This window comes from Tateyamaria sp. (genome assembly GCF_059783535.1).
Genome location: NZ_JBYNDP010000012.1, coordinates 1 through 54,297 on the forward strand (window position 1 = coordinate 1; position 54,297 = coordinate 54,297).

The 54,297-nt window shown below is 60.5% G+C and carries 57 protein-coding genes and 1 pseudogene; 37 read left to right on the forward strand and 21 right to left on the reverse strand.

The genetic code is table 11. From position 1 onward, the window contains the following. Positions 1 to 1,312: 1,312 nt before the first annotated feature. Entirely contained in the window at positions 1,313 to 3,343 is a 2,031-nt protein-coding gene (locus AC6RA8_RS04310) for a methyl-accepting chemotaxis protein (protein ID WP_500350892.1), read from the forward strand. A gap of 217 nt (positions 3,344 to 3,560) precedes the next feature. Here AC6RA8_RS04310 and metG read toward each other — a convergent pair whose 3' ends face one another. The 4 genes from metG to AC6RA8_RS04330 form a co-directional block, all read right to left on the reverse strand. Continuing rightward, complete coding sequence (gene metG, locus AC6RA8_RS04315) at positions 3,561 to 5,273, reverse strand: methionine--tRNA ligase (RefSeq protein WP_500350893.1); 1,713 nt, start codon at positions 5,271 to 5,273, stop codon at positions 3,561 to 3,563. 60 nt (positions 5,274 to 5,333) lie between these two features. Further along, entirely contained in the window at positions 5,334 to 6,557 is a 1,224-nt protein-coding gene (locus AC6RA8_RS04320) for an MFS transporter (RefSeq protein WP_500350894.1), read from the reverse strand. A gap of 67 nt (positions 6,558 to 6,624) precedes the next feature. Continuing rightward, positions 6,625 to 7,212, reverse strand: coding sequence for a YceI family protein (locus tag AC6RA8_RS04325; protein ID WP_500350895.1), 588 nt, complete (start codon positions 7,210 to 7,212; stop codon positions 6,625 to 6,627). Positions 7,213 to 7,274: 62 nt separating this feature from the next. Continuing rightward, entirely contained in the window at positions 7,275 to 7,916 is a 642-nt protein-coding gene (locus AC6RA8_RS04330; RefSeq protein ID WP_500350896.1) for an ImuA family protein, read from the reverse strand. 123 nt (positions 7,917 to 8,039) lie between these two features. Between AC6RA8_RS04330 and AC6RA8_RS04335 the strand changes: the two genes are divergently transcribed. Then, the gene (locus AC6RA8_RS04335; protein WP_500350897.1) at positions 8,040 to 9,083 is read left to right on the forward strand and encodes an aldo/keto reductase; all 1,044 of its coding nucleotides are present in this window, start codon (positions 8,040 to 8,042) and stop codon (positions 9,081 to 9,083) included. Between the two features lie 111 nt (positions 9,084 to 9,194). On the opposite strand, the gene AC6RA8_RS04340 is transcribed toward AC6RA8_RS04335, so the two are convergent. After that, a complete protein-coding gene (locus AC6RA8_RS04340; RefSeq protein WP_500350898.1) occupies positions 9,195 to 10,142 on the reverse strand; it encodes a GlxA family transcriptional regulator in 948 nt (315 codons plus the stop codon). A 70-nt stretch (positions 10,143 to 10,212) separates the two neighbouring features. On the opposite strand from AC6RA8_RS04340, the gene bcoG reads away from it, so the two are divergent. The 4 genes and pseudogenes from bcoG (at position 10,213) to AC6RA8_RS04360 (ending at position 14,161) form a co-directional block, all read left to right on the forward strand. Further along, entirely contained in the window at positions 10,213 to 11,127 is a 915-nt protein-coding gene (bcoG, locus tag AC6RA8_RS04345; RefSeq protein WP_500350899.1) for a 3-dehydrocarnitine:acetyl-CoA trimethylamine transferase BcoG, read from the forward strand. A 137-nt stretch (positions 11,128 to 11,264) separates the two neighbouring features. Continuing rightward, positions 11,265 to 11,687, forward strand: a complete 423-nt coding sequence (locus AC6RA8_RS04350) for a hypothetical protein (protein WP_500350900.1) — start codon at positions 11,265 to 11,267, stop codon at positions 11,685 to 11,687. Between the two features lie 256 nt (positions 11,688 to 11,943). Then, complete coding sequence (locus AC6RA8_RS04355; RefSeq protein ID WP_500350901.1) at positions 11,944 to 13,419, forward strand: carnitine 3-dehydrogenase; 1,476 nt, start codon at positions 11,944 to 11,946, stop codon at positions 13,417 to 13,419. Beyond that, positions 13,416 to 14,161: pseudogene (locus tag AC6RA8_RS04360) on the forward strand (SDR family oxidoreductase). The gene AC6RA8_RS04355 and the pseudogene AC6RA8_RS04360 overlap by 4 nt, the downstream one beginning before the upstream one ends. Positions 14,162 to 14,222: 61 nt before the next feature. Here the strand turns inward: AC6RA8_RS04360 and AC6RA8_RS04365 are convergent. Then, entirely contained in the window at positions 14,223 to 15,083 is an 861-nt protein-coding gene (locus AC6RA8_RS04365) for a helix-turn-helix domain-containing protein (RefSeq protein WP_500350902.1), read from the reverse strand. A gap of 106 nt (positions 15,084 to 15,189) precedes the next feature. On the opposite strand from AC6RA8_RS04365, the gene AC6RA8_RS04370 reads away from it, so the two are divergent. Beyond that, positions 15,190 to 16,110 carry a fatty acid desaturase gene (locus tag AC6RA8_RS04370; protein ID WP_500350903.1) on the forward strand — a complete coding sequence of 307 codons (921 nt, stop codon included), beginning with the start codon at positions 15,190 to 15,192 and terminating at the stop codon, positions 16,108 to 16,110. Positions 16,111 to 16,126: 16 nt separating this feature from the next. Beyond that, positions 16,127 to 17,029 carry an EamA family transporter gene (locus AC6RA8_RS04375; protein WP_500350904.1) on the forward strand — a complete coding sequence of 301 codons (903 nt, stop codon included), beginning with the start codon at positions 16,127 to 16,129 and terminating at the stop codon, positions 17,027 to 17,029. On the opposite strand, the gene AC6RA8_RS04380 is transcribed toward AC6RA8_RS04375, so the two are convergent. Both AC6RA8_RS04380 and AC6RA8_RS04385 read right to left on the reverse strand, forming a co-directional pair. Continuing rightward, positions 17,026 to 17,721 (reverse strand): NUDIX hydrolase, encoded by a 696-nt coding sequence (locus AC6RA8_RS04380; RefSeq protein WP_500350905.1) that lies wholly within the window; start codon positions 17,719 to 17,721, stop codon positions 17,026 to 17,028. The genes AC6RA8_RS04375 and AC6RA8_RS04380 overlap by 4 nt on opposite strands. A gap of 39 nt (positions 17,722 to 17,760) precedes the next feature. Further along, positions 17,761 to 18,159 carry a DUF983 domain-containing protein gene (locus tag AC6RA8_RS04385; RefSeq protein WP_500350906.1) on the reverse strand — a complete coding sequence of 133 codons (399 nt, stop codon included), beginning with the start codon at positions 18,157 to 18,159 and terminating at the stop codon, positions 17,761 to 17,763. A gap of 216 nt (positions 18,160 to 18,375) precedes the next feature. Here AC6RA8_RS04385 and AC6RA8_RS04390 point away from each other — a divergent pair, with 216 nt between their 5' ends. The 5 genes from AC6RA8_RS04390 to AC6RA8_RS04410 all read left to right on the forward strand — a co-directional run bounded on the left by AC6RA8_RS04390 (position 18,376) and on the right by AC6RA8_RS04410 (position 21,241). Further along, entirely contained in the window at positions 18,376 to 18,822 is a 447-nt protein-coding gene (locus tag AC6RA8_RS04390; RefSeq protein WP_500350907.1) for an EF-hand domain-containing protein, read from the forward strand. Between the two features lie 56 nt (positions 18,823 to 18,878). Next, complete coding sequence (locus AC6RA8_RS04395) at positions 18,879 to 19,466, forward strand: RNA polymerase sigma factor (RefSeq protein ID WP_500350908.1); 588 nt, start codon at positions 18,879 to 18,881, stop codon at positions 19,464 to 19,466. Next, positions 19,463 to 19,840 (forward strand): hypothetical protein, encoded by a 378-nt coding sequence (locus AC6RA8_RS04400; RefSeq protein WP_500350909.1) that lies wholly within the window; start codon positions 19,463 to 19,465, stop codon positions 19,838 to 19,840. Before AC6RA8_RS04395 ends, AC6RA8_RS04400 begins: the two co-directional genes overlap by 4 nt. Positions 19,841 to 19,842: 2 nt before the next feature. Then, on the forward strand, positions 19,843 to 20,328 hold the full coding sequence (locus AC6RA8_RS04405) for a periplasmic heavy metal sensor (RefSeq protein WP_500350910.1): 486 nt from the start codon (positions 19,843 to 19,845) through the stop codon (positions 20,326 to 20,328). 178 nt (positions 20,329 to 20,506) lie between these two features. Next, positions 20,507 to 21,241 carry a methyltransferase domain-containing protein gene (locus AC6RA8_RS04410; protein ID WP_500350911.1) on the forward strand — a complete coding sequence of 245 codons (735 nt, stop codon included), beginning with the start codon at positions 20,507 to 20,509 and terminating at the stop codon, positions 21,239 to 21,241. Positions 21,242 to 21,277: 36 nt separating this feature from the next. On the opposite strand, the gene AC6RA8_RS04415 is transcribed toward AC6RA8_RS04410, so the two are convergent. After that, the gene (locus tag AC6RA8_RS04415) at positions 21,278 to 21,820 is read right to left on the reverse strand and encodes a hypothetical protein (RefSeq protein ID WP_500350912.1); all 543 of its coding nucleotides are present in this window, start codon (positions 21,818 to 21,820) and stop codon (positions 21,278 to 21,280) included. Next, the gene (locus AC6RA8_RS04420) at positions 21,817 to 22,761 is read right to left on the reverse strand and encodes an aspartate carbamoyltransferase catalytic subunit (RefSeq protein WP_500350913.1); all 945 of its coding nucleotides are present in this window, start codon (positions 22,759 to 22,761) and stop codon (positions 21,817 to 21,819) included. The genes AC6RA8_RS04415 and AC6RA8_RS04420 overlap by 4 nt, the downstream gene beginning before the upstream one ends. Positions 22,762 to 22,890: 129 nt before the next feature. Here AC6RA8_RS04420 and AC6RA8_RS04425 point away from each other — a divergent pair, with 129 nt between their 5' ends. The 5 genes from AC6RA8_RS04425 to AC6RA8_RS04445 all read left to right on the forward strand — a co-directional run bounded on the left by AC6RA8_RS04425 (position 22,891) and on the right by AC6RA8_RS04445 (position 29,988). Beyond that, the gene (locus AC6RA8_RS04425) at positions 22,891 to 23,664 is read left to right on the forward strand and encodes a uracil-DNA glycosylase (RefSeq protein ID WP_500350914.1); all 774 of its coding nucleotides are present in this window, start codon (positions 22,891 to 22,893) and stop codon (positions 23,662 to 23,664) included. Next, positions 23,661 to 24,281: a LysE family translocator gene (locus AC6RA8_RS04430; RefSeq protein WP_500350915.1), complete on the forward strand. Its 621-nt coding sequence runs from the start codon at positions 23,661 to 23,663 to the stop codon at positions 24,279 to 24,281. Before AC6RA8_RS04425 ends, AC6RA8_RS04430 begins: the two co-directional genes overlap by 4 nt. Further along, positions 24,278 to 24,820: a molybdenum cofactor biosynthesis protein B gene (gene moaB, locus AC6RA8_RS04435; RefSeq protein WP_500350916.1), complete on the forward strand. Its 543-nt coding sequence runs from the start codon at positions 24,278 to 24,280 to the stop codon at positions 24,818 to 24,820. Before AC6RA8_RS04430 ends, moaB begins: the two co-directional genes overlap by 4 nt. A gap of 95 nt (positions 24,821 to 24,915) precedes the next feature. Continuing rightward, positions 24,916 to 26,373 carry an efflux RND transporter periplasmic adaptor subunit gene (locus tag AC6RA8_RS04440; RefSeq protein ID WP_500350917.1) on the forward strand — a complete coding sequence of 486 codons (1,458 nt, stop codon included), beginning with the start codon at positions 24,916 to 24,918 and terminating at the stop codon, positions 26,371 to 26,373. After that, complete coding sequence (locus AC6RA8_RS04445; RefSeq protein WP_500350918.1) at positions 26,374 to 29,988, forward strand: efflux RND transporter permease subunit; 3,615 nt, start codon at positions 26,374 to 26,376, stop codon at positions 29,986 to 29,988. Here AC6RA8_RS04445 and AC6RA8_RS04450 read toward each other — a convergent pair. Beyond that, positions 29,985 to 30,797, reverse strand: coding sequence for a protein-disulfide reductase DsbD domain-containing protein (locus AC6RA8_RS04450; protein ID WP_500350919.1), 813 nt, complete (start codon positions 30,795 to 30,797; stop codon positions 29,985 to 29,987). The two genes, AC6RA8_RS04445 and AC6RA8_RS04450, sit on opposite strands and share 4 nt — an antisense overlap. A 156-nt stretch (positions 30,798 to 30,953) precedes the next feature. Between AC6RA8_RS04450 and AC6RA8_RS04455 the strand changes: the two genes are divergently transcribed. Continuing rightward, positions 30,954 to 31,526 (forward strand): YqgE/AlgH family protein, encoded by a 573-nt coding sequence (locus AC6RA8_RS04455; RefSeq protein WP_500350920.1) that lies wholly within the window; start codon positions 30,954 to 30,956, stop codon positions 31,524 to 31,526. On the opposite strand, the gene AC6RA8_RS04460 is transcribed toward AC6RA8_RS04455, so the two are convergent. After that, entirely contained in the window at positions 31,523 to 32,458 is a 936-nt protein-coding gene (locus AC6RA8_RS04460; RefSeq protein WP_500350921.1) for an L-threonylcarbamoyladenylate synthase, read from the reverse strand. The genes AC6RA8_RS04455 and AC6RA8_RS04460 overlap by 4 nt on opposite strands. Before the next feature lie 134 nt (positions 32,459 to 32,592). Between AC6RA8_RS04460 and AC6RA8_RS04465 the strand changes: the two genes are divergently transcribed. The 5 genes from AC6RA8_RS04465 (at position 32,593) to AC6RA8_RS04485 (ending at position 36,677) form a co-directional block, all read left to right on the forward strand. Further along, positions 32,593 to 34,299, forward strand: coding sequence for an acyl-CoA dehydrogenase (locus AC6RA8_RS04465; RefSeq protein ID WP_500350922.1), 1,707 nt, complete (start codon positions 32,593 to 32,595; stop codon positions 34,297 to 34,299). Beyond that, positions 34,299 to 35,345, forward strand: a complete 1,047-nt coding sequence (locus tag AC6RA8_RS04470; RefSeq protein ID WP_500350923.1) for an MBL fold metallo-hydrolase — start codon at positions 34,299 to 34,301, stop codon at positions 35,343 to 35,345. The genes AC6RA8_RS04465 and AC6RA8_RS04470 overlap by 1 nt, the downstream gene beginning before the upstream one ends. A gap of 12 nt (positions 35,346 to 35,357) precedes the next feature. Then, positions 35,358 to 35,816, forward strand: coding sequence for a DUF6173 family protein (locus AC6RA8_RS04475; protein WP_500350924.1), 459 nt, complete (start codon positions 35,358 to 35,360; stop codon positions 35,814 to 35,816). Positions 35,817 to 35,897: 81 nt separating this feature from the next. After that, the gene (locus AC6RA8_RS04480; protein ID WP_189369389.1) at positions 35,898 to 36,032 is read left to right on the forward strand and encodes an aa3-type cytochrome c oxidase subunit IV; all 135 of its coding nucleotides are present in this window, start codon (positions 35,898 to 35,900) and stop codon (positions 36,030 to 36,032) included. A gap of 39 nt (positions 36,033 to 36,071) precedes the next feature. After that, positions 36,072 to 36,677 (forward strand): hypothetical protein, encoded by a 606-nt coding sequence (locus tag AC6RA8_RS04485; RefSeq protein ID WP_500350925.1) that lies wholly within the window; start codon positions 36,072 to 36,074, stop codon positions 36,675 to 36,677. A 51-nt stretch (positions 36,678 to 36,728) separates the two neighbouring features. Here AC6RA8_RS04485 and AC6RA8_RS04490 read toward each other — a convergent pair whose 3' ends face one another. Continuing rightward, entirely contained in the window at positions 36,729 to 37,049 is a 321-nt protein-coding gene (locus tag AC6RA8_RS04490) for an AzlD domain-containing protein (RefSeq protein WP_500350926.1), read from the reverse strand. Then, a complete protein-coding gene (locus AC6RA8_RS04495) occupies positions 37,046 to 37,756 on the reverse strand; it encodes an AzlC family ABC transporter permease (protein WP_500350927.1) in 711 nt (236 codons plus the stop codon). The genes AC6RA8_RS04490 and AC6RA8_RS04495 overlap by 4 nt, the downstream gene beginning before the upstream one ends. A gap of 48 nt (positions 37,757 to 37,804) precedes the next feature. Here AC6RA8_RS04495 and AC6RA8_RS04500 point away from each other — a divergent pair, with 48 nt between their 5' ends. Genes AC6RA8_RS04500 through AC6RA8_RS04525 form a run of 6 tightly spaced genes read left to right on the forward strand, consistent with a single transcriptional unit; the run spans position 37,805 to position 42,430 of the window. Further along, a complete protein-coding gene (locus AC6RA8_RS04500; protein WP_500350928.1) occupies positions 37,805 to 38,692 on the forward strand; it encodes a formate dehydrogenase accessory sulfurtransferase FdhD in 888 nt (295 codons plus the stop codon). After that, complete coding sequence (locus AC6RA8_RS04505) at positions 38,689 to 39,222, forward strand: hypothetical protein (RefSeq protein WP_500350929.1); 534 nt, start codon at positions 38,689 to 38,691, stop codon at positions 39,220 to 39,222. The genes AC6RA8_RS04500 and AC6RA8_RS04505 overlap by 4 nt, the downstream gene beginning before the upstream one ends. Next, the gene (mobA, locus tag AC6RA8_RS04510) at positions 39,219 to 39,821 is read left to right on the forward strand and encodes a molybdenum cofactor guanylyltransferase MobA (protein ID WP_500350930.1); all 603 of its coding nucleotides are present in this window, start codon (positions 39,219 to 39,221) and stop codon (positions 39,819 to 39,821) included. Before AC6RA8_RS04505 ends, mobA begins: the two co-directional genes overlap by 4 nt. Further along, positions 39,818 to 40,309: a molybdopterin-guanine dinucleotide biosynthesis protein B gene (gene mobB, locus AC6RA8_RS04515; RefSeq protein WP_500350931.1), complete on the forward strand. Its 492-nt coding sequence runs from the start codon at positions 39,818 to 39,820 to the stop codon at positions 40,307 to 40,309. The genes mobA and mobB overlap by 4 nt, the downstream gene beginning before the upstream one ends. Beyond that, entirely contained in the window at positions 40,306 to 41,199 is an 894-nt protein-coding gene (locus tag AC6RA8_RS04520; RefSeq protein ID WP_500350932.1) for a hypothetical protein, read from the forward strand. Before mobB ends, AC6RA8_RS04520 begins: the two co-directional genes overlap by 4 nt. After that, on the forward strand, positions 41,186 to 42,430 hold the full coding sequence (locus AC6RA8_RS04525; RefSeq protein ID WP_500350933.1) for a molybdopterin-binding protein: 1,245 nt from the start codon (positions 41,186 to 41,188) through the stop codon (positions 42,428 to 42,430). The genes AC6RA8_RS04520 and AC6RA8_RS04525 overlap by 14 nt, the downstream gene beginning before the upstream one ends. Here AC6RA8_RS04525 and AC6RA8_RS04530 read toward each other — a convergent pair. From AC6RA8_RS04530 to AC6RA8_RS04540, 3 genes are all read right to left on the reverse strand, one after another. Next, the gene (locus tag AC6RA8_RS04530; protein WP_500350934.1) at positions 42,427 to 43,440 is read right to left on the reverse strand and encodes a hypothetical protein; all 1,014 of its coding nucleotides are present in this window, start codon (positions 43,438 to 43,440) and stop codon (positions 42,427 to 42,429) included. The two genes, AC6RA8_RS04525 and AC6RA8_RS04530, sit on opposite strands and share 4 nt — an antisense overlap. A gap of 4 nt (positions 43,441 to 43,444) precedes the next feature. Continuing rightward, positions 43,445 to 43,915 (reverse strand): transcription elongation factor GreA, encoded by a 471-nt coding sequence (greA, locus tag AC6RA8_RS04535; RefSeq protein ID WP_299204921.1) that lies wholly within the window; start codon positions 43,913 to 43,915, stop codon positions 43,445 to 43,447. A 158-nt stretch (positions 43,916 to 44,073) separates the two neighbouring features. Continuing rightward, positions 44,074 to 44,454, reverse strand: a complete 381-nt coding sequence (locus AC6RA8_RS04540) for a VOC family protein (protein ID WP_500350935.1) — start codon at positions 44,452 to 44,454, stop codon at positions 44,074 to 44,076. Between the two features lie 91 nt (positions 44,455 to 44,545). Between AC6RA8_RS04540 and soxR the strand changes: the two genes are divergently transcribed. Beyond that, on the forward strand, positions 44,546 to 44,998 hold the full coding sequence (gene soxR / locus AC6RA8_RS04545) for a redox-sensitive transcriptional activator SoxR (protein ID WP_500350936.1): 453 nt from the start codon (positions 44,546 to 44,548) through the stop codon (positions 44,996 to 44,998). Here the strand turns inward: soxR and AC6RA8_RS04550 are convergent. Further along, positions 44,995 to 45,303 (reverse strand): EthD family reductase, encoded by a 309-nt coding sequence (locus AC6RA8_RS04550; RefSeq protein WP_500350937.1) that lies wholly within the window; start codon positions 45,301 to 45,303, stop codon positions 44,995 to 44,997. The two genes, soxR and AC6RA8_RS04550, sit on opposite strands and share 4 nt — an antisense overlap. Before the next feature lie 278 nt (positions 45,304 to 45,581). Between AC6RA8_RS04550 and AC6RA8_RS04555 the strand changes: the two genes are divergently transcribed. From AC6RA8_RS04555 to AC6RA8_RS04565, 3 genes are all read left to right on the forward strand, one after another. Continuing rightward, a complete protein-coding gene (locus AC6RA8_RS04555) occupies positions 45,582 to 47,231 on the forward strand; it encodes an electron transfer flavoprotein-ubiquinone oxidoreductase (RefSeq protein ID WP_500350938.1) in 1,650 nt (549 codons plus the stop codon). Between the two features lie 163 nt (positions 47,232 to 47,394). Next, the gene (locus AC6RA8_RS04560) at positions 47,395 to 49,107 is read left to right on the forward strand and encodes a tetratricopeptide repeat protein (RefSeq protein ID WP_500350939.1); all 1,713 of its coding nucleotides are present in this window, start codon (positions 47,395 to 47,397) and stop codon (positions 49,105 to 49,107) included. Beyond that, positions 49,097 to 49,897: a 4-(cytidine 5'-diphospho)-2-C-methyl-D-erythritol kinase gene (locus tag AC6RA8_RS04565; protein ID WP_500350940.1), complete on the forward strand. Its 801-nt coding sequence runs from the start codon at positions 49,097 to 49,099 to the stop codon at positions 49,895 to 49,897. The genes AC6RA8_RS04560 and AC6RA8_RS04565 overlap by 11 nt, the downstream gene beginning before the upstream one ends. 9 nt (positions 49,898 to 49,906) lie before the next feature. Here the strand turns inward: AC6RA8_RS04565 and AC6RA8_RS04570 are convergent, their stop codons facing one another. Then, the gene (locus AC6RA8_RS04570) at positions 49,907 to 50,905 is read right to left on the reverse strand and encodes a polyprenyl synthetase family protein (RefSeq protein ID WP_500350941.1); all 999 of its coding nucleotides are present in this window, start codon (positions 50,903 to 50,905) and stop codon (positions 49,907 to 49,909) included. Between the two features lie 56 nt (positions 50,906 to 50,961). Here AC6RA8_RS04570 and AC6RA8_RS04575 point away from each other — a divergent pair, with 56 nt between their 5' ends. The 3 genes from AC6RA8_RS04575 (at position 50,962) to AC6RA8_RS04585 (ending at position 52,176) form a co-directional block, all read left to right on the forward strand. After that, complete coding sequence (locus AC6RA8_RS04575; protein WP_500350942.1) at positions 50,962 to 51,177, forward strand: putative signal transducing protein; 216 nt, start codon at positions 50,962 to 50,964, stop codon at positions 51,175 to 51,177. Further along, entirely contained in the window at positions 51,155 to 51,898 is a 744-nt protein-coding gene (locus tag AC6RA8_RS04580; RefSeq protein WP_500350943.1) for a tRNA1(Val) (adenine(37)-N6)-methyltransferase, read from the forward strand. The genes AC6RA8_RS04575 and AC6RA8_RS04580 overlap by 23 nt, the downstream gene beginning before the upstream one ends. Before the next feature lie 113 nt (positions 51,899 to 52,011). Next, positions 52,012 to 52,176, forward strand: a complete 165-nt coding sequence (locus AC6RA8_RS04585; protein ID WP_500350944.1) for a YdcH family protein — start codon at positions 52,012 to 52,014, stop codon at positions 52,174 to 52,176. Here the strand turns inward: AC6RA8_RS04585 and yddG are convergent. Next, positions 52,173 to 53,042: an aromatic amino acid exporter YddG gene (gene yddG / locus AC6RA8_RS04590; protein ID WP_500350945.1), complete on the reverse strand. Its 870-nt coding sequence runs from the start codon at positions 53,040 to 53,042 to the stop codon at positions 52,173 to 52,175. The genes AC6RA8_RS04585 and yddG overlap by 4 nt on opposite strands. Next, entirely contained in the window at positions 53,039 to 53,986 is a 948-nt protein-coding gene (locus AC6RA8_RS04595) for a transcriptional regulator GcvA (RefSeq protein WP_500350946.1), read from the reverse strand. The genes yddG and AC6RA8_RS04595 overlap by 4 nt, the downstream gene beginning before the upstream one ends. Positions 53,987 to 54,297 lie beyond the last annotated feature (311 nt).

A 54,297-nucleotide genomic window follows, 5' to 3' on the forward strand; every position in this document is an offset into this window, starting at 1 on the left:
CATTTGTTGGCAGATGGGGCGCCGCTTGGCCCGGAAGGTCAGGAATTGTAGTTCCCATGTCAGGGATGATGTCGGAAGAATGATGCATAGTTTCAGGCACATGCAGACATTCCAACCCAATTGTGTACCGCAAAACATGTATTGAGTTTTTGCGCGAAACCACCGTGGCCAACATCAAGAATCTGTGGCAACGTCTTATGCAGACGCGGACGTGGTGGAATCGGTAGACACAAGAGACTTAAACCATGTTTTGAGTGCCTCGTGGGAAACCTCGAGAGTAGAACTGCTCAAATTCGGGGAAAGCTAACGGCCATATCTGGCCCATGCCAATCCCGAGCCAAGCCGGTTGGGCTGTGTCCTGATCGGAAGGTGTAGAGACTAGACGGGCAGCACCTAAGGCCGGGCGACCGGAGATGGTGAAGGGATAGTCCAGACCACAAACGACGCGATTGCGTCGGCGGCGAAAGCCGTAGCAGGTAAGAAAATCTCTCGATCGTATGATCGTGCGGGTTCGAGTCCCGCCGTCCGCACCAGCAATGAACACTTTAGTTGTCGTGCAATCTGCCAACGCCGTTGGTGAAGCGTCGCTTGTATGAGTGAGTGGAATTGCGAAACACAGTTTTCCAAAATTTCCTAAAATTCTCTCCATATTCGAAATGGAGTTCCGCTGTCGCATTAAGGCGGAAGTAAGTGCGGTGATCTAAGGACGTGGTTCAGTTCATGGCGCTGCAACGGTGTTGCCGCGCGCAATGCCAAGGATCATGCCATGCAAGTCAAAGGTCGAAACCTGCTTGTCCTGCCCCGCTTGAACTCACTCATGGCGAAGGCAGTGCTGATGACTGCGCTGGTCACGCTCTCGGTTCTTGCTGCGATGGTTTCATTTGACTATTCGGCGCAACGCAAGCTTTTGCACTCGGAGCTGGTGTCGCGCGCACAAAATGTGACTGAGCTTCTCGCCATGCAGATGGGCGGTTCCATCAAATTTGCAAACGAGGTTGCCGTTAGAGAGATAACTGAAAGTGTAATTGCCGCAGCCGAACCCGAAGTGCAGGGGGCGATGGTTGTCGATTCAACCGGTTTGCAGATGTTTGGCAGTCCTGAGATGGATGCAGTTGCACCTGAAGCGGCTTCTCTTGCGACTGTTGCGATCAACAACGGTCGGGTTTCTGCATCAGAGGATGGGCTGGTGGTTGCATATCCGGTGAAATTCGGGCCGGAAGCATTGGTCGCGGGGGCGGTTGTTACGGCATGGGATGATGCGCAGGTCATCGCATTTCTTGCGCGCAATCAGATGCTGGCGACGTCCGTTGCTGTGGCCGTCTTCGTTTTTGCTATGGCCCTGATCATTACATACGCTTGGTACGACGTGTCGCGGCCAATAAACGGGCTTACTGAAGCGATGTCCGCAATCGCGCGAAAGGAATATCAGATCGATGTTCCGGGCACAAAGCGCGGTGACGAAATCGGCAACATGGCTCGCCGTTTGGATGGGTTCAGATTGGCACTGGCGAAGGCTACGAAGGGACAACGCGATAGCGCATTCAAAAGTGCGGCATTTGAAGGGTCGACCGCGCCAATGATGATGGTTGATGAAACCAATCATGTCATTTTCGTCAACCCCGCCTGCACGGCGCTCCTGAACAGCCTCTTGCCTGACCTGAATGCGTTGTGGCCTGGAGCCCAGTCAGACGCGTGGATTGGGACCAATCTTGGTGAGATGCAAGATGTTGTCGAACTGCTCGATGCCCTGAGTGATCCTGATAGCCCGTGCAACAACAGCATGGTGCTACGGGTCGGTGAAAGGCACGTGCGCATGAATCTCAACCAGACAAAAGACTACATGGGGCGAACGATTGGTGCTGTCGTTGAATGGTCGGATCAGACGACGGCACAGCGTGACGCAGCCTTGTTGGCGGGAATAGACAGCACACAGATGCGCATAGAGTTCGATAGCGTCGGAAAAAGTTCTGACGTAAATGGAGTTGCCAAAAAGCGCTTGAATTTAGAACCAGGAAATCTTGCGGAAATGACTTTGGGCACTTTGTTTGCTGCGGAGCAACCTGATCCAAAAATTCCAAACGATGTCCTGTTGGCCTTACAGCAAGGGGAAAGGCTGCACGGCAAAATGCATCTCATGTCTATCGGTGGCGAAAGGCTGGTCGTTGACGGTGGTTTTGTCTGCGTTCGCGCCGAAGACACGGCGATCGAGCGCTACATCCTGATAGGAACGGACGTGACCGAGGCGGAGTTGGAAGTACTGGATGCACGGGATCATCAGGTACAGATTGCTCATGATCAGGCTGCTGTTGTGGCGGCCTTGGGGCAGGGCCTGCAAGATTTGTCCGAAGGCAATTTGACGCTCGAGTTGAAAGACCCGTTTCCTGATGAATACGAGAAGCTCCGGCTGGACTTCAACCGGGCACTAAAAAGTCTGCGCAACGCAGTGGTGACTGTGACGCACAATGTGAACTCCATTCGGAGTGAAACAAACGAAATCACCTGCGCGGCAGATGATTTGTCACGTCGCACTGAGCGACAAGCAGCGACGCTCGAAGAAACAGCAGCTGCGTTGGATGAGCTTACATCTTCCGTTCGCTCCGCTGCTGAAGGCGCTGATGCGGCGAGCAAAACCTCTGAAGACGCAAAACGCAATGCCGAGCAAGGTGGAGACATAGCGCGTCAAGCGGTCAGCGCGATGGACGGCATCAAGACGTCGTCTCACGAGATTTCCAAGATCACATCCATGATCGATGACATTGCGTTTCAGACAAATTTGCTGGCTCTCAATGCAGGTGTAGAAGCGGCGCGAGCAGGTGAGGCTGGTCGCGGTTTTGCCGTTGTTGCAACCGAGGTGCGAGCCTTGGCACAACGATCCTCTGACGCGGCCCGGGAAATCAATACGCTCATTTCCACGAGCGCTGAACAAGTTCAGCACGGCGTTGAACTGGTCGATCGGACCGGAAGCGCCCTGTCAGCAATCGTATCTTCTGTTACCGATATTTCTGAACGAATGATCGAAATCGCAACGTCTACACGCCAACAATCCGCGGGCTTGAACGAGATTAACGCAGCCGTGAATGAACTGGATCATGTCACACAACAGAACGCGGCAATGTTTGAAGAAACCACAGCGGCAAGCCATGCATTGACGGGTGAGGCAGATGCACTTGCGGATGCTGTCGCGCAATTCAAGATTGGCTTGGTCCGATTTGAAGATACGCAACCTTCGGACATCGGTTCCGAACTGTCAGATGTAGCGCAGGCGCTGCAAGTGAATGGTTCCCTCGCCCTTAAATCTTCCGATGGTGATTCAGCGGAACCGACGGGATGGGAGGAGTTTTAGCCCTTTGATCAACCGCGGCATGTGCAAATGTACCTGCGAATTGCGTGACGATACCGCCCATGCGCAATGCTGGAACGACAGGATCTGCGGTACTAACGCCCCCCGGTATGAGCAAGCGTTAGACCGCACTGCTGGTCGGCTCTCCAAAGACGCTTCATTCAAAAAAAGAGGCGACGTTACTCACATCTTCGGCGCAAGTTCGCCGGAGGCGCCGCCCTCAAGCGCGGCTGCCGGCGAAACGCTCTTGCCAGGCCTGTCTGTCTTCGTCGCTGATCTTGGTAAAAAGATTTTCGGGCACGACAAAGCTTTGCCCGGCCGACACGCTAGCGAGGGCCTCTGTCGCGCTATCTGGCCATTGTGCCTTTTCGATCCGCAGTGCAGCGTTCATCTTTTGGGCCGCATCCGGGATGAATGGCGCTGACAGAGTTGCATAGAACGCGATCAGGTTCAGGCCAAGACGGATCTGCATGGCAGCTGTCTCTGGGTCCTCTTTGATGGTTGCCCATGGGGCGGCAGCCTGGAGATACTCGTTCCCAGCGACCCAGATGGCGCGAAGCTCTTGCGCTGATTTGCGCACTTCCTTGGCGTCCATCGTCTGTGCATAGCGTGCGAGGCGGGTGTCTAATTCTGCGATCAGCGCCTCCTCACGCTCACCGAATACGCCTCCCTCTGGAACGGTTTCCCCGAACTTGGACCGGCAGAATTTTGTAACGCGGCTTACGAAATTGCCAAGGACGTCTGCGAGATCCTTGTTCACACCTTGCTGGAAAAGCTCCCACGTGAATTCCGAATCCGATGTCTCGGGACAATTGGACAGTAACCACCAGCGCCAATAGTCGGCTGGCAAGATCTCGAGCGCCTGGTCCATGAACACACCCCGCCCCTGGCTGGTCGAGAACTGGCCGCCATCGTAAGTCAGGTAGTTAAATGACTTGAGGTGATCGACCATCTTCCACGGCTCGCCGGAACCAAGGATGGTGGCTGGAAAACTTAGCGTATGGAACGGTACGTTGTCCTTGCCCATGAACTGGGTGTAGCGCACGTCATCTGCGCCTTTGTCCGTTCGCCACCAACGCTCCCAATCCGCGCCATCTTGCGCCTCTGACCATTCTCCGGCGCAGGCGATGTATTCGATGGGTGCATCGAACCAGACGTAGAAGACCTTGTCCTCCATGCCCGGCCAGTCAGCGTCGCCCCGTCGCACAGGGATGCCCCAGTCCAGGTCCCTTGTGATCCCACGGTCCTGGAGGCCGTCACCATCGTGCAACCACTTCTTGGCGATCGACGTGGTCAGCACGGGCCAATCTGTCTTGCTGTCAATCCAGACGTCCAGGTCATCCTTGAGCGCCGATTGGCAGAGGTAGAGATGTTTGGTCTCGCGCACTTCAAGATCGGTTGATCCGGACACGGCACTGCGCGGATTGATCAGATCGGTTGGGTCGAGTTGCTTGGTGCAATTCTCGCATTGGTCACCGCGTGCTTTGTCATAGCCGCAGTTCGGGCACGTGCCTTCGATGTACCGGTCAGGGAGAAAGCGACCATCCGCGTTGGAATAAACCTGCTTCTCTGTGACCTCGCGGATCAAACCTGCGTCAGCCAACCGACCAGCAAAGTGCTGGGTCAAAGTATGGTTCTGCGGCGACGATGATCGCCCGAAATGGTCAAACGAGAGGCGAAAACCCTTTGCAATCTCGGCCTGGATCGTGTGCATCTCTGCGCAGTATTCAGCCACCGGCTTGCCCGCCTTGGCCGCTGCAAGCTCAGCGGGCGTTCCGTGCTCATCGGTTGCACACAGAAACAAGACCTCGTTGCCCCGCGCACGCTGGTAGCGCGCATAAAGGTCGGCGGGCAGTTGGCTGCCCACCAGGTTGCCGAGGTGCTTGATCCCGTTGATGTAGGGAATGGCGGACGTGATCAGATGACGCTGCATGATAGGCCTTTGCATGGTTGCGGCCCATTTAGCAGTGAGATGCCCGGTGGAAAAGACCTGTTACTTGCGGTCTCGGCTCCGGCCCGTCAAACGACCGATCAGGAAGGATGTGCGTGGGGCATAGATGTACCGCGTACGCTCGGTGGGGGTTGCCCGGGAACGCATCCGCGCCAGACCAAATATGATCAGAACGCCGTGCCCCACGGCGATCATCGCAAAGAGCGCAGGTGGGCCGAATAGGTCGATCAGTGCTGAGGCGGTCAATGGAGCTGCGATGGCGCCGAGAGCGTAATAGAACATCAGCGCGGCAGACAGTTCCACCCGTTCTGACGCGTCTGCAAAGTCATGGGCATGTGCTGCCGCAACAGAGTAGATGGGAAATGTGGTCAGCCCGAATAATCCGGCGGTCAACATCACACCTGTCGTATCAAGATTGGTTGCAAGGGCGGTGATGGCACAGCTTCCCATGGCGGCTGCTGAAAGCCAGATCAACACCCACCGGCGGTCGTATTTGTCCGCGAGCCAACCAACGGGATATTGGGCGAGCGCACCGCCCAATACGAATGCAGCCATGAACCAAGCAATTTGCTGTGCCGTTAATCCCACTTCTTGACCATAGATCGGGCCGACCATGCGGAAGGATGCGCTGGACAATGCGGCCACAACCACACCTGCGGCGGCCAAGGGAGAGCGTTCGACAGCCAGTCTGGGGCGCAGGCGGGGTGCGCTGGGCGTTTCGGGTTGCTTCACCTTGGTCAGCGTCAAAGGGAGCAGGGCGGCACAGCATACAATGGCCAGCAAGTTGTAGCTGACATAGCTGGCTGGTTCGAGCACCCCGATCACGAGTTGGGCTGCCAGGGACGCGCCCATATCCATCAACCGGTACACGCCCATGGTCCGGCCACGTGTGGCATTCGTGACCTTGGCCTGCAACCACGCTTCGATCACGGTGTAGCAACCGGCGACGCACATACCGGATGCGATACGCATGATGGCCCAGGCCATTGGGTCCACGATCATCATATGAGCGATCAATCCGATGGCTCCTGCCGCAGTAAACGCAGCAAATGCGCGGCTGTGCCCGACGCTGCCCATCAGGCGTGGCGCCCACCAGCACCCGATGAAGAACCCCAGAAAGTGGGCGGACCCCAGCAGACCGATCTCTTGCCGTGTGAAGTCGAGCGCAATACCGGATAGTGCATCCAGCGGACCCAGCGCGCCTGAACTGAGTTGCAGTAAAATGACCGACAGAAACAGGGCCGCGAAGGAGATGAGCATGCGCATAGCTCGCTCCTTGTGGCGCGAGTCGGGTGGCTTGCCTAGCGGGTATTCGACGGGCCTGCGTCGTTTTTCAGCCAGCCGCAGTAATTTCGGCAGCGATGTCGATGCCGACGGTATTGTCCACCAGATTGGCATAGCCGGTCGCGCCGAATTCGCGCCGATCGATACGACCTTTCAGCATGACGGTTAGAGTGCTAAAGTCCTCGGCTGAACTGCCGCGAGGGCGAAACAGTCCCGCATCAAAGCGAATGCGGCGGGTGACACCGCGCAAGGTCAGGTCACCTTCGAGCATGGCGCCGTTGGAGAGGCGCCCACCGGGCCCCAACTTTACACCTGTTGATCGGAAGCGAGCGGTGGGATGGTTTTGCGCGTCAAGAACCGAAGGTGATTTCAGCGCCTCCGTCGCAAAGATCAGACCGGTGCGCGCACGACGCACATCGGCGCTGACAAGGGCTGTGGACTTGTCCAGGTTGTTTGGATCGACGGTCAAATCAGCCTGACTGACAGGCACTGTTCCTTTGACCGGCGCACCGTTCAGCATGAATGTGTAGGTAATTGTCGCGCCGCCGGAACCCAGACGATATGGGGTTGGGGCGGCCCATACGGTGCGCGGTGCGAGCGTGGCCAGGGCACAAAGCAGCAAGTGGCGGCGGTGCATGATGATGTCCTCTGCGGGTTGTTCTGCAAAGGTAACACTCCAATGTCGGATTTAGTCGTCGGTCACGCAGCCTTGATTGATCCGGAGATGCGGGGAAGGGCGTGATCTGGATGACGTGTGATCTCCCACGTCTGTTCAGGTGCCGCGCGTGCACGCAGCCGTGTCAGGTGCCAACGGCCTTGGCTGCCTTGGTGATCGGGGGCCAGATGCCAACGGCTTTCGACCCCCTGTGCACCGCCCATTCCAGGCGTCAGTAAAAGCCCGAGTGGCGCATTGCCTTTGCCGGCCCCTCCGTTTTTGGCCGCCAGATGCATGCGGCGGACGGGTGTCAGGCCTGGCAGGCCAGGCATATCCGCGATGGCAAGGGGCACAGCGCTGCTGCGCAACACCTCTTCCATACTCCACAACACATCGTCAGCCCGCTTTGCATGAACCATGATCAGTCGTGCCGGATCGATTGATGGCATCATCCCACAAGGGTTCAGGTGCTCTGTACTCCAATCCGGTGTGATCCAGATCACTGGTCCTTTGGTTTGTGCCATCAGCCACATGGCAAGCCGGTGGCGGGCAGGGCCGCAAGCCTCGTGTACCCGACCCATTGCCAGCCCATGCCCAAGCCCGTGCTGCATCCCTTCGGACAGCAGGGGCAGGCAAGCGCGTGCGCGTGATTGTGTGTGGTGGGCAAGTGACGTGGGCAATGGCATATCTATACGGTAGCGTGTTCTTGATATGTTCTCAATTATGATTTGCACAAAACCCAGAGTTTTTTGGCTTGTCCCCAAGGGTGTGGTCGCTAGGGTCGCCCAGACGCAACAGGAGGGCCTGACATGGAACGACGTAAGCTGGGACGTACGGGGATCGATGTGTCGGCCTTGTGTCTGGGGTCAATGACCTGGGGCACGCAGAACACGACCGAGGAAGGCCACGCCCAGATCGACCGTGCGCTTGAGGCGGGCATCGACTTTGTCGACACGGCCGAGATGTACCCGGTGAACCCGATCGCCAAGGAAACCATTGGTCGCACGGAACAGATCATTGGCAAGTGGTTTGAACGGGGCGGTGCGCGTGATCGGATGATCCTTGCCTCCAAACATTCGGGGGCGGGCATGCGCCATGTTCGGGACGGTGCCGACATTTCCGGCGCAACCATTCCGGATGCAGTTGAAGGTTCGCTGAAGCGGCTGCAGACAGACTACATCGATCTCTATCAATTCCACTGGCCCAACCGCGGCAGCTACATGTTCCGACAAAACTGGGCCTACGACCCGTCGGGCCATGATGTCGCTGCCGTACGTCAGAATATGGAGGACTGTCTCGGCGCATTGCAGCTTGAAGTAGACCGCGGAACGATCCGCGCCTTTGGCCTGTCCAATGAAAGCGCTTGGGGCACAGCGCAGTGGCTGGCTGCGTCCGAACGTACGGGTGGGCCGCGCGTCGCCTCGGTTCAGAATGAATACTCGTTGATGTGCAGATTTTACGATACGGACATGTCCGAGTTGAGCCTGAACGAAGATGTGGGGCTTTTGTCCTTTTCACCTCTGGCGACGGGGCTTTTGACTGGAAAGTACCAGGGCGGTGCCGTGCCGGATGGCTCACGACTGACGCTGAGTCCTGATCTCGGCGGGCGCAAGACCGAGCGGGCTTTCGAAGCTGTCGATGCTTACATGGGAGTCGCGCAGAAACATGGTCTTGATCCAAGCCAGATGGCCTTAGCTTGGTGTATGACGCGCCCCTTCATGTGCTCGGTCATCTTCGGAGCCACAACGATGGACCAGCTGGAGGTCGCTATCGGTGCGGCTGACGTGCAGTTGAGCGACGAGGTGTTTGCCGATCTTGATACTGCGCATCGGGCGCATCCGATGCCGTATTGATCCGAAAGCGCTGACGCATTCGATCCTCGGTAACCCCCACCCTGGCCCTCCCCTCGGGGGAGGGAAGCATGGTTGCAGGCCGACCCAGTTGAAGGTGGCGAAAAGGCCAGTTTAAAACTGTGGATCAAATTGATGGGCGGCTCGTGTTGCGCGAGGACTTTCCCCGTATCTTTCCGAATGCGCCCGGGCGAGGCTGGATTGTGATCCGAACCCTGTTGCCAAGGCGATGCTGTGCAGTGGCGTTTTCGTATGTTTGATCAGTCTATGCGCTTCGGCCAGTCGAAGGGTCAGGTAGTGAGTTTTTGGCGTGATCCCAAGCACTTGCTGGAAGTGAAGTTGCAGGCTGCGGGTGCTTAGCCCAAGATTCTTTGCAATGGTCGGGATCGGAATAGGGGCGTCCAGCGCATCTTCCATAATGGCATGCGCCTTGTGTGTCAGTGCACTATGTCGGCGTGCGTCCGGGTGCCGGATCTGCGGGTCCGTGGATGCTGGGGCGCGTGTATGGATGAAGCCAGCGGCGACGCGCGCGGACAATGATTTGCCGTGTTGGACCTCGATCAGTTGTAGCATCATGTCGAGGGTCGGTGCTGCGCCGCTGCTGGTCCATCGTTTGCCGGACGTCACGAACCTCGCGTTTTGTAGCGTGATGTCGGGGAAGGTGGCAGAGAACTCGGACAAATCCTCCCAATGTGTGGTGGCGGCGTGCCCATCCAACAGGCCAGCCTTCGCGGCCAGCCAAGCGCCGCCATCGATGGTCATAAGTACAGTGTTAGGTGCAGTGAGGCGTCGGATACTCGACAACAGCACCGGGGTGGCTTGCGGGATCACGTTGAACCCGGCCACGAGGATCAGAAGATCGCAGGAGACAACGCGTTGCAGCGGGGCAGCAGGCACAGACAGGCCGCTGGTCAGCTGAACGTCTTCGTTGGTTGGTGTGGCGAAACTCCAATCGTAGAGCTTTCGTTCGGATTGTCGGTTGGCGGCGCGCAGGGGGTCCACGGCTGCTGCAAGCGAAAGGGTGTTCGTATTATGCAGAGCGAGGATTGCGGTTTTTGTCATATCAATTCGCTTTTTGACAAGTCATGATAGCAATGGATGGCAGAGTGCCTCGGAATGCAAGGAGGGACACATGCCGCTGACCATGAATCGTGAGGTTTTCATCACCTGTGCCGTAACCGGATCTGGCGGCACGCAGGATCGCAGCCCTCATGTACCGCGCAGTCCGGAAGAGATTGCGAACAGTGCGATCGCGGCGGCCAAGGCCGGTGCGGCCATCGTGCATTGCCATGTGCGCGATCCCGAGACAGGAGTGCCTAGCCGTAAACTTGAGTATTATCGCGAGGTTACGGATCGTATCCGAGATGCGGATGTGGATGTTGTCCTCAACCTAACGGCCGGAATGGGCGGAGATATGGTGTTTGGGGATACCGAGGCCCCGTTGCCGCTGAAAGATGACGGAACCGACATGATAGGCGCGTCCGAACGGGTGGCCCATGTGGCGGAATGCCTGCCGGAGATTTGCACTCTGGATTGCGGCACCATGAACTTTGCCGAGGCGGATTATGTGATGACAAACACGCCCGGCATGCTGACGGCCATGGGGCGGATGATGACCGAACTGGGTGTGAAGCCCGAGATCGAAGCCTTTGACACCGGGCATTTATGGTATGCAAAACAACTTGTTAAGGATGGTGTTCTGGACGCGCCCGCGCTGGTTCAACTGTGCATGGGCGTGCCCTGGGGTGCGCCGGATGACCTGAATACATTCATGGCGATGGTCAACAACGTGCCGGAGGATTGGACGTTCTCGGCCTTTTCATTGGGGCGCAACCAGATGGCCTATGTCGCGGCGGCGGTGCTGGCGGGCGGCAATGTGCGGGTCGGTCTTGAGGACAATCTGTGGCTAGGAAAGGGCGAACTGGCACAGAACTGGCAATTGGTGGAACGGGCGGGCACCATTGTAGAAAACATGGGCGCGCGGGTCATTGGACCAGCCGAAGTGCGTGAGAAACTGGGGCTGACAAAACGGGCGCCGAAAGCGTAATGACAGGGTGTCACCCTCCGTGCACCAGGCGTGCACCCCCCATACACCCCCATCGGGCGCCTTGGCTCCTGATCGTTAACCTTTGCGCAATAGGATGGCTGGCTGCTTGCGCGCCTGCACCTACGGATGCCCCTCAATTGCTGCGTAACCCGACCGTACCAATCGGGGCCATCAGCCGGTTTGAAGAGGCGCGGTTTGATGGACAGTGGCAGGTCGAACGGGCGGGCGCTGGCGAGTGGGCACTGGCAGGGTTCGAAATTGCCGATGGTTTATGGCGGGAGCGGAGCGAGACCGGGGCACCACGCAACGGACAAGTGACGCCACTTGGGCGTGGTGTTTTGGAGATCACCTATGATGACAGATCCAAGCGCGATCTGTGGGTCGTATGGATCGACCCTGATCACAACACGGCGGCTTTGGGGGACCCGGACGGACGGTTCGGCTTTGTGGTGACGCGCGTTGGAAAACGGCGTGCAGATCAGATCCGCGCTGCGGAGCAAGTCTTGGACTTTAACGGGTATCGCGTGGCCGATTGGCGTGATGGCAAGCCAGGTATTTGAAATGGATATGGTGGGTTCCCGAGGAATCGAACCTCTCGCGGAGACCACTCCAACGTTTTACCGCCACGGATTTACAGTCCGCCATGGAGAAGGGAACCCAAGTGGTCGCGATGGTTCTGAGGAATTCAGACGTCACGACATGGCAAAGAGGCCCAATGGAGCCTCAGAAAAGTTCAATAATAGAACCAGATATGCCGTGTCAGTTTGGTCATGTTTGATGGGTTAGTCCGCCAAGGAAAAAGAAGCAAGGAAAAGAATGAGAAAAGTTGCAGCGATCATCGGCGGTGGTGTGATTGGCGGCGGCTGGGCCGCGCGGTTTCTGCTGAATGGTTGGGATGTGCGGGTGTTTGACCCGGATCCCGAGGCAGACGTGAAACTGGCACCGGTGCTGGCGCAAGCGCGGCGGGCGTTGCCGAGCCTGACGGATGTGGCCTTGCCCCCCGAGGGGCGGCTGACCCTTCACGACGATCTGGCTGAAGCCGTGTCAGGGGTGACATGGATACAGGAAAGCGTGCCAGAGCGACTGGACATCAAACACAAGGTAATGGCCGACCTGCAAGCGGTGTGCCCTGCGGACGCTATCATCGGATCGTCCACGTCTGGTTTCAAACCGAGCGAGTTGCAGGAGGGCGCGGCGCGGCCTGAGCAGATCATGGTCTGCCATCCGTTCAATCCCGTCTACCTGATGCCGCTGATCGAGGTAGTGCCGTCATCTGCAACTGATCCTGCACTGGTGGATAAAGCCGAGGGCATTCTGCGGTCCCTTGGGCATTTCCCGTTGCGGGTCCGCAAGGAGATCGACGCCCATATTGCGGATCGGTTCCTTGAGGCCGTCTGGCGCGAGGCACTGTGGTTGGTCAAGGATGGTGTTGCCACGACCGAGGAGATCGATGAGGCGATCCGCATGGGCTTTGGCATCCGCTGGGCGCAGATGGGGCTGTTTGACACCTACCGCACGGCTGGCGGCGATGCTGGGATGCGTCATTTCATGGCCCAATTTGGTCCGGCCCTGAAATGGCCATGGACCAAGTTGATGGATGTGCCGGAGTTCACAGACGAGTTGGTGGATTTGATTGCCGGTCAGTCGGACGCGCAATCCGGGCACATGACGATTGCCGAGATGTTGAAAGCGCGGGACGACAATCTGGTGGGCATGATGCGCGCGTTGAAGGCCAATGACTGGGGCGCGGGTGCGGTGATGAATGCCCACGAGTCGCAGTTGCGTGCCGGGACCGTTCTGGCGGCGCATGTGGACGATCTGGAGGATGTCTCTGCGCCGATCCTGACGGTGCGTCGGGCCGTGCCGCTGGACTGGACGGATTACAATGGTCACATGAACGAGGCCCGGTATTTGCAGGCCTTTGGCGATGCGACGGACCGTTTCATGGAAATGATTGGCTGTGACGCGGAATACATCGCGACGGGGGGCAGCTATTTCACGGCCGAGACCCATATCCGCCACGTGGACGAGGTGCATGCCGGTACCGTGATCGAGGTGCGCACACAGGTTTTGGCCGGGGCGGGCAAGAAGCTGCACCTGTTCCATGAGATGTATGAGGACGAGCGGCTTTTGGCGACAGGGGAGCATTTCTTGTTACATGTCAGCCTTGAGACGCGCCGTCCCTCGGAACCTGCTGCCGCGATCGTTGCAGCATTGGAACGGGTATCGGCGGCGCATGCGGATTTGCCTACGCCCGAGGGTGTCGGCCGGGCCGTCGGGCAGCGCCCATGAGCCGGGTTTTGATCACCGCCGGCGTGTCGGGGATCGGTCGTGCAATGGGCGAGGCTTTTGACGCTGCCGGGTTCGAGGTTTGGGTGACAGATGTGGATGCGGCTGCGTTGAAGGCTTTGCCTGTGCATTGGTCTTCGCACCTTTGCGATGCCTCGGACGAGGATGGGGTAGCGGGTGTGATGTCCCAGGCCGGGACGTTGGATGCGCTCTGTGCAAATGCCGGGATTGCCGGACCAACGGCGCGGGTAGAGGATGTGGCCTTGGGCGATTGGCGGTCTTGTGTGTCGGTCAATCTGGAAGGTGCCTTCCTGGCCGTGAAACATAGTCTACCGGCTATGAAGGCGGCAGGTCGAGGTTCTGTCGTGTTCACATCCTCGACCGCCGGGATACATGGCTACCCCAATCGTGCGCCCTATGCGGCGGCGAAGTGGGCCGTCATCGGATTGATGAAGACAGTCGCGATGGAGGCGGGGCCGTTTGGCGTACGCGCCAATGCGATTTGTCCGGGTGCAGTTGAAGTGTCGCGGATGGAGGGTGTCTTGGCGCGTGAGACGGCTGCCAAAGGGATGACCGCGATCAGGTTTATGATGGCTATGCCGCCGGAACGTCGATGCGCAGTTTTGTCGATGCGTCGGATATCGCGGATATGGCGGTTTTCCTGGGCTCGGACGCGGCGCGGCGCGTTTCGGGGCAGGTGATTGCGGTTGACGGTCATACGGAGAACCCGGACCCGAAGCTGTAGGCCGTCGGGCGGCTCTGTTTGCTTTTGGCAAAGGCGCCCGCCCGCCGATCCTTGCGTCGCTTCAGGTGATCAGATGGCGCAGACCATCCAAGTGGGTCGGAATATCTCGGGCGGTAAACGATGCCTGTCGTATCAGCGTATCGAAATGCAAAGAGAGCGTTTCGATCCTTTCCCGGTCACGGAAGGCCATGTAGTGGCCTCCGGTATAGATCACAGCCAAGAGCGGGCCGAAGATGGTGATTGGAGCCGAGTAGAGTTTGCGCTGATCAAAGAGGTAGATACGGAGCCTTGGATAGAGTTGGGTGCTCAGGTCATGCAGCTGGTCAAGTTGGCCGTGTCGTGTGCTGCCCGGTAGGTCCGCGTAATAGCCGGTTCCCGCGGCGAAGCTGTGCAGTTCAAAGAGAGGCAGCGCGATTTCGTAGTCTGATTGTGCTGCGCGCATCCAGTTCAGCCGGTCGCGGGACGCATTAATGGCTTGCGTGGTGGTCCGCCCGAGGTGGGGGCGGTATTCCCATTCCAGCATGTCCTGCGTCTTGAGCATGTCGGGCAGACCTGCGGGGACGTGCCGGATCTTGTAGCCTGCCGCTTCCTGATGCCACGAGAAGATACGCTCGTCGATCAGGGCGCGCGGGGCTTCGGTCAGTGTGAGTGCGGCGGCTGTTAGTGCGGCCGCGCTCTCGGGGCGATCGGACAGGCCGAGCAGCCAATCGGCAGAGACACCAAGGGCCTGGGCGCAGGCCCCGACCACTTGTGCGCCGGGCAGCCGCGCCCCTTCATCGCCGAGGGCTTGGCTGATGGTGGATCGGTCGGTGCCGATATGGCGAGCCAGCGCGCTTTGAGACATGTTTTGGTCCTGCATGGCACGGGCCAGGCGGTTGCGGAACTGGGATGCTCGGAGGCGTTTGTCGAGAATTTCAGACATATGATGATAAATATCTGCATCTGGCGGAATTGTTAACTCAATTCGGAATTCGCCGCTGTACGGGATCGCGGTAGCGTTTGGGCATCCCTTCCCGGAGCTCTTGCCAATGCCTTCACGCCGGTCGTCCCGACGCTTGCCCTTTGATCGTCCCATGCAGGTCGAGTGGATCACCTTGGCGCTGTGGCTGGTGTGCATGGCGCTGTGGGGGTTGGCATTGATGGTCTTACCAGTGGGATGGGCGTGGTGCGTGCTGGTGTTTGCCCTTGTCCTGCATGCTTCCCTGACCCACGAGGTGCTGCATGGCCATCCGTTTCCGTCCCGGTGGGCCAGCGAGGCCCTCGTAGTTGTCAATCCGGGGCTCTTAATTCCGTACCTGCGGTTTCGCGATACGCATCTGGCGCACCATCAGGATGCGAACCTGACTGATCCCTATGATGATCCCGAGACGAACTATGTTGATCCAGTGGTGTGGCGGCGGATGCCACGCCTGTTGCGGGGTGTACTGGCGCTGAACAACACGCTCGCGGGTCGGATGCTGTTGGGGCCAATCGTGGCGCAGGTCAGTTTCATGCGCGAGGATTGGCGGGCGATCCGGGCCGGTGATGCACAGGTGTTGCGTGGGTGGTTGGTGCATCTGCCAGGTGTTTTCGCGGTCCTGTGTGTCGTTTGGTCAAGTCCCATGCCCATCTGGCTCTACCTGACGGCCTGTTACGCGGCGGTGTCCGTATTGAAAATCCGGACGTTTCTCGAGCATCAGGCGCATGAGCGTGCCCGGGGCCGCACGGTGATTGTGGAAGATCACGGGCTGCTGGCTTTTCTTTTTCTGAACAACAACTTCCACGTCGTCCACCACATGCATCCGCGCGTTCCATGGTACCGGTTGCCCGCGCTCTACCGGGCCAATCGCGACCGATACCTAACCTGCAACGAGGGGTATCGCTATGCCTCGTACCGGGACGTGTTTGTCCGATACTTCCTGCGTGCCAAGGATCCGGTGCCGCATCCGCTCTGGTCCTCGGACCGCTGAGCCGCCATAGAAGGCCATGGCCCTTTGGATTCCCATTTCAGTCGCTGCGGCGATGTTTCAGACGCTGCGGTTCATGCTGCAGCGGCAACTGTCCCTTGGCACGCTGAGCGCGGCGGGTGCGACGCTTGCGCGTTTTCTGTATTCCGCACCGCTGATTGCTGTTTTGATTGTGCTCTATATGCGCAGCACTGGCGCCCTCTGGCCCGCGTTTGGACCACAATTCTGGATGTTCGCAGCCATTGGGGGGCTCGCGCAAATTCTTGCGACGGTGGCCACGGTCAGCCTGTTCAAGGCACGCAACTTCGCGGTCGGCATCACGTTCAAGAAGACCGAGGTTATCCAAGCCGTCCTGGTGGGCTGGATCGTGTTGGGTGATGCGGTCAGCTGGCTGGGCTTTGCCGCCATTGGCCTGGGTCTTGTGGGAGTGCTGCTGCTGTCAGCCCCGCCCGAACCCGTGCGGTGGGACTGGCGCGACATGGCAAACCGGGCCACTGGGCTCGGGCTGGCGGCCGGATTGCTGTTTGCCGTGTCCGGTGTCAGCTACCGTGGCGCGTCGCTCAGCCTTGGGCTTGATGATCCAATTGCCCGGGCGGGGCTGACGCTCGCTGCCGTGACGGCGATGCAGACCATTGCCATGGTTCTTTGGCTGCGGTGGCGTGATCCGGGTCAGGTCAGGGCGGTGTGGTCCGCGCGCAAGATTGCGGTGTGGGTCGGTTTGATGTCGATGGCCGGATCGTTCTGCTGGTTCTTTGCCTTCACGCTACAAAGCGCGGCTTACGTCAAGGCGGTTGGGCAGATCGAACTTGTCATGAGTGCGCTGGTCAGCGTTCTGCTCTTTCGCGAGGCCATCACCTCGCGGGAATGGATTGGCATGGCCGTTCTGCTGGGGTCAATCCTGTTGCTGGTGCTTGCGATCTAGTCCGTCATGGGATGGCCGCGCAGGCGGAGGAACAGGCTCTCTTCATCATTGTTCTTGAAATATGGCACGCTTGGTGGCGGGGCCGGGTCAGTCACACGCGCCGCGATTTCGGCCAACACCACTTCGGTGATGAAGGGCATGTCAAAGCCACGCACGTCGTCGAGCGCGATCCACTGCAGATGCGACAGCTCGTCCGAGGCACGGCTGAAATCGTCGAGGTCGGAGGCAATGTCCTGGGCGTCGATCAGGAAGAACCGGGCATCAAAGCGGCGCGGGCGGCCGGGTGGGGTCAGCGCGCGAAAGACGAATTGCAGCGGGGCGGCGTGCGGCCGGTAGCCTGCAGATGCAAACTGTGTCCAATCGGGGGGTGCATCCGGCCAGTTGCCGGGTTGCCCAAGGATTTGCCCGGTTTCTTCAAATAGTTCGCGTATCGCCGCAGCGGCGAGGGCTGGCCCGAGATGGGGTTCCCCATCTTCTGCGAGCCGTGTGTCGTTGGGCGACAAGAGCGTTGATGCGAGCGGGATGGCGTGGTCACCTACGTCGACCGCGCCGCCCGGAAAGACGAATTTGTTCGGCATGAAGGCAGCATTGGCACCACGCTGCCCCATGAGGATACGTGGCTTTGTCATCCTGTCGCGCAGCACGATGACCGTGGATGCATTCCGAATTTGGGTCTTGTCGATTGCGGTCATGTCACCCCTTTGGCCGATGTCGGTGCCAGGGTGCAGGTGCTACCCGGCGCGGCCGAAGCCGCCCATCGACCGCGCCCACTGGAACCCGACGATGGCCCCCTTGAGCCTTGGCAGAAGGTAGAGGGACAAGCCCACGCAGCCAACTGCAAAAATCGTAAACAGCACCAGTGGCTCGGGTCGCCAATGGACAAACACCACGTGCAGGAGGGGAGCCATCAGGTGCCCGACCAGCAGGATCGTCAGATATGCAGGGCCATCGTCAGCCCGTGCGTGGGTGTAGTCGAGCTTGCAAACAGGGCAGGTGTCGGCGAGCTTGAGGTAGCCTTTCAACAGCCTTCCGTTGCCACAACGGGGGCACTTGCGTTGCCAACCACGCATCAACGCCGGCCGCAGGGGCCGTTGGACTTCGGTCGGGATCGTTGTTTGCTCGGTTTGCATGGCGTCCGCCTTTTTGGAGGTTCCCAGAACATGGGGGCGCGGGCGGCAAAACGGAATGCCGCAATCTGTCCTTGCGTCCCGATGTCGCGTTCTGAGCCGGTTGCGACTCAGCACGTGCAAATTTTTTTCGACGGAACGTAGAGCAGCCACCGTTTGAGGTTGCATAGGGCGGCGGGATCGACCGGCCGGACCTGAGGCAAAAACGGAGTACACATAATGCAACGCAGCACATTCATCGCAGCTATCGCTGCAGCGGCGGTTGGGCTTACCACCTTGTCGGCCATGGCGCGTGATCGTGGTCCTGACTTTTCCGCTTTGGACGCTGATGGCAGTGGCGAAGTGACCCTGGAAGAGATGCAGGCAATTGGCCAGGCGCGCTTTGCAGAAGCTGATACTGACGACGACGGATTCCTGACCGTGTCCGAGCTGGAAGCAAGCGCCAGTGAGCGCGCAAAATCTCGGGCAGAGCGTATCATGTCCCGCATGGACGCGAATGAGGACGGCAAGCTGTCGCCTGAGGAAATGCAGAACAATCGCCGCGACCCGGCCCGCATGTTCGAGCGTCTTGATGCCGACAACAGCGGCGGGATTTCGCAGGAAGAGTTTGAGCAGGCCCGCGCGGAGATGCGCAAGCGTGGCCCCAAGTCACGCGACAATAACTAAGGGCGCAGGCCTCGCCCCTTGTTCAGAGGGGCGGGGCCGGGCAGGTTGCCGGAGTTATGACGATGCCGCTTGACGCACGCCCGGACGAGGATGATGCCGCATTGCTTGCCCGCTATGCGCGCGGTGATGCTGGTGCGGCCCGTGCCTTGACCGTTCGGTTGGCACCGCGCGCGCATGCGCAGGCCTTTCGCATGTTGGGCGACAGGTCAGAGGCGGAAGATGTCGTGCAGGAGGCCATGTTGCGGTTGTGGCGCATTGCGCCGGAGTGGCGAACCGGCGAAGCGCACGTGTCGACCTGGCTGTACCGGGTCGTGTCGAACCTGTGCACGGATCGATTTCGAAAACACGGTCGGGGCGGCGTCGCACTGGACGATGTGGCAGAACCGGAAGATCCTGCACCGGGAGCGGAAGCAAGGTTGCAGGAGCAGGCGCGCCACGCCGCGCTGCGCGCTGCCATTGCGGCGCTGCCAGAACGCCAGCGTCTGGCCCTGACACTGCGCCATTTTGAAGGGGCGTCAAACCCCGAGATTGCGGAGCAGTTGGGCATCAGCGTAGAGGCTGTGGAAAGCCTGACCGCACGGGCAAAGCGCGCCCTTGCAGCAGCTTTGAAAGGGCGGGTGGCCGCCCTTGGATATGAAGGATGATGGATATGACAGTCGCGCCAGAAAAGCCTGATCCCGACGGGATCGACCAGATGCTGGACGAGCTTGCGGCCTTGCCTGTGCCTGATCCCTCCGGTGATCTGGTGGCCCGGGTGCTGACCGACGCCGAGGCACATTTGCCCGCCCCCGGTGGGCGCGTGCTGGCCGCCCCCTGGTGGCAGCAGATTGTCCGCGGCATTGGGGGGTGGGGCGCCGTCAGCGGGTTGGTGGCTGCAACCGCGACCGGCTTTGTCATTGGCCTTGGCGCGGTTGGCGACACGGGTGTCGATGCACTTTGGACCCTTGGCTATGATGAGGCATATTATGACACCGACCTGGGCCTTGATGCCTTTGGCTGGGCATTAGAGGAGGGCTGAGCATGGCAGAGACACAAATCGAACGCCGCTGCCCGGTCTGGGTGAAAATCCTGTTGGGCCTTTCCCTTGCGATCAATCTGGGCATCGCGGGCCTTGTCGGCGGTGTGTTCCTGAGCGGCGGACCGTTGGGCGGCAAAGGGCCGGGCATGGGCTATGCGATGCCTTACATTCTGTCCTTGCCCAAGGAAGACCGGCGCGCTGTTTTCGGTGCCATACGTGGCGACAGGGACCTGCCCGGTCGTGGTGCCCGTCGTGCCGCCTATGGTGAGATGGTCGCGCTGCTCCGGGCGGACAGTTTTGATCGGGCGGCTGTTGCATCGATACTTGAGCGGCAGGCGCGTGGTGTTGAACAGGTTCAGAAGGTTGCGCAAGACGAATGGCTGGACAGGGTCGGTGCCATGTCCGACGACGACCGCCGTGCCTATGCTGACAGTGTTGAGGAAATGGTTGCGAAAGGTGGCAAGCGCAAACCGCGCAAGAGCGATTGAGAAACGTTGCACCTAGCCGATATTCGGAGCCCGTTTGCAGTCCGATCTTGGGCAAGATGGTGGGTATTTCTCGGTCGCGCGGCTGTGACGCAAAATATACTCTGCGCCTCCCGCACCGAATTGGTAACATCCAGAGGACGGGCATGACCCGCGCGGGTCTTGGGGTGAAGATTCAAAAATGGATGAAGACGGATATTTCGGTGAGGCAGTGGCGGAAAGCTATGATCGGGATCACGGCGGTGACGATCCGGCACTTATTGAACGGACCGTTAGTTGCCTCAAGGATCTGGCGGGCGCGGGTAGCGTGCTTGAATTTGCGGTTGGAACGGGACGCATCGCTTTGCCTTTGCGAGCGTCAGGCGTGGACGTGAAGGGTATCGAATTGTCCAAAGCGATGGTGGCCGAGCTTCGCAAAAAGGAAACCGGCCCGCCGATGGATGCCGCGATTGGGGATATGACATCTGCGCAGGTGCCGGGGCAGTTTTCGCTCGTGTTCCTCGTGTTCAACACGATTGACAACCTTGTCACGCAAGAGGCCCAGATCGCCTGTTTCAAAAACGCGGCACGGCATTTGGGCAAAGGTGGGCGGTTCCTGATTGAAACCCGCGTGCCACCCCTGCAGCGCATTCCATTTGGTGAGACCAAGATGGCCTTTGCCTGCAGCAGTGATCATTTCGGTGTGGACGACTACGATTTGGTTACACAGCGTTACTCCTCCAATCATGTCTGGATGAACGGCGACCAGCATCAGCACTTGTCGATCCGGTTTCGCTATGTCTGGCCGTCCGAATTGGACCTGATGGCGCAATTGGCCGGGTTGGAGCTGGAATATCGGTGGGCCGATTGGGAGCGGGCGCCCTTCACGAATCTGAGCGAAAGCCACATCTCGGTTTGGAGAAAACTCGGGGAATGATTGTCAAATCCCGATAGGGCTGTGTCGGCGCCCAAGCTAGCCGCCGATCCGGATCATCACCCAGGTCAGAAGACCAAGAACCAGCAAGGCAATCATGGCGATCCTGCCCGACATGGCAGCGTCGGATGGCTTTTTCTTCACCGATTCGGGCGGGGCTGAGTAGGGTTTGGCGCTGTCCGCCTCGACCGTTTCGGTCGCGCGCCAATCCGTCCGTACCTCGCCATACGTGCCGATCAGCGTCAGCGTGGGGGCAGGCTTCAACACCATTGCCTGATCCTCGAACGCAAGTGAAAACACGATCAACACCCAGCCGCCCAGCTTGTCGAGTTTTGCCCGGTCGGGGTTCAACTGCCCCATAGGCACGGCGTTACCCTCAGCCAGATAACCAACAAGACCAATCCCTTCGAGGTCGGAGACAGGGAACACTTCGACATGCTGGGCGTCAACCGACGCACCAAGTGCCGCATCAATCGCCTCCGGATCGTCCTTGAGTGCCCGCGCCTCCTCCTCCGTCATGGACAGCGCAAAGACGCGGATCCCCCCACGTTCATTGGGCGGAACGCGCATCTCTGCGCTCATGCGGCACCCTGAACAGTGCGCAGGTTGCGGGCCAGAAGGTCCATGGCGGCCATGCGCACCGCGACACCCATTTCTACCTGATCCTGAATAACTGACCGGTTGATGTCGTCGGCCAGCGTCCCGTCAATCTCGACCCCGCGGTTCATTGGGCCGGGATGCATGACGATAGCGTCGGGGTTGGCATGTTTCAGCGTTTCCGCATCAAGGCCGAAGCGATGATAGTATTCCCGCTCGGACGGAATGAACCCACCATCCATGCGTTCGCGTTGCAGGCGCAGCATCATGACCACATCCACATCTTCCAGCCCTTTGGCCATGTCGTCATAGACCTCGACCCCAAACTCGGCGATGCCTGCGGGCATCAGCGTGGGTGGGCCGATCAGGCGAATGCGGTTTTCCATCTTGCCCAGCAGCATGATGTTCGACCGGGCAACGCGGCTGTGGGCAATGTCACCACAGATCGCGATGTTCAGCCGGTGCAGCCGTCCCTTGGCCCGGCGGATTGTCAGCGCGTCGAGCAGCGCCTGGGTCGGGTGTTCGTGCCGCCCGTCGCCCGCGTTCAAAACTGCGCAATTCACCTTTTGCGCCAGCAAGTCTACCGCACCCGAATGGGGGTGCCGCACCACCAGCAGGTCGGGGTGCATGGCGTTCAGCGTCATTGCGGTGTCGATCAGTGTCTCGCCCTTCGAGATGGAAGAGGCCTGCATCGCCATGTTCATCACGTCCGCGCCCAGCCGTTTGCCCGCCAGCTCGAAACTGGCCTGCGTGCGGGTGGAGTTTTCAAAGAACATGTTGATCTGCGTCAGACCGGTCAGCGCATCGCTGTGCTTTTGGGCCGCGCGGTTGAGGTCCACATATTCTTCGGAAAGATCAAGAAGGGTGACGATTTCTTCGGGGCGCAGATGTTCGATCCCCAGAAGGTGGCGGTGGGTGAAGGTCATGGCGGTCCCTTGGCGTGTCCCCGCGCTTATATGCGCCCGCTATGCGGCGCGGCAAGCGCTTGGGTGGGCATATTTGTGGAACACGGAATAGGCATTCCGGTTCGTGTGCGGCGCGCGTAGGATCGCGCCATGGAATCGGCGGAATACCATAGCGCCCTTGCGGCCCTCGCCTGGCAGATTGAGCTGGGCGCAGACGAGTGCATCGCGGATGCGCCGGTCAACCGCTATGAGGTGCCCGCAACCGCGCCGAAGGTTGCGAAGGCTGCAAAAGGGGCGCAAACGCCCGCCGCACCGGTTCAGCAAAACACGGTCGATCCGGTTGTGGTTGCGCAGCAGGTGGCGTTGGCGGCCACGGATCTGGAGGGGCTCCGTGCGGGCCTTGCCGCGTATGATCATTGCGAATTGAAACGCGGCGCCCGCAACCTTGTGTTCTCCGATGGTGTGCCTGGTGCCCGCGTGATGATCGTGGGTGAGGCGCCGGGGCGGGATGAAGACATGCAGGGCAAACCCTTTGTCGGGCGGGCTGGTCAGTTGCTGGACAAAATGCTTGCCGCAATCAATCTGAGCCGAGACGAGAGTGTCTACATCACCAATGTCCTGCCGTGGCGTCCACCGCAGAACCGCGATCCAAAGCCCGAAGAGGTGGCGATGATGCAGCCCTTCTTGCATCGGCATATTGAGTTGGCGAACCCCGATGTGCTGGTGGTTGTGGGCAACCATTCCTGTCAGGCGCTTCTGGGCAAGCGCGGCATCACCCGCCTGCGCGGCAACTGGACCGAGGCGCGTGGCAAGCCAACGCTGCCTATGTTCCACCCGGCCTATCTGTTGCGCAATCCGGCGGCCAAGCGCGAGGCGTGGGCTGATTTGCTCAGCCTGCAGGCGCATCTGCGAGACAATACATGATCGATCCCATCATCTACCTGACCTTCATGCCTGCCGCCTTTGCGCTGGTTCTGACGCCTGGACCTGACATGCTGTTTGCCATGGCGCAGGGTTTGCGGGGCGGGAAAGGGCCCGCCGTTGCGGCCTCGGCCGGGATTGCGACGGGGGCATTCATCAACGCCGGTCTTGCGGGGTTGGGACTTGGCGCGCTTGTCGCTGCCGCTCCGTGGGTGTTTGGCGTCGTGCGTTGGGTTGGTGTGGCCTATCTGCTCTATCTTGCGATCAAGACCCTGATGTCCCCGCTGGTCGGCGAAAATACCCGGCCCGTGCGGCCGTCACGTGCCTTTCGCGATGGGCTGGTTGTGAACCTGTCGAACCCGTCGGTGATCCTCTTCATCCTTGCCTTCATCCCACAATTCGTGGACCCGGCGCGGGCCATCTTGCCGCAATTCCTGATCTATGGCGGGACCATTGCGGTTCTGGGTTTCGCTGTGAAATCCGGCGTTGGCCTCACCGCAGGTGGATTGGGCCGTGCGTTGGCGCGTAACCCCATCATCGAACGTGTGCTGCGTTGGATCACGGCGGGTGTCTTTGGTGCCCTTGCCGCCCGCGTTGCCCTTGCCGGAGCCCGCCCATGAGCCGTATTGACGACAGTCTCGACTTCATCCCGATCCGCATTGCTGTGCTGACGGTCAGCGATACGCGCAGCATGACGGAGGACCGATCTGGCGATGTGCTTGTCGGTCGGCTGACGGATGCAGGTCATACACTCGCCGACCGCAAGATATTGCCAGATGAACGCGCCGAGATCGCGGATCAATTGCGCGCGTGGTGCAATGACCCGGAGATTGATGTTGTGTTGTCGACGGGTGGCACGGGCCTCACGGGCCGCGACGTGACGGTCGAGGCGCATCGCGATGTGTATGAAAAAGAGATCGATGCGTTCGGCACCGTCTTCACCATCGTGTCGATGCAAAAGATCGGGACATCCGCCGTACAAAGCCGCGCAACGGGCGGCGTTTGCAACGGAACCTACCTGTTCGCGCTGCCCGGAAGCCCGGGTGCCTGCAAGGATGCGTGGGACGAAATCCTGGGCCGCCAGCTCGATTATCGGCACCGCCCCTGCAACTTCGTGGAAATTTTACCGCGCCTCGACGAACATCAGCGACGGAAATAACTATCTCATACGTAACAGCTTTGTTGCTTGGACATTTTCCGGGGCCAACTAAATTGTGCTAATATCCCGTTGGGGACGGTTAACGGCGTGAAAGAATGAGATTTTTGAGGCAAAGCCTGATTGGATTGGTGCTTGCTGCCCTCACTCTGGGGTTGCTCGCTTACGCGGGCTCCATCGTGAGCGGCGCTGTGCAGGAACGTCTGGCGCGTGATGCCAGAACGCCACCGGCGCGTGAACGGGTTTTTGCCGTGGGTGTTGTCCGAGCCGAGGCAACGACGGAAACCCCAGTGCTTGAAGCGTTCGGAGAGGTGCAAAGCCGCCGCACACTTGAGTTGCGGGCAGCGGCGTCGGGTCGTGTGATCGAACTGGCAGACGGTTTCGAAGACGGTGGAGAGGTCGAACAAGACCAGATCCTCGTGCGTATCGACCCTGCAAATGCCGAAGCCGAATTGGCCCGTGCCGACGCGGACCTGATGGATGCCGAGGCTGAACTGCGCGACGCTGATCGCGCCCTTGTGCTGGCCCGTGACGAAGAACGGGCAGCTCAGGATCAGGCCGATCTCCGCGAACGTGCCTTCCAGCGACAGGTTGACCTGGCCGAGCGGGGCGTGGGAACTGCCGCCGCCGTGGAAGAGGCCGAACTGGCCGCATCCTCCGCCCGGCAGGCGGTGCTGGCCCGCAGGCAGGTTGTCACCTCGACCGAAGCACGGATTGATCAAGGCCGCACACGACTGGCCCGTGCACGTATCGCCTTGGACGAAGCACAACGCACGGTGGACGATACGACGGTCACAGCCCCATTTGATGGGACGCTGAACGAAACCGACCTTGTTGCGGGTCGTCTTGTCTCCAGCAACGAAAAACTGGCGGTGCTCATTGATCCAAACGCGCTTGAGGTGGCTTTTCGTGTCTCAACCGCGCAATACATCCGTCTTCTCGGGGATACTGGCAGCGTGATGCCAGCACCCGTGACGGCGACATTGAATGTTGTCGGTATTGATCTGACGGCCACGGGAACCATCAGCCGTGCCAGTGCAGGTGGCGGCGACATGCAAACCGGTCGCTTGGTTTTTGCCCGTCTTGATAGCGCGGTTGGCTTCAAAACCGGTGACTTTGTGACGGTGGTGGTGTCTGAACCGCCGCTGGATGAGGTGGTGCGCCTGCCCGCTTCCGCCATTGACGCGGCAAACACCGTCTTGGTGTTGGGCGAGGACAGTCGGCTGGAATCTGTCGAGGTACAGTTGTTGCGCCGTCAGGGCGATGATGTCCTGGTGCGCAGCGCGGATATTGTGGGCCGTGATGTGGTCGAAGCCCGCTCGCCCCTGCTGGGTGCCGGCATTTCCGTGCGGCCCCTGCGCGGTGATCAGGCCGAGGCACAGGTTGAGCCCGAGATGCTGGAGCTGACCGATGAACGCCGCGCCCGGCTTGTTGCTTTTGTAGAGGCGAACGACCGTATGCCTGCAGCAGCCAAGGAACGCGCATTGGCCAGCCTGAACGAAGCGCTTGTGCCTGCCCAAATGGTCGCACGGCTCGAAAGCCGGATGGGCGGGTAGATGGTGCGCGACATCCCAAAGGCAGCGGGGGGGATCCTCAGCTACTTTGTTCGCCACCGCACCGTTGCCAATCTGCTGCTGCTTGTGATGCTGGTGGCAGGTATCACCGCCATGCCCAACATGCGGGCGCAATTCTTTCCTGATGTGATTGTCGACAATGTCACGGTGAGCGTGACTTGGGACGGGGCAGGGGCCGAAGACGTCGATGCTGGCATCGTTCAGGTTCTTGAACCGGTCCTGCTGGCAGTCGAAGGTGTTGAAAGCACCGAGTCCCGGTCGCGGGAAGGGTCGGCCACGGTCACACTTGAGTTCGAGCCGAACTGGGATATGGGCCGCGCGGCGGACGATGTGCAAACGGCTGTCGATGGCGTCACCACCTTACCGGAAGAGGCTGATGAGCCAACGGTGCGCCGTGGTGCGTGGCGGGACCGTGTGACTGATGTTGTGATCACCGGACCTGTAAATCCGCAGCAATTGGGTCTCTTTGCCGATGAGTTCATCGTGCGTCTCTTTGCCGAAGGCATCACGCGCACCACAATCCGCGGCGTTGCCGCGCCGCAGGTACTGGTCGAGGTGCCGTCGCTGTCGCTGATTGCGAACGAAGTCACGATGGCCGAAATCGCCCAGGCCATCAATGCCGAGGTGGATACCGACCCTGCGGGTGATGTGTCTGGCGCCAATGCCCGTGTGCGCACCGGCACGCAAAAGCGCACACCAGAAGAGATTGCGGGCGTCGTTCTGCGGTCAAATCCCGATGGGTCCAAGCTGCGCGTGCGTGACGTTGCAACCGTTACGCAACTGGGTGCGGCGCGCAACCGCAGCTACTTTGTAGGCACCAACCCCGCCGTGTCGATCCGCGTGGACCGCACCAACAATGGCGACGCCATTTCCATGCAGGCGCAGGTGGAAAAGGTGGCAGCTGAGTTGCAGTCCACGCTGCCGCCGTCCGTGACCGTTGACCTGATCCGCACCCGGGCCGAGGCCATTTCGGCCCGCCTCAATATCCTCGTGGACAATGCGATTGTTGGCCTTGGTCTCGTGATCTGCCTGCTGTTTCTTTTCTTGAATGCGCGCACAGCGTTTTGGGTGGCGGCAGGTATTCCGGCAGCCCTGTTCGCGGCCATTGCCCTGATGTTCCTTGGGGGGCTGACGCTCAACATGGTGTCGCTCTTTGGGTTGATCATCACGCTTGGCATTGTCGTAGACGACGCCATTGTGGTGGGCGAACATGCCGACCACCGTCACCGAACGTTGGGTGAGCAGCCGCTCGAGGCTGCAGAAAATGCAGCGCGTCGCATGGCGATGCCGGTCTTTGCCGCAACGCTGACGACCGTGATCGCCTTTTTCGGTTTGGTTGCTGTGGGGGGGCGTTTTGGTGATCTGATCCGCGACATTCCCCTGACAGTGATTGCGGTATTGCTGGCCTCGCTGGTCGAATGCTTCCTGATCCTGCCGCATCACATGGGGCACGCACTGGCGGCTTCTGACAAACCGCGCTTCAGCAGGGTCAAGCTGGCTGTGGCGGTGCTGAGCGTTGCTGTCCTGTCAGCAGTGGTCTCGGGTGCTGTGGGATATGTGATCTGGTCTGGCAGCATCGCAACGGCGCGGGATGCATGGCCCTACATGTTGGCCGGTCCGACGGTGCTGGCCGCCGTGTTCCTGCTGTCCCCGCGCCGCCTCAAGCTGGATTGGGTTGCAGGCATGGGGGCGAAGGGGCTGGACACACCGTCGGTCATCGTCAACCACGGGTTTGAGTGGATGCGTGAAAAGCTGTTCCGCCCCATGATGGCCGGTGTGATTGCCGCCCGCTATGTCGTGCTGGCGGGTGTCTGCGTCGTGCTGGCCAGCCAAGTGGCGCTGTTCATCCAAGGTGACGTGCAATGGCGGTTCTTCAACGCGCCTGAACGCGGGTCCGTGACCGGCAACTTTGCCATGCTCGAAAGTGCGACCCGCGACGACACCCTGGCCATGATGCAGGAAATGCAGCGCGCAACCGAGGCGCTGGGCGCCGAATATGAAGAGCGTTATGGCCGCAATCCCATCGACTATGTCATTGCCGAGATCGGCGGGAATGCAGGCCGAGGGCTGTCTGGCACGGAATCCAAGGACACTGATCTGTTGGGCGGAATCTCGATCGAATTGATCGACGCCGACTTGCGCCCCTACACCTCCTTCGCATTCGTGGCCGATTTGCAGGATGCAGTCGTGCATCACCCTCTGGCCGAAACCGTCAGTTTCCGAGGTTGGAGATCGGGACCCGGCGGCGACGCGCTGGATGTGCAGTTCTTCGGCAACAACACCGACACGCTCAAGGCTGCGTCCGAAGACCTCAAACGCGCCTTGTTGCAGTACCCCGAGGTCAGCGCGGTCGAAGACAATCTTGCCTACGACAAGGAAGAGTTGATCCTCGACCTCACCGCCCAGGGGCAGGCGCTGGGCTTTACCATCGACACGCTGGGCAGCGCCCTGCGCGACCGGCTGAACGGGATCGAGGCCGCAACTTTCCCCGACGGTCCCCGCAGCGCCGAGATTCGCGTCGAGCTGCCAGAGAACGAGTTGACCGCCGATTTCCTTGACCGCACGCAGATGCGCACGCCGGATGGCGGCTATGTCCCGCTGGCGGACATAGTCAGCGTCGAACGGCGCACCGGATTCTCGACGGTCCGACGCGAAAACGGCATCCGCCTCATCTCTGTCACGGGCGACATCTCGGAAGATGACCCCGCGCGTGCGTCCGAGATCGACCGCGTCCTCGAGGAAGAGATTCTGCCCAACATCGCCGCCGAACGTCAGGTGGATTTCCGCAAGGCCGGGCTCAGCGAACAGGAAGACGAGTTTCTCAGTGACAGCCTGACGGGGCTGATCCTCTGCCTGACGGGCATCTACCTTGTGCTGGCTTGGGTCTTTGCAAGCTGGACACGGCCAGTTGTCGTGATGGCGATCATTCCCTTCGGCCTTGTCGGTACGATCTATGGCCACAGCGTGTGGGACATACCGCTCAGCATGTTCACAGTCGTGGGACTGCTGGGCATGACGGGTATCATCATCAATGACAGCATCGTACTGGTCACGACCATCGATGACTACGCCAAGGATCGGGGCCTGTTCCCGTCGATCATTGATGGGGCAGCGGATCGGTTGCGCCCGGTCATGCTGACAACGCTGACAACGGTGCTGGGGATGACGCCGCTGCTCTATGAAACATCGCAACAGGCGCAATTTCTGAAGCCAACAGTGGTCACGCTGGTCTACGGGCTTGGTTTCGGCATGGTTCTTGTGCTGCTGGTCGTGCCAGCGCTGGTCGCGGTGCAACACGACGTTGCACGACAGGTGCAGGCGATGCGGCGTGGGCTGGGATCACCCAAGGCGTCGGTGCGCTGGGGATTTATGGCGCTTTGGGCGGCTGTCTTGGGGTGGTTCGGTGCGACGATGGGCTATGCGTTCGCAACGGGTGCATTGCCGCGTTTACTGACGGACATGCTGCCGCAGCTAGAAAACGGCGACGCAGTGTTGATGGCGTTTGCCCTGTTTGCCGCTGGGGTCCTGTTGTTGGGGCTCGTGGCCTATGCGCTCGCGGCGCTGACCTTCCAGGTCATGCGCCGCCGTGCGGTCTAGCCGGCCGTGCAGCCGCGCACATCCACGGCATAACTTCCGCCCAGAATGGTGATGCGCACGTTTGAACGGTCGATGGCAAATGCGCCGCCCTCGGTGTGCATCATCTCGCTGACCGCAACGATGGTATTGCCGCTGCGGGTGGTGGCCGCTTCGCTCACCCATACATCGGGCACGCCCGGTTCAATCACCGCGACCTCGGTGCCACCGGTATGTGGCAGGTTGATACGTGCCTCGATCTTCATGCCATGCTCGGTCGGGCGCAAGCGGCAGGTGGCCGATTGCACTTCGGCCTCGTCCGCGGAATAGGGCATGTCGGCCAGTGCCGCGACAATAGCCGGGGTCGGGCTCAGGTCCGGGCTGTCCAGCAAGGCATCAATCGACACCTCGTGGGGAATGCAGACATCCGAACAGACACCCATGGACAGTTTCGTGCGCAAGCGTATGGGCTTGCCCGGCTTTGCGGGGGTGATGTGCATGGGGATCACCACCTGCTCGGTATAGCCGATGGATCGCATCCCATTCTGGACATGCACATCCGGGGTGGGCCAGTTCAGACCAACGGCGCTGATGTTGCGGGCACGCGACCAGTCGAAATGCGGTGGAATACCCGCGTCGCCCGGTGCGCGCCAATAGGTTTTCCAACCCGGGGCCAGAACCAGACGCACAGCCGCCAAGCGACGGCCATCGGGCAAATCCCACCCCTGCAGCACTTCGGTTTGAACGATATTGTCATACCGACCCTGAGCCAGCGTTGGCACAGCGGTCACGGCGGCCAGAAAGGCGGCAAGGGGCAGGGCGCTCTGTTTCATGGTTTCTAGATGCAACGGGTGGCGATCAAAGCCAAGTCACGTCCCGGTCAACTTCCTGTAACGATCTGGTGCGCGGTGGCTTGCCTGTGGCACGTCTTTCGGTTGCTCCGGGCGCGGACCGGCGGCATTCTGCCACCAGAAACAACGGAACAGGCAATGACGGGCGCCTCGCAACTCGATCTGACAGGTCAACTCCTGGTCGCTATGCCGGGTATGGGTGACCCACGCTTTGACCGCTCGGTCGTGTTTGTCTGTGCGCATTCCGATGAGGGTGCGATGGGGCTGATTGTCAACAAGCCTGCAACCGACATGTCGTTAGGCGAATTACTGGACCAGATCGAGATTGCGTGCACGTCGTATGAACGACACAAACCGGTGCACTTCGGGGGGCCTGTTGAAACCTCTCGCGGATTTGTTCTGCACGGCCCTGACTACACATCGCGCCTTCAAACACTCAAGGTTGGCACCGCATTTGGCATGACGGCGACGCAAGATGTGCTTGAGGATATTGCCATCGGTGATGGTCCGGAACGTGCGTTGGTCATGCTTGGCTATGCCGGATGGGGCCCTGGTCAGCTCGAGGGTGAGATTGCGCAGAACGGTTGGTTGACGGTTCCAGCCACTCCGCAACTGGTGTTTGGCACGGGCAACACATCAAAATGGATGAAGGCGCTGAACGCGTTAGGCATCGATCCCTTGGGATTATCAGCCGATGCTGGCCGGGCCTAAGGCCTTGGGGCCGCCGCACGCCGCAAACGATCATTGATGGCCCGCCCCAGACCACATTCTGGAATAGGGGCCACCGCAATGGGTCTTCCAAGGGCATCCAATGCGTGCAGGTGGTCAAACAGGTTTGCAGCCGCCTCGGTCAGATCGCCCGACAGGGACAGGTTTAGGTCCGACGCCATTGGACCGAACCCGAGCAGCACCTCACCTGGGTAGGCGGCATTGGCATTCAGGCGGACCGTCGCACCGGGGGCGTAATGTGATGCCAGTTGTCCTGGCGCTGTAATCGCGTCTCCTGCCTGCGCAAGAGGGCCGACAACGCGCTCGATGTCTTCCTGCGCCAGCCCGCCGGGGCGCAAAAGGGCGAGCGGATCGCCCCCAACGATTGTCGACTCAAGACCCACCGTGCAGGGGCCCGCATCAACAATGGCATCGATGCGACCGCCCAGACCTTCCATGACGTGCACTGCCGTTGTTGGGCTGATGCGCCCGGATGGGTTGGCCGATGGGGCTGCGACAGGTCCGTCAAAGACGCGCAGCACGTCCTGTGCCGCCGGATGCGCTGGCGCCCGCAGAGCGATTGTATCCAGCCCTGCCGTGACCAGCGGTGACAGTCCATGCCCCTGCACAAGCGGTGCAACCAGTGTCAGCGGCCCGGGCCAGAAGCTTTGGGCAAGATCGGCGAGGGGGCCGGTGATGTCTGCATATCGGCGTGCCATGTCCAGATCAGGCACATGCACGATCAGAGGATTGAAGCGCGGGCGTCCCTTTGCATCAAAGATGCGCGCGACCGCCTGGCTGTTTCGGGCATCCGCGCCCAAGCCATAGACCGTCTCGGTTGGAAATGACACCAATCCGCCCGTCGCCAGTAGCCGCGCAGCTTCGGCGATCCCGCCCGCATCCGCGGGCAACAGGATTGTCTCGGTATTGGTCATTCCGCCTTGTCCGCTCTGTCGTGACGCCGCGTTTGAGTTGCGGTACGCCCATCAGAAACGCATCTATGTTTACAAACACGCCCCTTTAAGCGCCGATGTTGCGCTTGCCAAGACTTTGATACCGGAGCTGACACATGCCATATCGCGCCCCCGTGGACGACTATACCTTCCTTTTCGATCATGTCGTCGGGTTGGATCAGGTTGCTGCCACCGACCGTTTTGCCGATGCGACGTCCGATGTCACAACTGCCATCCTCACCGAAGCGGGTAAGCTTTGCGAAGATGTGATCGCGCCCCTGCAGCGCGCCGGTGACCTGCACCCTGCAAAGCTGGAAAACGGCGTTGTCAGGACCTCGCCCGGCTATGCCGACGGGTACAAGGCCATCGCAGAAGGTGGCTGGGTCGGTATCGCTGCGGACCCTGAATATGGCGGCATGGGGTTGCCGATGACGGTGACGACTGCCGTGAACGAGATGATGTCGGCCGCCTGCCTGTCGCTGCAACTCGCCCCCCTGATGACACAAGGCCAAATCGAAGCGCTCGAACATCACGCCTCGGATGAGATCAAAGACCTGTACCTGCCTAAGCTGATTTCGGGTGAGTGGACGGGCACCATGAACCTGACCGAGCCGCAGGCCGGATCGGACGTGGGCGCCTTGTCGTCCAAGGCCGAAGATAATGGCGACGGTACGTACAGCGTCTCGGGCCAGAAAATCTACATCTCCTGGGGTGATAACGACTTCACCGAAAATGTCTGCCATCTGGTGCTGGCCCGCCTGCCGGGCGCGCCAGCAGGAACAAAGGGCATTTCGCTTTTCCTCGTGCCGCGCAATATCCCGGACGAAAACGGCAATCCCGGCGTCGCGAATACGCTCAAGGTGGTTAGCCTCGAACACAAGATGGGCCTGCATGGCTCGCCCACCTGCGTGATGCAATACGATGGTGCCAAGGGCTGGATGGTCGGCCCCGAAGGCGGCGGCATGGCGGCGATGTTCACCATGATGAACAACGCGCGGCTTGGCGTTGGCGGGCAGGGCGTTGGCGCGGCCGAAGGGGCCTACCAGCACGCACTCAGCTACGCGCTGGATCGCAAGCAGGGCAAAACCGAAGGCGACACCGGCACCATCATCGACCACGCAGATGTGCGCCGCATGCTGATGACCATGCGCGCTGAAACATATGCCGCGCGCGGTATCGCGCTGCTGTGCGCCAAGGCCATCGACATGACCACGGCGACCAATGACGACACCTGGAAATCCCGCGCGGCCCTGCTGACCCCCATCGCCAAGGCCTTTGGCACCGATATCGGCAACGAAGTGGCCGGGATGGGCATTCAGGTCCATGGTGGCATGGGCTTTGTCGAGGAAACCGGTGCCGCCCAATACGCCCGCGATGTGCGTGTGACGACAATCTATGAAGGCACCAACGGCATTCAGGCCATGGACCTTGTGGCGCGCAAGATGATGGACGGAGGCGAGGCGGCGGCCCGCATCTTTGACGAGATCGAAGCGGCTGCCGAAGCGGCCCGCGCCACGTTCCCCAAGATGGCCGAGGCGGTCTGGCAAGCCAGCGAATCCCTGCGCGAAACCACTGAATGGATGATTGCGCAGAACCACCGCGTCCGTTTTGCCGGGGCCGTGCCCTACCTGCGGGCCTTTGCCCGCGTGCTGGGTGGACACATCCATCTGCAATCTGCTCTCAACGATCAGGGCGGCGCGCACGAGAAAGTGGCCCGCTTCTACATTCAGCGGTTGCTGCCTGAACATGACAGCCTGCTTGCACAGGCACAGGCGGGCGACTACGACGTCTATGCACTGACGCCAGAAGAGTTCGCCGCCTGATGAAAGATCTCCCGCCCACCGGACTGAGATACCCGTGGGCGGAACCGCCAGAGCACGGAACAGCCATCGAGGTCGCCCCAGGCGTGCTTTGGATGCGGTTGCCTCTGCCGATGAAGCTGGACCACGTGAATGTCTACGCCCTGGACGATGGCGACAGCTGGACGGTGATCGATACGGGATTTGCGTCGAAAAAGACCAAGGGCATCTGGCAATCGCTGATGGACGGCCCGTTGGGCGGCAAGCCCATTGCGCGCGTGATCGTCACCCACCACCACCCCGACCACGTTGGGTTGGCGGGATGGCTGCAATCCGATTTCGGGGCGGAACTCATCACCACGCGGACCGCGTGGTTGTTTGCGCGCATGCTGACGTTGGATGTGCAGGAAAAACCCACGCAGGAATCGCTCGACTTCTATCGCAGCGCAGGCATGGACAAGGCGATCTTCGATCAACGCGCGGGTGAACGCCCGTTCAACTTCGGGGACATCGTGGCGCCCATGCCGCTGGGTTACACGCGGATCAAGCAGGGCGACACAATCACCATGGGTGGCCGCACATGGGACATCCACATTGGCAATGGGCATGCACCGGAACATGCCACGTTCTGGAGCAGAGACGACAACCTTGTCCTATCCGGCGACCAGATCCTGCCGTCGATCAGCCCCAATATCGGTGTCTACGCGACGGAACCCATGGCGGACCCGATTGGTGACTGGCTTGAGGCGTGCGAACGGCTCAAATTGCTTGCGCGCGACGATCATTTGGTTCTGGGCGGCCACAAGCTGCCCTTTACCGGGTTGCCCACGCGGATGCGGCAGCTGATCGACAACCATCACGGCGCGCTAGCTCGGCTGCTGGACTATATCGACACGCCCAAGGCGGCCTCTGAATGCTTCGCTCCGCTCTTCAAGCGCACAATCGGTGAGGGCGAATACGGCCTGGCACTGGTTGAAGCTGTCGCGCATCTGTCGCACCTTTACCAGGACGGGCGGGCGAACCGCACCCGACGGGAGGATGGCGCGTGGGTGTACCAGCGCGCCGAGTGACAGGAGCAGGTCATGACTGAAGAGATCAAAACGGCAGCCGAGGCGGTGGAGGCCGAAGCATTGCCGCGTGCGCACGAAGTGCATTGCGACCCCGCCGCGCGCAACGCGGCAGACCAGCCAGTGCCCAAGGGCGTCAGCAATACACCGGCAGAGCAGAAAAGCCCGGCCCAATGGGCCTATGAGCGCATTATCATGTATCTGAAGAATTTCGAGGAAAGCCTTGATAATGAGCATGAAGTGGCCATGGGCTTCACCGGCGGTGATGCGGGCGTCCTGCGAATCGAGGGAATGGGGTATTTCCCGCCGGATGTGGTGACCTTTTACGGGTCGGACCCGTCGGGGGCGAAAACGCAGCAGATACAGCACGTGAGCCAGCTGAATGTCATGCTGCGGGCGCTGCCCAAGGCAGTGGAGCAGGCCGAACCGCGCCGGATCGGTTTTCGGTTGGCTCAAGACCTCGAAGAGGAATAGAACCGTGCCGCAAAGACGCAGTGACACGGCACTTTGGATGCGCTAAAGCGCAGCGCAGCTATTTGGACAAGGGAACCGGATATGGCAGAGCATAAAGCGGGCGAGATGGATATTGAGGTCCAGGAGAAAACCTTTGAAGGGTTCATGTCGTGGGTCACATGGTCGGTGATCGTGATCCTCGTCTTGCTGATCGGTATGGCGATCTTCATTTCATAAAGACTTTTGCAGTTTGACGATTGAGTGGGGAGTACGGGTATGCGTTTGATTGCAGCCCTCGCGGTGTGTGGCACGCTTGCAGGATGTGCACCGCCCCCCACTGTGTCTTACGCGTCAAATGAACGTGTGGCCTCCGTCGCCTATCGCGAACCAGGACCGGCCACCATTACGGTACTGACCATGGTCAGCAACCGCGACGGGTCGGGCGGGCATTCGGCTCTGATGATCAACGGCAGCCAGCGCGTAATCTTTGACCCTGCGGGGTCTTTCGTGAATGACCGCGTGCCGGAGCAAGAGGACGTGCTCTATGGCGTGTCGCCTGCCGTTCTTGCCGGATACAAGAGCGCACATGCGCGCAGCACCTATCACGTTGTCAGTCAGACCGTGGAAGTGACGCCCGAACAGGCCGAGACTGCGCTGCGGCTGGCCCAGCAGAACGGGGCGGTGGCCCGTGCGTTCTGCACCAATGCAAACACGACGCTCCTGCGCCAGGTGCCGGGTTTCCAGGACATCCGCACCACCTTCTTTCCAACCAACCTAATGGAGCAGATGGCGGCGCGCGTGGGCGTGGTGGAAGAGAAGTATTACGAAGACGACGAAGGCACGATTGTCGACGGCATCGAGAATCTTGTCATTGCCGAATGACGGGGTCGGACGCTCTTTGACTGGGTCAAAGTCGCCCCGCCCACCGTCCCGTCAGAGCACATAGACCAACAGGAACAGTGTTGCGGCTCCGGCACCGATGGCGGCAAACACGTTCCGCGTCCACATCCCCACCGCAAGCGTCGCAATTGCGGCCCCGACGCGGGTGATGTCCGTGCTGCCCCCTTCACCGGAATAGACGACCAACGGTGCGACCAATGCAGGCAGGATCGCCACCGCTGTATAGCGTAGGTGGCGCAGCAGCCACGCGGGTAGGGGACGATCGCCGACAAAACCCAAGAAGGTAAAGCGCAGCAGGAAGCTGCCTACACCAAGGCTGATGATCACAGTCCACAAGGTCGCGCTATCTGTCATGGTGTGCGCCCTTTCAGCCAAAGCTCGGCCTGCGCGCCCGCCATCATCCCTGCCGCCCCGGCAATGATCAGGCCAAGCGAGTAGGGGACAGACACCGCCAGCAGCCCGACGATCACGGCCACCGTCGCGGCAATCAGATGGGGCAAGGTGCGCACCATGGGCGCAACCATGGATAAGAACGCGATCGGCAGGGCGAAATCGAGGGGCAGGTCCGCGGGCAGCTGCGTGCCCAGGGCCGCACCGAGATAGCTCATCCCGAACCAGAAGATCATGACCAGCAGACAGGTGCCGAAATAGTAGGCCATGCGTTGCGGTATGGTCAGCTCCGGGACGGCTTCGAATTTCGCGTGGCTCAGGGCATAGCTTTGATCGACCAGCAGATAGGCGGCAAACACGCGCTGCCACAGCGGGGCACGGCCCAGATAGGGGGTCAGGGCCGCCGAATACATTGCCACGCGCAGGTTCACGGCCAGCGCTGACAGGATCACGACAATCGTGGGCGCCTCATTCTCCATCACCTGCAACGCTGTGAACTGCGCCGCCCCCGCGATGACCACCAGCGAAAAGGTCATCACTTCGAACACGTTCAGCCCGGCCTCGGTCGCGAGCACGCCGAACAGCATGGCAAAGGGGCCAGCCACGAAGATAAACGGTGCGCCGTCGCGCACACCCGCCCAAAAAGCGGATTTGGTGGTGGTGATGGGCATGAGGGGGCCTTAGACTATTCGCCAAGACTTACGAACAACCAAGGGGGGATGCAATTGGCACGTGACAGCGATCAAAGCGGATACCTGATTGCGCCCGATCCATCGGCACCCCGTCTGACGCGCGCCGTGACCGGGTTTGACCACACCGGGGCCGAAACCGAAATCTCGGTGGTCGAGGAGCGGCCCCTGACCATCTATCTGAACGGGCAGGAAATTGTCACCGCCATGACCATCGGCGACTACCCCGATTACCTGGCGCTTGGCTTCTTGCGCAACCAGCGGATGCTGACCGATGCAGACACAGTGACGCGAGTGGACTATGACGAGGAACTGGAGACGGTTGTTGTCCGCACCGAAAACCCCACCAACCACGAAGACAAGCTGAAGAAAAAGACACGCACCAGTGGCTGCGCTGTGGGCACCGTGTTTGGCGACATGATGGAGGGGCTTGAGGACGTCACGCTGCCACAGGCGCAGGTCCGCACGTCATGGCTCTATGCCCTCAGCGCCGCGATCAACCGTACCCCCTCGCTCTACCTCGAAGCGGGCGCGATCCATGGCACCGTGCTGTGTCATCAGGACCAGCCATTGGTCTACATGGAAGACGTGGGCCGTCATAACGCGGTCGACAAGGTAGCGGGTTGGATGCTGCAAACCCGCGCCGATCCGGCGGACAAAATCCTCTACACCACCGGTCGCCTCACCTCTGAAATGGTGATCAAGACAGCGCTCATGGGCATCCCCGTTCTTGCCTCCCGCTCGGGCTTCACAGCCTGGGGGGTAGAGATCGCGCGCGAAGTGGGTCTGACACTGATCGGACGGATGCGGGGACAGCGCTTTGTCTGCCTAAGCGGAGAAGAACGCCTGATCCGCGACACCGACCCGGCCAGCGTCAGGGATGAGCCCAAGGGCGCAGGTCGCAAGGGGGCCGCGTGACTGAGACTCTCACCCTGAACTACACGGTCGATGACGCCACGGCCCGCGACATGGTTGACCGAATGATGCCAGCCCCTGCTGCCATGCAACGGCTCAGCAAAGCAGCGTCCATATCGCTGTCGGCCATCGCGATGATTGTCGGCATGCTCACCGGTTTCGCGGTCTCGTTCCACGCCGGGTTGGGCGAAACCGCTTTTGCTATCCTGCCCATCGGTCTTGGCATCGGGTGCGTTGTGGCCTGTTATGTCTGGGCGCGCCGGGTCAACAAACAGGCGCGCCAATCACAAATGGACCTGATGCGCCCGGGCTCTCCTGTCAGCTACACTTTCGACAACTCTGGCCTCCATCTCACAACATGGTGCCAGAACTGGCAGACCAGTTGGGCAGGGGTGACCGACGTCAAGACCTCGGACAAGGGACTGGTGATCATGTGTGGCCTTGTGGGGTTCCTCATCCCTCCTGCTGGGTTGGGCGACCATCCGGATGAGGCCAGCACACAGATCACAAACCTATGGACACAGCACAAATGACCCCACCCCTCGGCGTAATTCTCGCGGGCGGGTTGGCCACGCGTATGGGCGGGGGCGACAAGGGGCTGTTGAAGGCAGGTGACAAGCGCCTGATCGACCACGTGATCGACCGGCTCAGTCCTCAAGTGGCAGGTCTCGCGCTGAACGCAAACGGCGATCCGGCCCGCTTTGCCGACCTGAACCTGCCGGTGGTCCCCGACAGCATCGAGGGTTTCGCAGGCCCCCTCGCGGGCGTCCTCGCAGGTCTCGATTGGGCGGCAGAGCAGGGGGCGGACACCATCGTGACCGCCGCCGCAGATACACCGTTCTTTCCCTGTGATCTCGTCCCGCGCCTGCAGCTGGCCTCCGAAGGGATGCAGCACCCTCTGGCCCTTGCTGCCACCCCGGATCCCAAGCGGGGGCAGGCGCGGCACCCCACCTTCGGCCTCTGGCCCGTCGCCTTGCGCGATGACCTGCGCGCAGCCCTTCAGGACGGGTTGCGCAAGGTGGTCCTGTGGACCGACAAACATGACGGCCGTATCGCCCTTTTCCCGGACGAGGCGGCATTCTTCAACGTGAACACGCCCGAAGACCTCGTGCGCGCAAAGGACATGGCATGAAAATCTACGGCGTCGTCGGCTGGAAGAACGCGGGCAAGACCGGCCTGATGGAACGTCTGGTGACCGAGATCACAGGGCGCGGCCACACTGTCTCGACGGTCAAGCACGCACACCATACCTTCGACGTGGACCATCCGGGCAAGGACAGCCACCGCCACAGGGTTGCTGGCGCGTCCGAGGTGCTGCTGTCCTCCCGCAACCGGGTCGCCTTGATGCAGGAGTTGCGGGATCAGGACGAACCGACGCTCGACCAGCTCCTGACCCGGCTCAGCCCGGTCGATCTGGTTCTGGTCGAAGGCTACAAGCGCGATGCCCACCCCAAGGTCGAGGCGCACAGGGCCGAGACGGGCAACCCGCTCATTGCCCCCGACGATCCCACCATTCGAGCCGTCGCCAGCGATACGGCCCTGACCATGGATCGCCCGGTCTTTGACTTGAACGACACCAAGTCCATTGCCGACTTCATCCTGTCCGAGGTCGGCCTTTGAGTGTCGGCGACACAGGCGCGGTGTTCGACACCATACTTGTCGCTGACTGGTCCGCAGGCAAAAGGCGCCCCGCGCGACCCAGCAAAGATTCCATCTGGCTTGGCCTTGCCCGCAACGGCGTCGCTGACACGCCTATCTACTGCCGGTCCCGGCAAGATGCTGAAACGCGGATCAACCAGATCATTGACGACGAAACCATGGCGGGACGCCGGATGCTTCTGTCGTTCGACTTTCCCTTCGGGTACCCGCGCGGCTTTGCCCGCCATATAACGGGTCAGGATGATCCTTTTGTGCTCTGGGACTGGATCAGTGCCCGCATCGCCGATGCACCCGATGGCACAAACAACCGCTACGCTGTTGCTGAAGAGTTGAATACCTTTTTCGACGGTCCCGGCCCATTCTGGGGCAAGCCAAACGACCGCGATTGGCCGGGTGTCCCCTATCGTAAGGCCGGTATCGCCTATGACATGGTACCCGAGCGCCGAACCTGTGACTTGGCGGCCAAGGCCGCCTCCAGCTGCTTCCAACTGGCGTTCCCGCCCACGGTTGGCGGTCAAATCCTGATGGGCCTGCCCACGCTCAACCGCCTGCGCGCCCGCGCTGGAGTCGCGGTGTGGCCCTTCGAAGACTGGACCGAGGCGTCGGTCGTGTTGGCAGAAATCTGGCCTGGTCTCATTGAACCGGCGGTCAAGGCCACGCAAATGGACGATATCCGCGATGCCGTGCAGGTGCGCCTGCTGGCAACAGCTCTGTCGCGCCTGCCAGCGGCCACATTGCAGACTTGGATGGTTGATTTGCCGGACGTGGCGCGTGAAGAGGCGTGGATCCTCGGTGCAGGCCACAATACAGAACTCGTTTCATATGCCGAGGACACAGATGCCGCCGCTTAAGAACGACTGTTTCGCCTTGCCGCCCGGCGTCCACTGGACCCCGGTGGACGAGGCTTTGGCTGACCTGCGCACCCGCTTGTCCTGTGTTGTGGGGGAAGAGGTTCTGCCCGTTGCAGACGCGCTTGATCGCATCCTCGCCATTGACATCACTGCCCCGCGCGCTCATCCGCCGCTGCCAAACACGGCAGTAGATGGTTACGGGTTCCTTAACGGACGTGGAGAGGGGGACCACCACATCCCGCTTGTCGCCCAACATATGCCTGCCGGTGCCACCCCCGACGCAAGTGTCCCCGCGGGGACAGCCATTCGTATCCTCACCGGCGCCGCGCTCCCTCCGGGCGTAGATACGGTCATTCTGCAAGAGGATGTGACGGTCGAAGACGGTGCCATCCACTTCACCGGCCCCATCAAGCAGGGGGCCAACACCCGCAAGGCGGGCGAGGATGTCAAGGCCGGCGATGTGATCGCACAGGCCGGGCGCAGGCTGACGCCTGCGGACCTTGCTTTGCTGTCTGCCGTGGGTGTGGCCGAGGGGTCCGTTCGTCGCGCGCTGCGGGTTGGTATCCTGTCCACCGGGGACGAGTTGGTTCAACCGGGCGCTGACGCCGGACCGGGTCAGATCTATGATGCGAACCGGCCCATGTTGCGGGGTCTGATTGCACGTCTCGGGCATGTGCCTGTCGATCTGGGTCATGTGGTTGATGATTGCGAGGCGTTGCGCGCGCGTCTTGATCAGGGCGCAGAGCAAGCGGATGTCATCTTCACCAGTGGTGGTGCGTCTGCGGGGGATGCGGACCACGTGTCGGCCTTGTTGAACGAGGCGGGCGCGATGGCGCTGTGGCGCGTGGCGATCAAGCCGGGACGCCCTTTGGCTTTGGGGATGTGGCAGGGCAAACCCGTCTTTGGACTGCCGGGAAACCCAGTGGCTGCGATGGTCTGCACGCTTGTGTTCGGCGCGCCCGCCCTGTCCGTGTTGGCCGGGGCGGATTGGAAAAGCCCGCAGGGTTTCATGGTCCCCGCGGGTTTTGCAAAGACCAAGAAGGCCGGACGGCGTGAGTTCCTGCGCGCCCGTATGCGCGACGGTCAGGTCGAAGTTTTTGCCTCGGAAGGGTCGGGACGGATCAGTGGGCTCAGCTGGGCCGAGGGATTGGTCGAGCTGCCGGACGAGGCGATGTCGGTGGAGCAGGGCGACCTCGTGCGCTTTATCCCGTGGGCGGGGTTCGGCGCCTAGTCGAACGTACCTGCAACGCGACCGAGCAGCATGAAGGCGCGGGCCGTGCGGGTGTCGCTGAGGGCCGAGATTTCGGCATCTGTCGCCGTCTCGGCAAAGGTGGACACCGTCTGGTCAAAGCGGCGCAGGAAGTGGTGCGCGGCATCGCGGAAGATCGGGTCCTGTTTCATACGACCGGCGGACAGCGCCAGAGATGAACGATCCCTTACACCACCGAGCGGTGCAACGGCACGACCGCGCGCCCCTTGGGCAAATTGGCGCCAAACTTCGGGGCGGGCGCGGTCAGGGCGCAGGTCGTCCATGTAGATGCCGTCCTGGCTGAGCAGGGTCAGGATGTCCTGTGCGGCCTGCACGAGTTTCGAGGTTTCGCGGTCGCGCATGGCCTTGCGCAGCGCGGCGAACCCTTCTTCGTCTTCAGCCGTTTCGGGGAAGTTTAGAGCGCGGATGAAATCCTCGGTCGCAAGCGGTGGCGCGATGTCTTCGGCGCTGGTGCCGAGTGCGAGGGTGGGTTGGTCGCCACCGGCGGGTTGCGGTTGCGCGGTGGGCTGTTGCGCCGGGGCCTGCTCTCGGCGGCTTTGGAAGGTGGCGAGCGCCGTTTCGGTCTTGCGGGTGGCGGCGGCAATCTCGTCCAGTTTGCGGGCCACAGATGGCTCGTCGGCGACGTTGCGCCCCTGGTTCTGAGCGATGTAGGCCTGCCGGATCGCATCGATGGCTGTCTGCAAACGCTGGCTTTCCTCGCGCATCACCTTGCTGGAGCGTGCCGCTGTCGCGGCCACCCAGATCATGGCGATGGGCATGAACACCGCAAGCATCGTGATCAGAAAGCGCAAGCCTTCGCCCGTCCCCGCGGGGTCATCACCAGCCAGCAGGAAATAGGCCGCCGCCCCGACCAGCCAGATGGCGGTCAAGACAAGGGCAGCGATCTCGATCCCTGTGACTCCCTCCGCGCTGGGTTTGTCGTAGATACCCAGGGGAGTCGGGCGCGCTTGTGGTTCGGGCTTTTCGGCCATGGCCTCAGCTATAGCTGATTTTCAGGACTTCATAGGACTTTTCGCCGCCCGGCGTGCGCACTTCGACGCTGTCGCCCTCTTCCTTGCCGATCAATGCACGGGCGATGGGCGATTTTATGTTCAAAAGGCCCTTTTCGATGTTGGCCTCGTATTCGCCAACGATCTGATAGGTCTTTTCCTCGTCCGTATCCTCGTCCACCAGCGTCACGGTCGCGCCGAACTTGATGGCCCCGGAAAGCTTGGTGGGATCGATCACTTCGGCCAGCGAGATGACACTCTCAAGCTCTTTGATCCGGCCTTCGATAAAGGACTGCTTTTCCTTGGCCGAATGGTATTCCGCGTTCTCGGACAGGTCACCATGTTCGCGCGCCTCGGCGATCGCCTTGATGATCGCAGGGCGTTCTTCGCTTTTGAGGTGCTTCAATTCCGTTTCCAGTGCGGTCGCACCGGCGCGGGTCATTGGGATCTTTTCCATTGGCGTCGTCCTAATAACAGGCGGCGGCCCGCGATGGAGCCGCCGTTGTTTGCGATAGGAGATACCTGACCCAATGGGGCGGGGGAATGCAAGGGGGAATGGGGGCCAGCCCCCGTCGCTGCGCGACTCCCCCATGGTATTTTCAGTCAGAAGAAGACCTAGTCATACTGCACGACCTCGTATTCGATGTTGTCTGCGTCGTGGAAATAGAAGCGACGGCCCGGTTCGTAGTCACCGTGGTTGCCAGTTTCAAATCCCTTGGCCTTGATGGCCTTTTCCATCCCGTCGAGGTCATCCGTGACCACGGCCAGATGGTTCAAGCCACCGACGGTGTTGTAGTTGTCATCTGTTGCCTTGCCCGGCGCGCCCGGTGTGTATAGCGCCAGATAGTGCGCGTCGGTTCCCACGTGTACGGTGCGCCCGCCCGCCATCGCGGCTCCGGCCCACCGGATATGCCAGCCAAAGAGGTCGCACATCCATGCTGCGGTCGCATCCGGGTCGGACACGGTGAGATTGGTGTGTTCGAGCATTGCGGGCATGGTCTGGTCCTTTCTTCATGCAGTCTTTCCTTTTCAGGTCGATGAGGGCATCCTGCGACCTCAAGTTAACTTGAGGTCAAGGACTTTTTTCATGGCTGCATCCGAGGGATTGAGCATTGGCGAAATCGCGGCACGGACAGGGTTGGCAGTGTCGGCCATTCGTTACTATGAGGACGAGGGATTGGTGGCCCCGTGGCGCAATGCAGGTGGGCAGAGACGGTTTCAGCGTGCCGATATCCGGCGGCTGAGCTTTATCATGGTGGCGCAGCAATTCGGGTTCACCCTGGCCCAGATCAAGGCGGAACTGGACCTGTTGCCGCGCCACCGTGCCCCGAACAAGCGGGACTGGGCGCGTATCAGTGTGGAATTTCGAGAAGGTCTGGATGAGCGTATCGCGCGGCTGGAAAAACTGCGCGATACGTTGGATGGGTGCATCGGCTGTGGCTGCCTGAGCCTTGAGGTTTGCGCGCTGTACAATCCGAAGGATACCGCGGCGGACAAGGGCCAGGGGCCACGCTACCTGATGGGGGATACGCCGCCCTAGTGGTAGGTTTGCCCGATCAGGACCGTCGGCGTGACATTCGTGAAGTTGGGCAGATCGGCCATCACCGGGTCCGAGGCTGCCATCGCTGCATCCATGGCGGCTTGGTCAGCAAAGACAACTGTGGCGATTGCATGAAAGCCAGGCGGAGAGTCGGGCCCGCCTGCCAACCCCTTGGTCACCACCATGTTTTGGATATGTGCGCCCATGTGCTCGTTCACGAGATCAATATGGGTGGATTTGTAGTACGCATCATCAAATGTGCTGCTGTCGCTTGTCGGGTAAAGCACTTGCAGTGTCATGGGCATCTGTTTGGTCCTTCAATTGCATATGCGCACCATGAGCGCATTCACGGATTCGGCAAACTGGCATGGACCCAAGTGCGTCGAAGTGAACCGCATGAGTTTGCGTATTTGATTTGCTTGACGTGATGCGCCGCCACGTCATTTCCCATAACGTGTCGTCGTTTCGTGAATTTTTGATGGATTTTTTCACGAAGACAGTACACCACATTGCGCAAAGCCTATCTGTAGGCTAGCGACACGGAAATTTGCGCAAAGGCGCGGGAGAATAGGGGAGCCGCCACATGGCAGAGATTGAACGCGAAGCGATGGAATATGACGTGGTGATCGTTGGGGCTGGCCCGGCGGGCCTGTCAGCAGCCATTCGTCTCAAGCAGCTGGACGCCGACCTGAACGTGGTTGTGCTGGAAAAGGGGTCCGAAGTGGGCGCCCATATCCTGTCCGGCGCTGTCCTGGATCCCTGCGGTCTGGACGCGTTGATTCCTGATTGGAAGGAAAAGGGCGCGCCGCTGAATGTGCCGGTCAAGGACGACAATTTCTACATGCTGGGCGAGGCGGGTCAGGTCCGTATTCCCAACTTCCCCATGCCCCCTCTGATGAACAACCACGGCAACTACATCGTCTCTATGGGCAATGTGTGTCGCTGGATGGCCGAGCAGGCCGAGGAGATGGGTGTTGAGATTTTCCCCGGCATGGCCTGTTCCGAGTTGGTTTACGGCGACAATGGCGAAGTGAAGGGCGTTGTGGCCGGTGTGTTCGGCTTGGAAGAAGACGGGTCCATTGGCGAAAACACCGAGCCGGGCATGGAGCTGCACGGCAAGTATGTCTTCCTGTCCGAAGGTGTACGCGGGTCGCTGTCAAAAGAGGTGATTGCCAAGTACGGTCTGAGCGACGGGAAAGAACCGCAGAAATTCGGCCTTGGCATGAAAGAGATCTGGGAGATTGATCCCGAGAAGCACAAGGAAGGCTCTGTCACTCACACGATGGGTTGGCCCCTTGGGTCGAATGCCGGGGGCGGATCGTTCATCTATCACCTTGAGAACAATCAGGTTTATGTCGGGTTTGTGGTCCACCTGAACTACAAGAATCCGCACCTGTTCCCCTATATGGAATTCCAGCGCTTCAAGCATCACCCGATGGTGGCGGACCTGCTGAAGGGCGGGAAGCGCGTGGCCTATGGTGCGCGGGCAATCTCTGAAGGTGGATACCAGTCGATGCCGAAGATGGTGGCCCCCGGTGTGGCGCTGCTGGGCTGCTCGGTTGGTATGGTCAACGTGCCGCGCATCAAGGGCAACCACAATGCGATGCTGTCGGGTAAGGCGGCTGCAGAGGCGGCGTTTGACGCGATCAAGGCAGAGCGGTCCGGTGACGAGCTGACCGCTTACGAGACCGAGGTGCGCGAAGGTGCCATCGGCAAGGACCTCAAGAAAGTGCGCAACGTCAAACCGCTGTGGTCCAAATATGGTCTGACCGCGTCGCTGGTGCTGGGCGGCTTCGACATGTGGACCAACACACTGGGCTTTTCGCTGTTTGGCACCGTTGGTCACGGCAAGAGCGATGCCGATGCCACCGAAGAGGCGAGCAAGCACAAGCCCATCGATTACCCCAAGCCAGATGGGACATTGTCTTTCGATCGCCTGACCAATGTGTCGTTCAGCTTCACCAACCATGAGGAAAGCCAGCCTGCGCACCTCAAGCTGGCCGATGCGACGATCCCGGTGGCGCAAAACCTGCCGAAATACGCGGGCCCCTCGGCCCGGTATTGCCCGGCCGGCGTCTACGAATTCGTGGAGGAAGAGGGCAAGGACACGCGCTTTGTCATCAACTTCCAGAACTGCGTGCACTGCAAGACCTGTGACATCAAGGACCCGGCCCAGAACATCAACTGGACCACGCCGCAAGGTGGGGACGGGCCGAACTATCCGAATATGTGATGGGTGCGCGATCATGCGCAAAATCTGATATAGAACGACGCCGGGCCCTGTGCCCGGCGTTTTTTCTGGCGCGCAACCGCTGACCATTTCGCGAGGTTACATTGCACATGTGCGCAGACGTGCTAGCCTATCGCCCAACAACAGGCAAAAGGCAGTGCATCCCGTGATCCGATCGCTTCTTTCAAGTGTCGCTTTGGCCGCCGTGCTGGCGACCACCCCGCATATCGCCCCCGCGCAATCCGTGGCCGGATCGTATCTGGCAGGACGGCATGCTGCGATCACAAGCGATTTTGAGGCAGCGGCCCGGTACTACCAGGCTGCGCTGGCCCGAGATCCAGGCAATGTCGAGCTGATGGAGGACGCCATCGTCTCGCAACTGGCGCTGGGCCGCGTGGATCGCGCCCTGCCTATTGCACGCATCGTCGAAGAGAAGGAAGTGCGCAGCCAGGCCGCGCATATGGTCGTTATCGCCGACCTGTTGGCACAGGAAGACTATGCCGGCTACTTGGAGCGGGATACCGAGGCGCTGGGCATCGGCCCGCTTGTTGACGGTCTACTGAACGCTTGGGCCCTGGTCGGCACCGAGGATGTCGAGGGGGCATTGGCCGCCTTTGACGCCGTGTCTGAACAACGGGGCGTGCGCGGTTTTGCCATGTATCACAAGGCGATGGCGCTGGCAGGTCTAGGCCAGTTCGAAGCCGCCGGAGAGATTTTCGAAGCCGAAGGGTCTGGTCCCTTGCAGCAGACGCGCCGCGGCGCCATGGCGCGCGCTGAAGTGCTGTCGCAACTGGGGCGCAATGACGAAGCCATCGCGTCGCTGGATGCAGCCTTTGGCACCGTGACCGACCCGGAGCTGGATGCAATGACACTCGCGCTTCAGGCGGGGGAGAGGCTGGCCTTCACCCATATCACCTCGGCGCGCGACGGAATGGCAGAGGTGTTTTATTCACTGGCAGGTGCACTGCGGCAGGATGCAGGTGCGGATTACACCCTGCTTTATGGCCGCATTGCGCGGCATCTGCGGCCGGATCATGTTGACGCGCTGCTGCTGAATGCTGATCTGTTGGAGACGCTGGAACAGTACGAGCTGGCAAATGCGGCTTACAAACAAGTACCCGCTGATCATCCCGCATTTCATGCAGCTGAATTGGGCCGTGCCGCGGCCTTGCGCGAATCTGGCAAGCCTGATGCTGCCATCGAAGTGCTGGAACAATTGGCGAAACGGTTTGGTGATCTGCCGTTGGTGCATTCGACCTTGGGCGATGTCTTGCGCCAGCAAAGCCGGTTTGAGGATGCCGTTGCAGCCTACGACCGCGCGCTGGACCTGACCGACGCGGAGGATCGGCGCGCATGGTTCCTGCACTATGCGCGTGCCATTTCGCACGAACGCCTCAAGGAATGGCCCGAGGCCGAGGCCGACTTCCGCCGCGCGCTGGAGTTGAACCCGGGTCAGCCGCAGGTCTTGAATTACCTCGGCTATTCGCTGGTCGAGAAGCAGATCAAGCTGGATGAAGCGCTGGAGATGATTGAACAGGCGGTCGAGGCAAGCCCGGACAGCGGGTACATTGTCGATAGCCTTGGCTGGGTTCTGTATCGTCTGGGCCGGTACGAAGAAGCGGTTGGTCATATGGAGCGCGCCGTCGAGCTGATGCCGGTCGATCCGGTGGTCAACGATCACCTGGGCGACGTGTACTGGGCGGTTGGTCGCGAACGCGAGGCACGCTTTCAATGGATGCGCGCCCTGAGTTTCGTCGATCCTGCCGACACGGATGGTGAGGCTGACCCGGCACGGATGCGCCGCAAGCTGGAAGTAGGCCTTGACGCGGTGCTGGCCGAAGAGGGCGCCGAGCCGTTGCAGGTGGCGGATGGCGATTGAGGTCTTTGCGCCTGCCAAGATCAACCTGACACTACACGTGACCGGGCAACGCTCGGATGGCTATCACCTTCTGGATTCCCTTGTCGTTTTTGCCGATGTGGGTGATCGGCTGACGATTGACCCTGCGCCTCGGATGCGTGTGGACGTGTCGGGGCCGTTCTCCGTTGGCGTGCCAAGGGATGAACGGAACCTCGTCTGGCGCGCAGCAGAGCTGGCGGGCGTGGCCGCGCAGATTTCCCTGGAAAAGAACCTGCCCCATGGGGCGGGCATCGGAGGCGGGTCATCTGATGCGGCTGCCGTTCTACGCGCTCTGGGCGCCGAGGCGCACGCGCTGGCGTTGGGTTCGGATGTTCCGGTCTGCCTGCTGGATGTGCCGCAGCGGATGCGTGGGATTGGAGAGAACGTGGTGCCCATCGGTGGCGTGCCCGCTTTACATCTGGTGTTGGTCAACCCGGGTATTCACGTGCCCACACCGGATGTGTTCAAACGTCTGAGAACAAAAGACAATCCGCCGATGGACGCCCGTTTACACTGGCCGGATCGCGCGGGGTTTCTGGCGTGGTTGGTCGAACAGAGGAACGACCTGCAAGCGCCCGCGTCGTCCGGAAATCCGGCGATACTGGCGGCATTGAAGACCCTGAAAGGGGCCGAATTTGCGCGCATGTCGGGATCAGGCTCGACCTGTTTCGGTGTCTATTCTGACGCAGAGGCAGCGCGCGATTCGGCTGCGGAGATCTCAAGTAAGCAGCCCCGGTGGTGGGTTCGGGCAGTCACGACGGTTGGGTCTTAGGCAGGGCGGTCAGTTGATCCGTTCGACCACGTAGTCGGCAAGATCGATCAGCATATCGCGTAGGTCATGCGCGGGCAGGGTGCCGAGTGACGACTTGGCCTTGTCCGCCCATTCGATGGCATCGCGCTTTGTCTCTTCCAGCGTATTGTGCTTGTTCAAAAGGTCCAGCGCGTGGTCGAGGTCGCCTTCGTCCTGCTGTCCCTTTTCGATGGTGCGCGACCAAAAAGCGCGTTCTTCGGCATCTGCCTTGGCGACAGCCTTGATCACCGGCAGCGTTAGCTTCCGTTCGCGGAAATCGTCGCCCACGTTTTTGCCCGTGGCCGAGGATTGGCCCTGGTAGTCCAACAGGTCATCGACAATCTGGAAAGCGATTCCAAGCGCATCGCCATAGTCGAACAGGGCCTGCGTTGTTGCAGCGTCCTTGCCCGCGATCACGCCACCCACTTCCATAGCGGCTGAGAACAGGGCCGCAGTTTTGCCCCGCACCACCTGAAGATATATCGCTTCGTTCGTGGCAAGGTCCTGGGCGGCCGTCATTTGCAGCACTTCGCCTTCGGCGATGGTGGCAGCCGCGTCTGACAGGATGCGCAGGACAGAGATGTTGCCGGTTTCGGTCATCAACTGGAAGCTGCGGGCGAACAGGTAGTCGCCGACCAGAACCGAGGATTTGTTGTCCCACAGCAGGTTCGCGGTGGGCCGACCGCGCCGCTGGGCGCTCTCATCGACCACGTCATCGTGCAACAGGGTGGCTGTGTGAATGAATTCGACTGTGGCAGCGAGGTGCACGTGGTAGGGGCCGGAATAGCCGCACAGATGGGCCGAGGCGAGCGTCAGCATGGGCCGCAGACGTTTGCCGCCTGCTTCGACCAAGTGGCGGGTCACTTCAGGGATTCGGGGGGCGTGTTCCGATGCCATGCGGTCACGGATCAGGTCATTCACCCCCTCCAGATCAGTCGCAAGATAGCTGGCAAGCCGGTCATGCGGCTTTGCGATTGTGGACGCGTCCATCACTTTCCCCATAGCACCCCTCGACAGTTAGGCCGGTGTGCCCCTACATCCATGATATGAAGGAACTTTTGCGCAGCACCGACCCGACGATCATCGCCTTTGCCTCCGCCCTTCTTGAGGGCGAGGATATAGACTGCTTTCAGATGGACGTAAATATGAGCGTCCTTGAAGGTGGCATCGGAATTTTCCCCCGCAGGCTGATGGTGCGGGAGGATGACTATGACGCCGCTTTGCGGGTTGTGACCGACAATGACATCGATCTTGGACGCTGACCTGACCCATGACGCTTTTCTGGGCGGGCGGCTGCATCTGTGGCAGCCGCGCGATGGGTATCGGGCGGGCGTTGACCCGGTGTTGCTGGCGGCTTCGGTCCCGGCAAAAGCAGGGCAATCCGTGTTGGATCTGGGATGTGGTGTGGGCGCTGCAGCCTTGTGTCTTGGCGCGCGGGTGCCAGGGCTTGAGCTGGTAGGTGTCGAGCGGCAGGCTGACTATGCCGCACTTGCGGTTCGAAACGGATTGCAGGCCCATACTGCTGACCTGACCGATATGCCCGCAGAACTGCGAGATCGCAGCTTTGATCATGTTCTGGCCAATCCCCCATATTTCGATCGCGCGGCGGGCCATGTGGCCGAGGATTCGGGGCGCGAGGCGGCGCGTGGTGTGGAAACGCCCGTTGCCGCCTGGATCGATGCGGCGGCCCGCAGGTTGCGGCACAAGGGGTATCTGCACATGATCTATCGGGCCGAGCGGGTGCCGGACCTGTTGGCCGGTGCTGCGGGAAGGCTGGGTAGCCCTGAGATTTGGCCCCTTTCCCCACGAACTGGAAAGGCGGCAGAGTTGGTTATTTTCCGGGCACGCAAAAATGGGCGTGCAGATTTTCGCCTGCATTTTCCGGTCATTTTACACGAGGGCGCACGGCACGAGAGGGATGGCGAAAGCTATACCCATGAAATTCGGTCGGTTTTACGCGAAGGGGCTGCGCTGCACCTTTAATCCGACGTTGACCATACATACATTTTGTAGGTCCACATGCTGCGCCTGCGGCGTGACTTATGAGCAAAGCTGTGCTTGGCTGTGGAGGCAACTTTGTCAGCAAGGAGGACTGCATGAGCGTGATCGCCCATCTCGAAGAGTTGAAAAAGAAGCACCAGACCCTGAGTGATCAGGTTGAGACGGCCCAACGATCGCCGGGCGTGGATCAGATGGAAGTGGCCACCATGAAAAAGCAGAAGCTGAAACTGAAAGAGGAAATTGCCCGACTTTCGAGTTAGGGGACACCTTTCAGGCTGGCGCGGGCTGCCAGGAGCGCTCCGCCAGTGATCAGGATGGCCGCAAGGGTCAGTGACCAACTGGGCGCAGCAACGCCAGCCAGTACCAGGACGACAGTCGACAAGAGCGGCGCCGCATAGGATGCGGTGCCGAGCAACTGGATGTCGCCGCGTTTCACGCCGATATCCCAGACGTAGAAGGCAAGGCCGACTGGGCCAAGGCCCAGTAAAATGGCACTTACCCATCCCAATCCACCGGATGGCCAGACCGTTTCTTCAAACATCAGATGCATGGGCAGCGACAGAATGGCGCTCGCCACGCAGAACACCGCGACAGAAGCGGTCGGGACGGTTCCAAAACGGCGCGACAGGACGGAATAGCTGGACCATGTGACCGCACAGGCCATGGCAAGCAGATAGCCGGGCAAGGCCGCCGCATCGAAACCCGCGGCCCCTCCAGTGACGATCAGCGCCGCGCCCGCAAAACCAACCATCGCCCCCAGCACGTGACCGCTGCGGAGCGTTTCGCCCGGCAGCAGGCCGGAAAACAGAACAATCAGCAGGGGCCAGAGATAGGCAATCAGGCTCGCTTCTGCCGCAGGGGCGAGGCGTAGGGCCGAAAAGTACAAGGCGTGATAGCCAAACAGCCCCAATGTGCCCATGAGATAGACATGCATTGGCACGGCTCTCAATTGGCCCAGACCACCGCTGATCGCGGTCCAGAGCAGGCCCAGCGTGCCACCCATGGCAAAGCAGATAGCGTTCAGTAGAAATGGCGGTGTGGGTGCCGAGCCAACAGTCAGCAGCGCCAACACACCCCAAAGCAACACGGCCACAAATCCGATCAGGGTCGCGGTTGTGCGTGTCATGCAGTCTGAAAATCGGATGAAGGTTTGCGGATCATGCGGTCGGTGATGTGGCTGGTCTTGTCAATCTCTGTGATCATCCAATCAAGGAAGGCGGCAATGTGGGGTCGCGTTTCGGCCCCTTCGGCGCAGAGAAACCGGAAACGCACCCCAGTGTCCAGCGCGTTCGGCCAAGGGGCCACAAGGCGGCCATCATGCATATCCTTGACCACTAGGGATCGCCGGCCCAGCGTGACACCCATCCCGGCCAGCGCGGCGTCGACGGCGTGGTCCGCCTGACTGAAACGGGCGCCATGGGTCGGGGCAAAGTCGATTCCCATCATCCGAAACCACGTGGACCAGTCCGCGCTTGGTTTGAGGTAGGCGATGCTGTCGTCAAAGATCAGCGGTGCGTCCTTCAGGCTTTCAGGTGTCGGGTATTGTGCCGCAAGTTCGGGTGTCATCACCGGACAGACCCATTCCATGGCCAGCAGCTTGCTGAACATGTCCTCGTCCTTGCCGGTTCCAAAGCGGATGGCAACATCGACCCCATCGCGGTTGAGGTCGACCATTTTCAGGGAGGCCGAAAACCGCAATTCGATCTCTGGATGCGCTTGCGCAAAATCGTAGAGCCGGGGCGCGAGCCACTTTGCGGTAAAGGCGGGGCCAGCGGTGACGGTGAGCGTGCCAGTATCCATGGTCCGTTCGGCTGCGCGCCAGGCGGCGGCGAGCGTCTGGAACCCATCGGCCATGCCTGGGGCCATGGCTCGGCCCGCTTCCGTCAATTCAACGGCGCGGTTCAGGCGGTGAAACACTTGGGTGCCCAGGTGTTCCTCAAGCGATTTGATCTGAAAGCTGAGTGCTGCGGGTGTGACATGCAACTCTTCTGCCGCCTTCGCAAAGGACATGTGGCGGGCGGCGGCGTCAAAGGCACGCAAGGCGGTCAAGGGGGGGAGGCGATCAGGCATATTCGGTTAAGTACAGCTTAAGTGAAGTAATGGAAAGTCTCGTTTGTGCGCTTGCGAAAAAGGGCACATATTCATCTCAATTCAGAAACGTTGATCCAGAAAAGGATACGGCCCATGATTGAGACATCCGCACATCCCGCCATCCGCCAAGGTTTGGAACGCGCTCATGCTGAGCGTGGAGCAGCGCTCGCAGGCGCATTGAACTGGCTGTTTGGGGGCAAAGTTTCCCGCTGATGCGCGCGCGGCATCTTACGGGATAAAGAAGGGCCGGTGCAGCGATGCACCGGCCCTTTTTCATGTCGAATTGGATG

Excerpts from the sequence above, each read along its gene's own strand:
- greA (WP_299204921.1), bottom strand. The coding sequence starts at position 43,915 with ATGGAAAAGATCCCAATGACCCGCGCCGGTGCGACCGCACTGGAAACG.
- AC6RA8_RS04400 (WP_500350909.1), top strand. The coding sequence starts at position 19,463 with ATGATGGATATGACAGTCGCGCCAGAAAAGCCTGATCCCGACGGGATC.
- mobA (WP_500350930.1), top strand. The coding sequence starts at position 39,219 with ATGACCCCACCCCTCGGCGTAATTCTCGCGGGCGGGTTGGCCACGCGT.
- AC6RA8_RS04595 (WP_500350946.1), bottom strand. The coding sequence starts at position 53,986 with ATGCCTGATCGCCTCCCCCCCTTGACCGCCTTGCGTGCCTTTGACGCC.
- AC6RA8_RS04465 (WP_500350922.1), top strand. The coding sequence starts at position 32,593 with ATGCCATATCGCGCCCCCGTGGACGACTATACCTTCCTTTTCGATCAT.
- AC6RA8_RS04430 (WP_500350915.1), top strand. The coding sequence starts at position 23,661 with ATGATCGATCCCATCATCTACCTGACCTTCATGCCTGCCGCCTTTGCG.
- AC6RA8_RS04570 (WP_500350941.1), bottom strand. The coding sequence starts at position 50,905 with ATGGACGCGTCCACAATCGCAAAGCCGCATGACCGGCTTGCCAGCTAT.
- metG (WP_500350893.1), bottom strand. The coding sequence starts at position 5,273 with ATGCAGCGTCATCTGATCACGTCCGCCATTCCCTACATCAACGGGATC.
- AC6RA8_RS04585 (WP_500350944.1), top strand. The coding sequence starts at position 52,012 with ATGAGCGTGATCGCCCATCTCGAAGAGTTGAAAAAGAAGCACCAGACC.
- AC6RA8_RS04500 (WP_500350928.1), top strand. The coding sequence starts at position 37,805 with ATGCAATTGGCACGTGACAGCGATCAAAGCGGATACCTGATTGCGCCC.
- AC6RA8_RS04385 (WP_500350906.1), bottom strand. The coding sequence starts at position 18,159 with ATGCAAACCGAGCAAACAACGATCCCGACCGAAGTCCAACGGCCCCTG.
- AC6RA8_RS04420 (WP_500350913.1), bottom strand. The coding sequence starts at position 22,761 with ATGACCTTCACCCACCGCCACCTTCTGGGGATCGAACATCTGCGCCCC.
- AC6RA8_RS04375 (WP_500350904.1), top strand. The coding sequence starts at position 16,127 with ATGGCCCTTTGGATTCCCATTTCAGTCGCTGCGGCGATGTTTCAGACG.
- AC6RA8_RS04395 (WP_500350908.1), top strand. The coding sequence starts at position 18,879 with ATGACGATGCCGCTTGACGCACGCCCGGACGAGGATGATGCCGCATTG.
- AC6RA8_RS04450 (WP_500350919.1), bottom strand. The coding sequence starts at position 30,797 with ATGAAACAGAGCGCCCTGCCCCTTGCCGCCTTTCTGGCCGCCGTGACC.
- AC6RA8_RS04335 (WP_500350897.1), top strand. The coding sequence starts at position 8,040 with ATGGAACGACGTAAGCTGGGACGTACGGGGATCGATGTGTCGGCCTTG.
- AC6RA8_RS04580 (WP_500350943.1), top strand. The coding sequence starts at position 51,155 with ATGACATCGATCTTGGACGCTGACCTGACCCATGACGCTTTTCTGGGC.
- moaB (WP_500350916.1), top strand. The coding sequence starts at position 24,278 with ATGAGCCGTATTGACGACAGTCTCGACTTCATCCCGATCCGCATTGCT.
- AC6RA8_RS04380 (WP_500350905.1), bottom strand. The coding sequence starts at position 17,721 with ATGACCGCAATCGACAAGACCCAAATTCGGAATGCATCCACGGTCATC.
- AC6RA8_RS04415 (WP_500350912.1), bottom strand. The coding sequence starts at position 21,820 with ATGAGCGCAGAGATGCGCGTTCCGCCCAATGAACGTGGGGGGATCCGC.
- AC6RA8_RS04530 (WP_500350934.1), bottom strand. The coding sequence starts at position 43,440 with ATGGCCGAAAAGCCCGAACCACAAGCGCGCCCGACTCCCCTGGGTATC.
- yddG (WP_500350945.1), bottom strand. The coding sequence starts at position 53,042 with ATGACACGCACAACCGCGACCCTGATCGGATTTGTGGCCGTGTTGCTT.
- AC6RA8_RS04475 (WP_500350924.1), top strand. The coding sequence starts at position 35,358 with ATGACTGAAGAGATCAAAACGGCAGCCGAGGCGGTGGAGGCCGAAGCA.
- AC6RA8_RS04525 (WP_500350933.1), top strand. The coding sequence starts at position 41,186 with ATGCCGCCGCTTAAGAACGACTGTTTCGCCTTGCCGCCCGGCGTCCAC.
- AC6RA8_RS04540 (WP_500350935.1), bottom strand. The coding sequence starts at position 44,454 with ATGCCCGCAATGCTCGAACACACCAATCTCACCGTGTCCGACCCGGAT.
- AC6RA8_RS04320 (WP_500350894.1), bottom strand. The coding sequence starts at position 6,557 with ATGCGCATGCTCATCTCCTTCGCGGCCCTGTTTCTGTCGGTCATTTTA.
- AC6RA8_RS04410 (WP_500350911.1), top strand. The coding sequence starts at position 20,507 with ATGGATGAAGACGGATATTTCGGTGAGGCAGTGGCGGAAAGCTATGAT.
- mobB (WP_500350931.1), top strand. The coding sequence starts at position 39,818 with ATGAAAATCTACGGCGTCGTCGGCTGGAAGAACGCGGGCAAGACCGGC.
- AC6RA8_RS04555 (WP_500350938.1), top strand. The coding sequence starts at position 45,582 with ATGGCAGAGATTGAACGCGAAGCGATGGAATATGACGTGGTGATCGTT.
- AC6RA8_RS04390 (WP_500350907.1), top strand. The coding sequence starts at position 18,376 with ATGCAACGCAGCACATTCATCGCAGCTATCGCTGCAGCGGCGGTTGGG.
- AC6RA8_RS04575 (WP_500350942.1), top strand. The coding sequence starts at position 50,962 with ATGAAGGAACTTTTGCGCAGCACCGACCCGACGATCATCGCCTTTGCC.
- AC6RA8_RS04460 (WP_500350921.1), bottom strand. The coding sequence starts at position 32,458 with ATGACCAATACCGAGACAATCCTGTTGCCCGCGGATGCGGGCGGGATC.
- AC6RA8_RS04480 (WP_189369389.1), top strand. The coding sequence starts at position 35,898 with ATGGCAGAGCATAAAGCGGGCGAGATGGATATTGAGGTCCAGGAGAAA.
- AC6RA8_RS04355 (WP_500350901.1), top strand. The coding sequence starts at position 11,944 with ATGAGAAAAGTTGCAGCGATCATCGGCGGTGGTGTGATTGGCGGCGGC.
- AC6RA8_RS04455 (WP_500350920.1), top strand. The coding sequence starts at position 30,954 with ATGACGGGCGCCTCGCAACTCGATCTGACAGGTCAACTCCTGGTCGCT.
- AC6RA8_RS04325 (WP_500350895.1), bottom strand. The coding sequence starts at position 7,212 with ATGCACCGCCGCCACTTGCTGCTTTGTGCCCTGGCCACGCTCGCACCG.
- AC6RA8_RS04425 (WP_500350914.1), top strand. The coding sequence starts at position 22,891 with ATGGAATCGGCGGAATACCATAGCGCCCTTGCGGCCCTCGCCTGGCAG.
- soxR (WP_500350936.1), top strand. The coding sequence starts at position 44,546 with ATGGCTGCATCCGAGGGATTGAGCATTGGCGAAATCGCGGCACGGACA.
- AC6RA8_RS04485 (WP_500350925.1), top strand. The coding sequence starts at position 36,072 with ATGCGTTTGATTGCAGCCCTCGCGGTGTGTGGCACGCTTGCAGGATGT.
- AC6RA8_RS04490 (WP_500350926.1), bottom strand. The coding sequence starts at position 37,049 with ATGACAGATAGCGCGACCTTGTGGACTGTGATCATCAGCCTTGGTGTA.
- AC6RA8_RS04440 (WP_500350917.1), top strand. The coding sequence starts at position 24,916 with ATGAGATTTTTGAGGCAAAGCCTGATTGGATTGGTGCTTGCTGCCCTC.
- AC6RA8_RS04445 (WP_500350918.1), top strand. The coding sequence starts at position 26,374 with ATGGTGCGCGACATCCCAAAGGCAGCGGGGGGGATCCTCAGCTACTTT.
- AC6RA8_RS04365 (WP_500350902.1), bottom strand. The coding sequence starts at position 15,083 with ATGTCTGAAATTCTCGACAAACGCCTCCGAGCATCCCAGTTCCGCAAC.
- AC6RA8_RS04330 (WP_500350896.1), bottom strand. The coding sequence starts at position 7,916 with ATGCCATTGCCCACGTCACTTGCCCACCACACACAATCACGCGCACGC.
- bcoG (WP_500350899.1), top strand. The coding sequence starts at position 10,213 with ATGCCGCTGACCATGAATCGTGAGGTTTTCATCACCTGTGCCGTAACC.
- AC6RA8_RS04565 (WP_500350940.1), top strand. The coding sequence starts at position 49,097 with ATGGCGATTGAGGTCTTTGCGCCTGCCAAGATCAACCTGACACTACAC.
- AC6RA8_RS04340 (WP_500350898.1), bottom strand. The coding sequence starts at position 10,142 with ATGACAAAAACCGCAATCCTCGCTCTGCATAATACGAACACCCTTTCG.
- AC6RA8_RS04495 (WP_500350927.1), bottom strand. The coding sequence starts at position 37,756 with ATGCCCATCACCACCACCAAATCCGCTTTTTGGGCGGGTGTGCGCGAC.
- AC6RA8_RS04550 (WP_500350937.1), bottom strand. The coding sequence starts at position 45,303 with ATGCCCATGACACTGCAAGTGCTTTACCCGACAAGCGACAGCAGCACA.
- AC6RA8_RS04370 (WP_500350903.1), top strand. The coding sequence starts at position 15,190 with ATGCCTTCACGCCGGTCGTCCCGACGCTTGCCCTTTGATCGTCCCATG.
- AC6RA8_RS04470 (WP_500350923.1), top strand. The coding sequence starts at position 34,299 with ATGAAAGATCTCCCGCCCACCGGACTGAGATACCCGTGGGCGGAACCG.
- AC6RA8_RS04405 (WP_500350910.1), top strand. The coding sequence starts at position 19,843 with ATGGCAGAGACACAAATCGAACGCCGCTGCCCGGTCTGGGTGAAAATC.